General features: G+C 68.3%; 57 protein-coding genes and 3 tRNA genes (2 of these 60 running past the window's edge). 21 read left to right on the top strand and 39 right to left on the bottom strand.

The annotated features are described in order from the left end of the window. The 3 genes from QRN21_RS11510 to QRN21_RS11500 form a co-directional block, all read right to left on the bottom strand. A protein-coding gene (locus QRN21_RS11510; RefSeq protein WP_056279884.1) for a short chain dehydrogenase crosses the window boundary here: on the bottom strand, nt 1–561 show its 5' portion. It extends 30 nt beyond the left edge of the window; only the first 561 of its 591 coding nucleotides appear in the window; the start codon lies at nt 559–561; the stop codon falls past the left edge of the window. Nucleotides 562–652: 91 nt separating this feature from the next. Further along, nucleotides 653–1858 carry a 2-C-methyl-D-erythritol 4-phosphate cytidylyltransferase gene (gene ispD / locus QRN21_RS11505; RefSeq protein WP_285364154.1) on the bottom strand — a complete coding sequence of 402 codons (1206 nt, stop codon included), beginning with the start codon at nt 1856–1858 and terminating at the stop codon, nt 653–655. Nucleotides 1859–1925: 67 nt separating this feature from the next. Next, nucleotides 1926–2408, bottom strand: a complete 483-nt coding sequence (locus QRN21_RS11500) for a CarD family transcriptional regulator (RefSeq protein ID WP_053097304.1) — start codon at nt 2406–2408, stop codon at nt 1926–1928. 136 nt (nt 2409–2544) lie between these two features. On the opposite strand from QRN21_RS11500, the gene QRN21_RS11495 reads away from it, so the two are divergent. Beyond that, entirely contained in the window at nt 2545–3081 is a 537-nt protein-coding gene (locus QRN21_RS11495) for a hypothetical protein (RefSeq protein WP_053097306.1), read from the top strand. 91 nt (nt 3082–3172) lie between these two features. On the opposite strand, the gene QRN21_RS11490 is transcribed toward QRN21_RS11495, so the two are convergent. Beyond that, complete coding sequence (locus QRN21_RS11490; protein ID WP_053097307.1) at nt 3173–3856, bottom strand: response regulator; 684 nt, start codon at nt 3854–3856, stop codon at nt 3173–3175. Next, the gene (locus QRN21_RS11485) at nt 3853–5070 is read right to left on the bottom strand and encodes a sensor histidine kinase (RefSeq protein ID WP_072591611.1); all 1218 of its coding nucleotides are present in this window, start codon (nt 5068–5070) and stop codon (nt 3853–3855) included. The genes QRN21_RS11490 and QRN21_RS11485 overlap by 4 nt, the downstream gene beginning before the upstream one ends. Nucleotides 5071–5291: 221 nt before the next feature. Between QRN21_RS11485 and phoU the strand changes: the two genes are divergently transcribed. Then, nucleotides 5292–5990: a phosphate signaling complex protein PhoU gene (phoU, locus tag QRN21_RS11480; protein WP_053097311.1), complete on the top strand. Its 699-nt coding sequence runs from the start codon at nt 5292–5294 to the stop codon at nt 5988–5990. A 61-nt stretch (nt 5991–6051) separates the two neighbouring features. Here phoU and QRN21_RS11475 read toward each other — a convergent pair whose 3' ends face one another. Beyond that, nucleotides 6052–6801, bottom strand: a complete 750-nt coding sequence (locus QRN21_RS11475) for a phosphoglyceromutase (RefSeq protein WP_187250566.1) — start codon at nt 6799–6801, stop codon at nt 6052–6054. Nucleotides 6802–6861: 60 nt separating this feature from the next. Between QRN21_RS11475 and QRN21_RS11470 the strand changes: the two genes are divergently transcribed. Then, a complete protein-coding gene (locus tag QRN21_RS11470; RefSeq protein WP_285364149.1) occupies nt 6862–7686 on the top strand; it encodes a class I SAM-dependent methyltransferase in 825 nt (274 codons plus the stop codon). 22 nt (nt 7687–7708) lie between these two features. On the opposite strand, the gene ygfZ is transcribed toward QRN21_RS11470, so the two are convergent. The 3 genes from ygfZ to QRN21_RS11455 form a co-directional block, all read right to left on the bottom strand. Beyond that, on the bottom strand, nt 7709–8830 hold the full coding sequence (ygfZ, locus tag QRN21_RS11465; protein ID WP_285364148.1) for a CAF17-like 4Fe-4S cluster assembly/insertion protein YgfZ: 1122 nt from the start codon (nt 8828–8830) through the stop codon (nt 7709–7711). A 1-nt stretch (nt 8831) separates the two neighbouring features. Next, complete coding sequence (locus QRN21_RS11460) at nt 8832–9434, bottom strand: nitrobindin family protein (protein ID WP_053097319.1); 603 nt, start codon at nt 9432–9434, stop codon at nt 8832–8834. Nucleotides 9435–9598: 164 nt separating this feature from the next. Next, on the bottom strand, nt 9599–9886 hold the full coding sequence (locus tag QRN21_RS11455; protein WP_053099202.1) for a hypothetical protein: 288 nt from the start codon (nt 9884–9886) through the stop codon (nt 9599–9601). 72 nt (nt 9887–9958) lie between these two features. Between QRN21_RS11455 and QRN21_RS11450 the strand changes: the two genes are divergently transcribed. The 8 genes from QRN21_RS11450 (at nt 9959) to QRN21_RS11415 (ending at nt 19211) form a co-directional block, all read left to right on the top strand. Beyond that, nucleotides 9959–10642, top strand: coding sequence for a winged helix-turn-helix transcriptional regulator (locus QRN21_RS11450; RefSeq protein ID WP_053097321.1), 684 nt, complete (start codon nt 9959–9961; stop codon nt 10640–10642). A 54-nt stretch (nt 10643–10696) separates the two neighbouring features. Further along, nucleotides 10697–12862 (top strand): RNA degradosome polyphosphate kinase, encoded by a 2166-nt coding sequence (locus tag QRN21_RS11445; protein ID WP_053097323.1) that lies wholly within the window; start codon nt 10697–10699, stop codon nt 12860–12862. Next, a complete protein-coding gene (locus tag QRN21_RS11440) occupies nt 12859–13836 on the top strand; it encodes an NUDIX hydrolase (RefSeq protein ID WP_053097325.1) in 978 nt (325 codons plus the stop codon). The genes QRN21_RS11445 and QRN21_RS11440 overlap by 4 nt, the downstream gene beginning before the upstream one ends. A 192-nt stretch (nt 13837–14028) precedes the next feature. Then, nucleotides 14029–15132: a phosphate ABC transporter substrate-binding protein PstS gene (gene pstS / locus QRN21_RS11435; protein ID WP_053097327.1), complete on the top strand. Its 1104-nt coding sequence runs from the start codon at nt 14029–14031 to the stop codon at nt 15130–15132. A gap of 129 nt (nt 15133–15261) precedes the next feature. Continuing rightward, a complete protein-coding gene (gene pstC, locus QRN21_RS11430; RefSeq protein ID WP_053097329.1) occupies nt 15262–16230 on the top strand; it encodes a phosphate ABC transporter permease subunit PstC in 969 nt (322 codons plus the stop codon). 1 nt (nt 16231) lies between these two features. Beyond that, nucleotides 16232–17341: a phosphate ABC transporter permease PstA gene (gene pstA, locus QRN21_RS11425; protein ID WP_053097332.1), complete on the top strand. Its 1110-nt coding sequence runs from the start codon at nt 16232–16234 to the stop codon at nt 17339–17341. 37 nt (nt 17342–17378) lie between these two features. After that, a complete protein-coding gene (gene pstB, locus QRN21_RS11420; RefSeq protein WP_045254296.1) occupies nt 17379–18158 on the top strand; it encodes a phosphate ABC transporter ATP-binding protein PstB in 780 nt (259 codons plus the stop codon). Nucleotides 18159–18761: 603 nt separating this feature from the next. Continuing rightward, on the top strand, nt 18762–19211 hold the full coding sequence (locus tag QRN21_RS11415) for a DUF559 domain-containing protein (RefSeq protein WP_285364147.1): 450 nt from the start codon (nt 18762–18764) through the stop codon (nt 19209–19211). A 145-nt stretch (nt 19212–19356) separates the two neighbouring features. Here QRN21_RS11415 and QRN21_RS11410 read toward each other — a convergent pair whose 3' ends face one another. The 4 genes from QRN21_RS11410 to sigK all read right to left on the bottom strand — a co-directional run bounded on the left by QRN21_RS11410 (nt 19357) and on the right by sigK (nt 22511). After that, nucleotides 19357–20241, bottom strand: coding sequence for an aminodeoxychorismate lyase (locus QRN21_RS11410; RefSeq protein ID WP_056279875.1), 885 nt, complete (start codon nt 20239–20241; stop codon nt 19357–19359). 206 nt (nt 20242–20447) lie between these two features. Further along, nucleotides 20448–21077 (bottom strand): hypothetical protein, encoded by a 630-nt coding sequence (locus QRN21_RS11405; protein ID WP_053097335.1) that lies wholly within the window; start codon nt 21075–21077, stop codon nt 20448–20450. 28 nt (nt 21078–21105) lie between these two features. Then, nucleotides 21106–21915 carry an anti-sigma factor gene (locus QRN21_RS11400; protein WP_072591616.1) on the bottom strand — a complete coding sequence of 270 codons (810 nt, stop codon included), beginning with the start codon at nt 21913–21915 and terminating at the stop codon, nt 21106–21108. Continuing rightward, nucleotides 21912–22511, bottom strand: coding sequence for an ECF RNA polymerase sigma factor SigK (gene sigK, locus QRN21_RS11395; protein ID WP_171821930.1), 600 nt, complete (start codon nt 22509–22511; stop codon nt 21912–21914). Before sigK ends, QRN21_RS11400 begins: the two co-directional genes overlap by 4 nt. 223 nt (nt 22512–22734) lie before the next feature. Between sigK and QRN21_RS11390 the strand changes: the two genes are divergently transcribed. From QRN21_RS11390 to QRN21_RS11380, 3 genes are all read left to right on the top strand, one after another. Then, a complete protein-coding gene (locus QRN21_RS11390) occupies nt 22735–23397 on the top strand; it encodes a fasciclin domain-containing protein (RefSeq protein WP_053097339.1) in 663 nt (220 codons plus the stop codon). A gap of 131 nt (nt 23398–23528) precedes the next feature. Next, nucleotides 23529–23601, top strand: a tRNA-Lys gene (locus QRN21_RS11385). 108 nt (nt 23602–23709) lie between these two features. Further along, nucleotides 23710–24258, top strand: coding sequence for a type 1 glutamine amidotransferase domain-containing protein (locus tag QRN21_RS11380; RefSeq protein WP_053097341.1), 549 nt, complete (start codon nt 23710–23712; stop codon nt 24256–24258). A 23-nt stretch (nt 24259–24281) separates the two neighbouring features. Here QRN21_RS11380 and QRN21_RS11375 read toward each other — a convergent pair whose 3' ends face one another. Continuing rightward, nucleotides 24282–24803: a CGNR zinc finger domain-containing protein gene (locus tag QRN21_RS11375; RefSeq protein WP_285364146.1), complete on the bottom strand. Its 522-nt coding sequence runs from the start codon at nt 24801–24803 to the stop codon at nt 24282–24284. A 25-nt stretch (nt 24804–24828) separates the two neighbouring features. Between QRN21_RS11375 and QRN21_RS11370 the strand changes: the two genes are divergently transcribed. Continuing rightward, the gene (locus QRN21_RS11370) at nt 24829–25095 is read left to right on the top strand and encodes a hypothetical protein (RefSeq protein WP_285364145.1); all 267 of its coding nucleotides are present in this window, start codon (nt 24829–24831) and stop codon (nt 25093–25095) included. Here QRN21_RS11370 and QRN21_RS11365 read toward each other — a convergent pair. The 13 genes from QRN21_RS11365 to QRN21_RS11305 form a co-directional block, all read right to left on the bottom strand. Next, entirely contained in the window at nt 25045–25677 is a 633-nt protein-coding gene (locus tag QRN21_RS11365) for a M23 family metallopeptidase (protein WP_285364144.1), read from the bottom strand. The two genes, QRN21_RS11370 and QRN21_RS11365, sit on opposite strands and share 51 nt — an antisense overlap. Further along, nucleotides 25674–26201: a DUF1697 domain-containing protein gene (locus tag QRN21_RS11360; protein ID WP_285364143.1), complete on the bottom strand. Its 528-nt coding sequence runs from the start codon at nt 26199–26201 to the stop codon at nt 25674–25676. The genes QRN21_RS11365 and QRN21_RS11360 overlap by 4 nt, the downstream gene beginning before the upstream one ends. Next, a complete protein-coding gene (locus QRN21_RS11355) occupies nt 26198–26779 on the bottom strand; it encodes an isochorismatase family protein (protein ID WP_285364142.1) in 582 nt (193 codons plus the stop codon). Before QRN21_RS11355 ends, QRN21_RS11360 begins: the two co-directional genes overlap by 4 nt. An 86-nt stretch (nt 26780–26865) precedes the next feature. After that, nucleotides 26866–26941 (bottom strand) — tRNA-Thr (locus QRN21_RS11350). Nucleotides 26942–26992: 51 nt separating this feature from the next. Then, nucleotides 26993–28549, bottom strand: coding sequence for an alpha/beta hydrolase (locus tag QRN21_RS11345; RefSeq protein ID WP_285364141.1), 1557 nt, complete (start codon nt 28547–28549; stop codon nt 26993–26995). Continuing rightward, nucleotides 28546–29703: a DNA polymerase III subunit delta' gene (locus tag QRN21_RS11340; protein ID WP_053097355.1), complete on the bottom strand. Its 1158-nt coding sequence runs from the start codon at nt 29701–29703 to the stop codon at nt 28546–28548. Before QRN21_RS11340 ends, QRN21_RS11345 begins: the two co-directional genes overlap by 4 nt. Before the next feature lie 111 nt (nt 29704–29814). Further along, the gene (gene tmk / locus QRN21_RS11335) at nt 29815–30444 is read right to left on the bottom strand and encodes a dTMP kinase (protein ID WP_285364139.1); all 630 of its coding nucleotides are present in this window, start codon (nt 30442–30444) and stop codon (nt 29815–29817) included. Then, entirely contained in the window at nt 30441–33284 is a 2844-nt protein-coding gene (gene topA / locus QRN21_RS11330; RefSeq protein ID WP_056279857.1) for a type I DNA topoisomerase, read from the bottom strand. The genes tmk and topA overlap by 4 nt, the downstream gene beginning before the upstream one ends. Nucleotides 33285–33382: 98 nt before the next feature. After that, nucleotides 33383–33712, bottom strand: coding sequence for an Rv3654c family TadE-like protein (locus tag QRN21_RS11325; RefSeq protein ID WP_056279855.1), 330 nt, complete (start codon nt 33710–33712; stop codon nt 33383–33385). Nucleotides 33713–33740: 28 nt separating this feature from the next. Further along, entirely contained in the window at nt 33741–34085 is a 345-nt protein-coding gene (locus QRN21_RS11320; protein WP_053097363.1) for a TadE family type IV pilus minor pilin, read from the bottom strand. Beyond that, nucleotides 34085–34282: a DUF4244 domain-containing protein gene (locus QRN21_RS11315; RefSeq protein WP_053097366.1), complete on the bottom strand. Its 198-nt coding sequence runs from the start codon at nt 34280–34282 to the stop codon at nt 34085–34087. Before QRN21_RS11315 ends, QRN21_RS11320 begins: the two co-directional genes overlap by 1 nt. Before the next feature lie 54 nt (nt 34283–34336). Then, nucleotides 34337–35233: a type II secretion system F family protein gene (locus tag QRN21_RS11310; protein WP_285364138.1), complete on the bottom strand. Its 897-nt coding sequence runs from the start codon at nt 35231–35233 to the stop codon at nt 34337–34339. Then, on the bottom strand, nt 35227–36240 hold the full coding sequence (locus QRN21_RS11305) for a TadA family conjugal transfer-associated ATPase (protein WP_285364137.1): 1014 nt from the start codon (nt 36238–36240) through the stop codon (nt 35227–35229). The genes QRN21_RS11310 and QRN21_RS11305 overlap by 7 nt, the downstream gene beginning before the upstream one ends. Nucleotides 36241–36653: 413 nt before the next feature. On the opposite strand from QRN21_RS11305, the gene acs reads away from it, so the two are divergent. Next, nucleotides 36654–38621, top strand: a complete 1968-nt coding sequence (gene acs / locus QRN21_RS11300) for an acetate--CoA ligase (protein WP_072591625.1) — start codon at nt 36654–36656, stop codon at nt 38619–38621. Nucleotides 38622–38700: 79 nt separating this feature from the next. Here the strand turns inward: acs and QRN21_RS11295 are convergent, their stop codons facing one another. Then, entirely contained in the window at nt 38701–39159 is a 459-nt protein-coding gene (locus tag QRN21_RS11295) for a RidA family protein (RefSeq protein WP_056279849.1), read from the bottom strand. Beyond that, the gene (sp36, locus tag QRN21_RS11290) at nt 39156–39380 is read right to left on the bottom strand and encodes a Sp36 family protein (protein ID WP_053097373.1); all 225 of its coding nucleotides are present in this window, start codon (nt 39378–39380) and stop codon (nt 39156–39158) included. Before sp36 ends, QRN21_RS11295 begins: the two co-directional genes overlap by 4 nt. 78 nt (nt 39381–39458) lie before the next feature. Between sp36 and QRN21_RS11285 the strand changes: the two genes are divergently transcribed. From QRN21_RS11285 to QRN21_RS11265, 5 genes are all read left to right on the top strand, one after another. Then, nucleotides 39459–42047, top strand: a complete 2589-nt coding sequence (locus QRN21_RS11285; protein WP_053097375.1) for a transglycosylase domain-containing protein — start codon at nt 39459–39461, stop codon at nt 42045–42047. Continuing rightward, nucleotides 42044–42979 carry a metallophosphoesterase gene (locus QRN21_RS11280; RefSeq protein ID WP_285364135.1) on the top strand — a complete coding sequence of 312 codons (936 nt, stop codon included), beginning with the start codon at nt 42044–42046 and terminating at the stop codon, nt 42977–42979. Before QRN21_RS11285 ends, QRN21_RS11280 begins: the two co-directional genes overlap by 4 nt. Before the next feature lie 53 nt (nt 42980–43032). Then, nucleotides 43033–43106 (top strand) — tRNA-Pro (locus QRN21_RS11275). Between the two features lie 69 nt (nt 43107–43175). Further along, a complete protein-coding gene (locus QRN21_RS11270) occupies nt 43176–43652 on the top strand; it encodes a VanZ family protein (protein ID WP_056279845.1) in 477 nt (158 codons plus the stop codon). Further along, complete coding sequence (locus QRN21_RS11265; RefSeq protein WP_056279843.1) at nt 43649–44404, top strand: HAD-IIB family hydrolase; 756 nt, start codon at nt 43649–43651, stop codon at nt 44402–44404. Before QRN21_RS11270 ends, QRN21_RS11265 begins: the two co-directional genes overlap by 4 nt. A gap of 34 nt (nt 44405–44438) precedes the next feature. On the opposite strand, the gene QRN21_RS11260 is transcribed toward QRN21_RS11265, so the two are convergent. From QRN21_RS11260 to QRN21_RS11215, 10 genes are all read right to left on the bottom strand, one after another. Next, nucleotides 44439–45698, bottom strand: a complete 1260-nt coding sequence (locus QRN21_RS11260) for an alpha-hydroxy acid oxidase (protein ID WP_053097383.1) — start codon at nt 45696–45698, stop codon at nt 44439–44441. A 10-nt stretch (nt 45699–45708) separates the two neighbouring features. Continuing rightward, nucleotides 45709–46431, bottom strand: a complete 723-nt coding sequence (locus tag QRN21_RS11255; protein WP_056279841.1) for a FadR/GntR family transcriptional regulator — start codon at nt 46429–46431, stop codon at nt 45709–45711. Between the two features lie 138 nt (nt 46432–46569). Continuing rightward, nucleotides 46570–47223: a thymidine kinase gene (locus tag QRN21_RS11250; RefSeq protein ID WP_056279839.1), complete on the bottom strand. Its 654-nt coding sequence runs from the start codon at nt 47221–47223 to the stop codon at nt 46570–46572. A 7-nt stretch (nt 47224–47230) separates the two neighbouring features. Next, nucleotides 47231–48703 (bottom strand): malate:quinone oxidoreductase, encoded by a 1473-nt coding sequence (locus tag QRN21_RS11245; protein ID WP_285364130.1) that lies wholly within the window; start codon nt 48701–48703, stop codon nt 47231–47233. An 83-nt stretch (nt 48704–48786) separates the two neighbouring features. After that, a complete protein-coding gene (locus QRN21_RS11240) occupies nt 48787–49857 on the bottom strand; it encodes an aspartate-semialdehyde dehydrogenase (protein ID WP_285364128.1) in 1071 nt (356 codons plus the stop codon). 262 nt (nt 49858–50119) lie between these two features. Beyond that, nucleotides 50120–51403: an aspartate kinase gene (locus QRN21_RS11235; protein ID WP_053099207.1), complete on the bottom strand. Its 1284-nt coding sequence runs from the start codon at nt 51401–51403 to the stop codon at nt 50120–50122. Nucleotides 51404–51498: 95 nt separating this feature from the next. After that, the gene (locus QRN21_RS11230) at nt 51499–52437 is read right to left on the bottom strand and encodes a DMT family transporter (protein WP_285364125.1); all 939 of its coding nucleotides are present in this window, start codon (nt 52435–52437) and stop codon (nt 51499–51501) included. Further along, entirely contained in the window at nt 52434–53027 is a 594-nt protein-coding gene (recR, locus tag QRN21_RS11225; RefSeq protein WP_053097391.1) for a recombination mediator RecR, read from the bottom strand. The genes QRN21_RS11230 and recR overlap by 4 nt, the downstream gene beginning before the upstream one ends. After that, complete coding sequence (locus QRN21_RS11220; protein ID WP_285364123.1) at nt 53027–55453, bottom strand: DNA polymerase III subunit gamma and tau; 2427 nt, start codon at nt 55451–55453, stop codon at nt 53027–53029. Before QRN21_RS11220 ends, recR begins: the two co-directional genes overlap by 1 nt. 104 nt (nt 55454–55557) lie before the next feature. Continuing rightward, nucleotides 55558–56557, bottom strand: the 3' portion of a protein-coding gene (locus QRN21_RS11215) for a DUF2207 family protein (protein WP_285364121.1). Its footprint extends 80 nt past the window's final position; only the last 1000 of its 1080 coding nucleotides appear in the window; the start codon falls outside the window, past its right edge; the stop codon is at nt 55558–55560.

The following is a 56557-nucleotide window of genomic DNA, read 5'->3' as shown; positions in this document are numbered from 1 at the left end:
CACGCCGAGCACGCTCTTCGCGAAGGCCTGCCCCACGCGGTGCGACGACACGGGCACGAAGCCGGGGAACGACGAGTGATACGACGGCGCATCCGCGAGCACCGACGGGCTCACGGCGTTGATGCGGATGCCGCGGGGCAGCTCGGTCGCCGCGGCGACGACGAAGGACTCGATGGCTCCGTTCGCGAGCGACGCCGCGGCGCCGGTGGCGATCGGCTCGCGCGAGAGGATGCCGGAGGTCAGCGTGATCGAGCCGCCGTCGCGCACATACGACGTGCCGATGCGCACGACGTCGAGCTGCGACAGCACCTTGCCGCGGAAAGCCGCTTCGTAGTCGCTCCGGCTCAGCTCGTCGAGCGAGCGGAAGGGCACCTCTCCCACGGCGACGATCACGGCATCGATCTGTCCGACCGAGGCGAAGAGGTGCTCCACCGACGCCGAGTCGGTGACATCGACGGACGGCTCGCTGCTGCGCGACGCCGAGATGACCTCGTGTCCGGCCAACGCGTCGACGGCCGTGCGGCCGACCTGTCCACTGGCTCCGATGACCAGGATCCTCATGCTGCCTCCTCCGGATCGCGCGACGATCGCACGACTTTCTCCGACAACGAGCGCGGATGCTGAGACATTCCCGCGCAATCCGCGACGCCTGTCAGACCGCATGCACCATCGCGACTGCCGTCACCGCGATCCCCTCGCCTCGCCCGGGAAACCCGAGTCCGTCGGTCGTGGTCGCCGTGACGGAGACCGGCGCGCCACCGAGCGCGGTGGACAGGACCTGCTCCGCCTCCGCGCGTCGCGTGCTGAAGCGCGGTCGATTGCCCTGGAACTGCGCCGAGACGTTGCCGATCGCGAAACCGGCCTCGGTGAGGATCTCCCGGGTGCGGGCGAGGAAGACGTCCGCGTGTGCGCCGGCGTACTCGGGGTGTGCGGTGCCGAAGTGCTCGCCGATGTCTCCGAGCCCTGCAGCGCCGAGCAGCGCGTCCACGATCGCGTGAGCGACGGCATCGCCGTCGGAGTGCCCGGAGAGCGCCGGCTCCCCCGGCCACTGCAGGCCGGCGAGCCACAGGTTCCCATCTCCACCGAATGCATGCACGTCGGTGCCGAGGCCGACCCGGGGTCCCGTCCACGTCGGGGCGAGATCGGGTGCCGGAATGGCGACAGCCGCCAGCAGCTGGCGGGCGCGCTCGAGGTCGGCGGGCGTGGTGATCTTGAATCCGCTGGGCGAACCCGGGATCTGACGCACGAGATGTCCGGCAGCGGCGAACAGCGCCGCATCATCGGTGTACTCGACGTCCGAGCCGCTCGCAGCATCGTAGGCGGCCTCGAGAAGGGCGCGCGGAAACCCCTGCGGCGTCTGCGCTGCCGCGAGCTCGGAGCGATCCACCGGCGCGATGACCGCGTCTCCCTCGACCCGCTTGAGCGTGTCGACCACGGGGAGCGTCGGGATGACCCCTGTCTCGCCGTCGATCGCCCGGGCCACGGCGTCGATCACTTCCGGCGGGGTCAGCGCGCGCGCCGCGTCATGCACGAGAACTCGCGTGACGTCTCCCCACAGGGCCTTCAGACCGGCGGCGACCGACTGCTGTCTGTTCTCTCCGCCCGTCACGACCCTGCCGAGGTCGACGCGATCGCCGGCCGCAGCACGCACCTCGGTCTCCGCGTCGCCCTCGAACCCTGCGGGGGCGACCACGATGACCTGGGCGGGCCCCGCCGCGAAGACGCCGTCGAGCGCGTGGCGGAGGATCGAATGGCTGTCGATGCCGACGAACGCCTTGGGCGCTCCGGCATTCAGTCGCGTGCCGGAGCCGGCGGCGACGACGATGATCGCGGTGTCAGGGACGGGAAGCATGCTCACCAGGTTCACGTTACCGGCGCGCACGAAAAAAGGCGGATGCCGAAGCACCCGCCTTGTCTCGATCCGCTCAGGAAGCGAGGACCTCGTCGAGCAGCGCGCTCGCCTTGTCCTCGTCGGTCTTCTCCGCCAGAGCCAGCTCCGAGATGAGGATCTGACGAGCCTTCGCCAGCATCCGCTTCTCACCGGCTGACAGACCGCGGTCCTGATCCCGACGCCACAGGTCGCGGACGACCTCGCTCACCTTGATCACGTCGCCGGAGGCGAGCTTCTCGAGGTTCGCCTTGTAACGACGAGACCAGTTCGTGGGCTCTTCGGTGAACGGAGCGCGGAGCACCTCGAACACGTTGTCGAGCCCCTCCCGGCCGATGACATCGCGGACCCCGACCAGATCGACGTTCTCCGCAGGAACCTCGATGATGAGGTCCCCCTGGGTCACGTTGAGCTTCAGGTATTTCTTCGCCTCACCCTTGATGATGCGCTCCTTGACCTCGATGATGGTCGCAGCGCCATGGTGCGGATAGACGACAGTTTCGCCAACCTCAAAAAGCATAAAAACTTGTCCTTTCGGCAACCTCAAGGATACCACAGGGGACATGCGCTAAGGTTCGCGCCGCCGCGTCCTCGGGCGGTGCCCCGCATGCGCATAGAATGGGACGCGGATATCCCGTCGTACCTCAGGAGGACCCGTGAAATCGCGCCTTGTTGCGTCTGCCGCCATCAGCGCCCTCGTTCTTCTGGGCGCGACGGGCTGCACGTTCATCTCGCCGCAGGCGACGACGATCGAATACTCCGCCTCCGACGGCGTCAACGTCTCGGACTCCGACGGTCCCATCGACGTGCGCAATGCCTTCATCGTCGCGAACGAAGACGGATCGGTCGGCAACTTCATCGGCGCCGTGGTCAACCCGACCGCCGACAAGGCGACGCTCACGATGACCGTGTCGGGCTCCGATGAGCCGTTCACCGTCTCCGTGCCCGCGGGCAAGACCGTCAGCTTCGGTGCCGACGAGGAACCGCTGCGCATCGACGGACTCGACACCATGCCCGGCGCGACCATCGAGATCCACTTCCAGTCGGGCGACGGTGCCGGCACGAAGACTCAGGTTCCCGTTCTCGACGGCACTCTGCCGTACTACGCCGACCTCGTGCCCACGGAGCAGAAGTCGACACCGACGCCCGAGCCGGCCCCCACGGACACGGCTGCCCCCGCTCCGGCGGAGTGAGCCGGCGCATACGCTGACGAAGAGGCCGACACCCTGCGGGGTGCCGGCCTCTTCTCCGTCATGGGGACGGGCGTGCCGTCCGACGACTGCGTCAGCCCTCGAAGCGGTACCCGAGACCGCGAACCGTGACGAGCATGACGGGCTCCCCCGGGTTCTCCTCGATGCGGGAGCGGATCCGCTTGATGTGCACGTCGAGCGTCTTCGTGTCTCCGAAGTAGTCGCTCCCCCACACGCGGTCGATCAGCTGACCGCGCGTGAGCACTCGACCCGAATTGCGCATCAGCACCTCGAGGAGCTCGAATTCCTTCAGAGGCATGTTGATCTGCTGTCCGGCGACCGAGACGGTGTGGCGATCGATGTCGAGCGAGACGCGTCCCCCGTCGAGCACGCGCTCGTCGAGCTCGCTGTCGGCCTGCACCACGCGACGAAGGACCGCGCGCATCCGGGCGAGCAGCTCGCGGGACGAGTACGGCTTTGTGACGTAGTCGTCGGCGCCGAGCTCGAGTCCGACGACGATGTCCACCTCCGAGTCCTTGGCCGTGACCATGATGATCGGCACCGCCGAGGTCGAGCGGATCTGCCGGCACACCTCGGTGCCCGGCATGCCGGGCAGCATCAGGTCGAGGAGCACGACGTCGGCGCCACGCTCGCGGAAGGCGGCCAGCGCCCCTGGACCGTCCTCGGCGATCTCGACCTCGTACCCCTCTCGGCGCAGGAGGTAGGCGAGCGGGTCGGCGAGGTCGGGCTCGTCTTCGACGAGAAGGATGCGGGTCATGCGTTCTCTCCGTTTCGGACGCGAGCAGCGGCCTTGGCCGCTTTGCGCTCGCGCTTCTTCTTGTTCTTCTGGTCCTTGTCGATGCTCGGGGGAGCGTCGATCCTCGGAAGCCTGATGGTGAAGGTCGAGCCTCGTCCGGGGCGCGACCAGAGGCGTACTTCGCCGCCGTGGCGCTGTGTCGCATGCTTGACGATCGAGAGTCCGAGCCCCGTTCCGCCGGTGCGGCGGGACCGCGCCTCGTCCGCCCGGTAGAAGCGCTCGAAGATCCGCTCCCGATCCGCCTCCGCGATCCCGATGCCCTGGTCCGAGACCGCCACTTCGACCACCCCTTCATCGGCCTTCACACCGATGCCGACGCGCGATCCCTTCGGGGAGTAGACGATCGCGTTGGCGATGAGGTTGCCGAAGGCCTCGATGAGGATCTGCGAGTCGCCGCGCACCCAGACTCCGCGATCGCCACCGCGGGCGAGTTCGACCCCGGCGGAGTCGGCCTGCACGACGTGCGCCTCGAGCGCGGTGGCGAGAACCTCGTCGATCGAGACGGGCCGCACATCGGACAGCGCATCGTCGGTCTGCAGTCTCGAGAGACTCATGATCCGACCGGTCAGCTGACCGAGACGAGCGGCTTCGGCCGAGATCCGGGTGGCGAAGTGGCGCACCTGAGCAGGGTCGTCGGCCGCCGATTCGATCGCCTCGGCGAGCAGAGTGACGGCTCCCACAGGGGTCTTGAGTTCGTGGCTGGTGTTCGCCACGAAGTCTCGGCGCATCTGATCGAGGCGCTCCTGCTCCGTGACGTCGCGGATGATCAGCAGCGTCATGCGCGGACTGATGGCGCTCGCCCGAGCCGACACGAGCCGTGGATCGAGGCTGAGCCCGCCGCGCGTGATGCGCAGCGACTCGGTCGCCGAACTGCCCTCGATGCGTCCGCCACGCACGAGCTGACGCAGCTCGGGGTTCTCCAGGGGTGCGCCCACCTCGATGCCGAACCTGGTCGCCGCCTTCGAGACGGCGAGCACGAGTCCGGAGGAGTCGACCACGCATGCTGCATCGTCCATGCTGCCGAGCACGGCGGTCACACCCTCCGGGACCACGAGCGAGGTCTCATCGGCCACGCGCGCCCGCGCACGATATGCCCAGGCCACGAGAAGGGAGAGGCCGACGCCGATCACGAGGCCGACGGCCAACGCGAGCAGCGCGATCTGCGGCAAGGTCATAACCCCAGCGTAGAGTGCGTTCACCCGCGGATCGGCGGGTTCGCCCGCCCCTGAGCCACGGCGAGAAGTACTATTCACGTGCTGGGCACCGTTCGTTAACCTTCGGAGCAGACAATCGCTTTCGGGCCTGTGCGGGAGCGCTGTGCTCTCCTCTCGTGCGAGCGGCCCGGCCGTCTCGCGTTGACACCACAGCCGAGACCCGAACGAAAGGTTGCGCCGACATGCGCGAAGTCTTCCATCAGTCCCTCGAGGACCTGCAGTCCCAGCTCGTGGAGATCGCCGACCTCGTCACGGTCTCCATCGACAAGGCCACCCGCTCCTTCGCCACGAGCGATGTCGAGCTGGCCGAAGAGGTCATCGCCGATGACGCCAAGATCGATGCGCTGGCCGTGGCGCTCGACGAGCAGGCCATCGAGATCCTGGCCCGCCAGCAGCCGGTCGCGCGAGACCTGCGCGTCGTCGTCACCGCGCTGCGCGTGAGCGCCTCGCTCGAGCGCATGGGCGACATGTCCGAGCACATCGCCCAGCTCGCGCGCCTGCGCTTCCCCGAGCGCGCGATCCCGAAGGGCCTCAAGGGCACCTTCACGAAGATGGGCGAGCTGGACGTCGAGATCTCGCGCACGCTCTCCGAGCTGCTGCGAACCCAGGACCTGAAGCTGGCCGACACCATCCGCAACACCGACGACGACATCGACGAGCTGCACGCCAGCGTCTTCGAGAAGGTGCTCAGCGACAACTGGAAGGGCGAGGCCACGGCGACGGTCGACGCGACGCTCGCCAGCCGCTACCACGAGCGCTTCGCAGACCACGCGGTCGCGGTCGCCAAGAAGGTCATCTACCTGGCGACCGGCGACTGGCGCATCGAGGAGGAGGACATCGCCCTCGCGGTCGAGCAGCAGCAGGAGCTCGGCCACGCCTGAGCGCCGATGACACGACGAAGGGGGCGGATGCTGTCAGCATCCGCCCCCTTCGTCTGCGGTGTTACTTCTTGCCCTGCGCTGCCACGGCGGCAGCACCGGCGGCGGCAGCCTCGGGGTCGAGGTAGCGGCCGGGACCGGTGGGGACGTTGTTCTCATCGAGCTCGTACACGAGCGGGATGCCGGTGGGGATGTTCAGCTCGGCGATGTCATCGTCGCTGATGCCCTCGAGGTGCTTCACGAGGCCGCGCAGCGAGTTGCCGTGCGCGGTGACGAGGACCGTCTTGCCTGCTTCGAGGTCGGGGACGATCGCGTCGTCCCAGTACGGCAGCAGGCGATCGATGACGAGCTTCAGCGACTCCGTCCGCGGCACCTCGCCGTCGATGTCGGCGTAGCGCACGTCATTCACCTGGCTGAACTCGCTGTCGTCGTCGAGCACGGGCGGCGGCACGTCGAACGAACGGCGCCACAGCTGGAACTGCTCCGGGCCGAACTCCTCGAGCGTCTGCGCCTTGTCCTTGCCCTGCAGAGCGCCGTAGTGACGCTCGTTGAGGCGCCACGAGCGCGTGACCGGGATCCACAGGCGGTCGGCCGCGTCGAGCGCGATGTTCGCGGTCTGGATCGCACGGCTGAGCAGCGAGGTGTGCAGCACGTCGGGCAGGATGCCCGCCTCGGCCAGGAGCTCGCCGCCTCGGCGGGCCTCGTTCCGGCCCTGCTCGTTCAGGCGGACGTCCACCCATCCGGTGAAGAGGTTCAGTTCGTTCCACTCGCTCCGGCCGTGACGGAGCAGGATCAGGGTGCGCTTCGAAGTCATGGCCCCAGTTTATCGGCGCAGCCGGACGCGTCCACGCCCATGCCCTGCGAGGATTGACGCATGGCGTCATCTCCCCTCGGTCGGCCGACCCGCGGCACCACCGGGACGAACAGGCTGCGCCGCAACGACCGCTGGATCGCGGTGAGCCCCGCGTTCCGCCGCGCCGCGGATCCGCTCGTCATCGACCTCGGCTACGGCGCCAGCGGGGTGACCGCCTTCGAGCTCGCCACCCGACTGCAGCGCGTGCGAGCGGATGCCGAGGTGCGCGGCCTCGAGATCGATCCGGTCAGAGTCGCGACCGCGACTCAGCAGCTGGTCGAGGTGCAGGCAGGGAACACCGCCTTCTCGCCCGATCTGCGCGTCTCCTTCGCCCGCGGTGGATTCGAGGTGCCTCTGCCTGCCGGGCGGCGCCCCGCGGTGATCCGCGCGATGAACGTGCTCCGCCAGTACGACGAGTCCGATGTCGCCGCGGCCTGGAGCACGATGGCCGGGCGCCTCGCTCCCGAGGGTCTGCTCGTCGAGGGCACCTGCGACGAGATCGGTCGGGTGTCGAGCTGGGTCGACGTCGACCCGACCGGATCGCCGCTCCGGTTCACGATCTCGCTGCGTCTCGCGGATCTCGAGCATCCGAGCATCGTCGCGGAGCGGCTGCCGAAAGCGCTGATCCACCGCAACGTGCCCGGCGAGCGCGTGCACGCCCTGCTCGTCGACCTCGATCGCGAGTGGAGCCGTGCGGCGCCGTTGTCGGCCTTCGGAGCGACGCAGAGATTCCTGGGCGCGGTCGCCGCTCTGCGCGATCAGGGCTGGCCCGTGCTCGGCGTCAAGAGCCGGTGGCGACTCGGTGAGCTCACGCTCCCCTGGGATGCGGTCGCGCCGCTCCCGTGAAGGGCACTGCTCGCCCCGCGAGTCAGCCCGCCTGGCGCGGATCCGGTGCGCTCGGCCGTCGGGACAGTCGGGTGATACGAGGGATGTCGGCCGTGGCACCGGCATCCGCCGGCACGATCACCTGCTGCGTCGCGGCGATGTCGGCCCCCTCGGCGCGGACGACGAGATCGCCGACCGGCGTGCGACGCGACAGGATCGCGAGCGCGATGGGTCCGTCTTCATGGTGCCGGGCGACCGACGTGATGTGACCGACCTCGTCGTCGCCCGCGAGCACCGCATCGCCGACCGCGGGCAGCACGGCCTCGCTGCCGTCGAGGTGCAGTGCCGCGAGCCTGCGCGGCGGGTGACCCAGGTTGTGGACCTTCGCGACGGTCTCCTGTCCGCGGTAGCAGCCCTTGTTGAGGTGCACGGCGGTGCGGATCCAGTCGGACTCGTGCGGCAGCGAGCGCTCGTCGACCTCGGCCGACCACCGCGGTCGCCAGGCGGCGATGCGCAGTGCCTCGGCGGCGAGGAGTCCGGCGACCTCTTCCGGTGAGAGCGTCGCTGCCAGCGCATCTGCTGCCTCGGCGGTCGCGATGGCGACTTTCCAGGCGAGGTCTGCACCCGGGTGATCGAGGACCTCGGCGTACTGGTGACCGCCCGCGCTCACGCGCTGCCACGGATCGGTCCAGATCAGCGGTGCGCCTGCAGGAGCGGATGCCGCAGCTGCCGCATGCTCAGCCGCCCCTCCTCCGTCGACGAAGCCGAGCAGCGCGAGATCGGGACGCACCGCGACGGTGGCCTGTGTGCGGAACTTCATCCGCGTCAGCCAGGTCGCCAACGCCTCGGCGTCGCCGGCATCCGCGATGAGCCAGGTCGATGCCCCGTCGTCGAGGACGCCGGCGGCGTGCTCGACGCGCCCCTGAGGGTCGAGCACGAGCATCTCGGTGCTCTCGCCGGGCGCGAGCCGGCCGACGGACTGCGAGGTGATGGAATCCAACCAACCGAGTCGTTCCGGTCCCGCGACCTCGATGACCGTCCGGTCGTCGAGCGGCACGATCGCCCCGCCTGAGGCGAGGCGACGCTGCTCACGGAACGCGTCGCCGAAGTGGGCGATCCCGCTGTCGCCGGTCACCGCGCCGGGGATGCCGGAGAAACCGGTCATGTCAGACCTTGGCCAATCGTGCCGACGCGTGCGCCCGCATAGGAGTGCCGAGAGCCGCGATGTCCCAGGCCCAGAGCAGGTGGTTGTCGACGAGTCCGTACATGCGCGTCGCGGCGCCGTACTCCTTGGCACCCGCACCGCGGACGATCGCGTCGGAGGCGATGTCGATGCGCGGACCGTTGATCTCGCCGAGGTAGAGCTCGAGCGTCCCGTCGGCGTGTGCAAGAGAGACCTCGATCGGGAATCCGCCCGATGCCGCGCGCAGTTGCTCGACGTCGTCGACGCCGCGCGTGACCGGCTCGGTCAGCGGCGGCAGCAGCCCGGGGCCGGGATCGGCGGCGGTGGCCGGACGGCTGAGTCTCCAGAAACCGGTCTCGGCGACGAGCGGGAGGGAGACCGCCTGGTCGTCGCCGGTGAACGTCGCAGTGGCCGAGTAGTTGAGGAACGGACCGCCGTCGTGGCTGAAGCTCACGCGATGCGTGAACTCACCCTGTAGACGCTCGTCGCCGACCGGATAGTCGATGACGCCGGTTCCCTCCCAGACGCCGATGAGCCACGAGAGCGGCGCGAGGTCGGCGGGGAGATCGGTGGGGAGCTCGAGCACGATGCTCAGCGCTGGCCGCGGAAGAGGTTTCTCAGCACGACGACCGAGACGAAGGCGATCGCGAGGCTCGCCAGGCCCAGGAGGCCGATGAAGAAGAGTTCGAGCGCCATGAGGTCCATGGCCACCACTTTACCCTGCGGTAGACCCGGTGTCTCGTCTGCGGATCAGGTGAGGAGTGCGGCCAGGCCGAAGCCGACGGAGATCACGCCCATCAGCAGCAGCGCACCGATCGTGCTGGCGCCCACACGGAAGATGAAGCCCTGTGTGCGCCCGTACTGCAGCTGCACGGCGAAGGAGAGGAGCACGATCGCGCCGAACGCGACGAGCAGCCACGGCACCCGCCACTCCTCGGCGACGAAGATGCCCACGCCGACAGCGGCCACCAAGGCGACGGCCCAGACGATGAGCACGCCGACGAAAGCATTACGCGGTGCGAGCGCTGGATCCGTCATGACTCCATTGTCACCCATCAGCGCCCGGTATCATTGCGGCACGGCGTACCCCGCCGTCCGGAAGGAGTGCGTGTGGCCCAGGTCCTGGTGTTGACCAATGCTCCGGTCTCGGAGCAGGTCCTGCCCGCACTCGAGCTCCTCAGCCATCGAGTGCGTCAGATCCCGGCCGAGCCCGCCCAACTCGTGAGCGCCCCCGAGTACGACATCGTGATCGTCGACGGTCGTCTCGATCTCGTCGGGGCGAAGTCCCTCTGCCGCCTGCTGCGGGCCACAGGGCAGGACGCCCCGCTGCTGCTCGTCGTCACCGAGGGCGGCATGAGCGCCCTCTCGGGCGAGTGGGGCATCGACGACGTGCTGCTGTCGACTGCGGGGCCGGCCGAGACCGACGCGCGGGTCAGGCTCGCACTCGCACGCCGTGACGAGGTCGCCGAACCGACCCGCGTACAGGCGTCGGGCGTCACGATCGACGAGCAGTCCTATTCGGCGAAGCTCCGCGGACGCCCGTTGGACCTCACCTACAAGGAGTTCCAGCTGCTGCACTTCCTCGCCACGCACCCCTCTCGCGTGTTCACCCGCGAGCAGCTGCTCAGCGAGGTGTGGGGATACGACTACTTCGGCGGCACCAGAACGGTCGACGTGCACGTCCGCCGACTGCGGGCGAAGCTGGGCGACCAGGAGCAGATCATCGGCACGGTGCGCAACGTCGGCTACCGATTCAACGTCTACGACGAGGAGCCGGTCGCCGCTGCGCGCTGACGCACGAGAGGTCAGTTCACGCGCGCGACACCTCACGGTGCTTAGATGTACCCCATGATCGATCCCGCACTCGCCGACGCAGGTCTCGGTGACGCTGAAGATGACGACTTCGATGCCATCGAGTCCCCGGACGCGCTCCTCCCCGACCACCGCTACCTCGATCGTGAGCTGAGCTGGCTCGCGTTCAACCAGCGCGTGCTCGAGCTGGCGGAGGATCCCTCGCTCCCCGAACTCGAGCGCGCGAACTTCCTCGCCATCTTCGCGAGCAACCTCGATGAGTTCTTCATGGTCCGCGTCGCCGGGCTCAAGCGTCGCATCGTGACCGGCCTGGCCGTGCCCACCAACATCGGCCGCTCCCCCGCCGACGCCCTCGCCGACATCGCTCGCGAGGCGCACGCGCTGCAGCTGCGCCACGCCGACGCGTGGAAGTCGCTGGTGCGACCGGCTCTCGCCGAATCCGGCATCGAGATCACCGAATGGTCCGAGCTCAGCGACGACGAGCGGTCCAAGCTCTCCGAGTACTTCGGCGCGCAGGTCTTCCCCGTCCTCATGCCGCTCGCGGTCGACCCCGCGCACCCCTTCCCGTACATCTCGGGACTGTCGCTCAACCTCGCCATCCGCATCCGCAACGCCCGCACCGGCCGCCAGGAGTTCGCCCGCCTCAAGGTGCCGCCCATGCTTCCCCGCTTCGTCGAGGTGCCCGGAACCGGCGAGATCAAGCGCTTCCTGACGCTCGAGGAACTGATCGCCAACCACCTCGGCGACCTCTTCCCCGGTATGGAGGTCCTCGATCACCACGCCTTCCGCCTGACCCGCAACGAGGACGTGGAGATCGAGGAGGACGAGAGCGAGAACCTCATCCAGGCGCTCGAGGCCGAGCTGCTGCGGCGCCGCTTCGGCCCGCCCATCCGCCTCGAGATCACGGACGACATGGACGAGGTCACGATGGACCTCCTCGTGCGCGAGCTCGAGATCACCGACCAGGAGATCTACCGCCTGCCCGGGCCGCTCGATCTGCGCGGCCTGTTCGACCTGTCGCGCATCGACCGACCCGATCTCCGCTACCCGCCGCATCTGCCCACCACCGCGGTCGCCTTCCAGCCCACCGGCAGCAACACGCGGGCCGACATCTTCAAGGCGATCCGCAAGTCGGACGTGCTCGTGCACCACCCGTACGAGTCGTTCACCACCAGCGTCGTGGCGTTCCTCGAGCAGGCGGCGCGCGACCCGCACGTGCTGGCCATCAAGCAGACGCTCTATCGCACCTCGGGTGACAGCCCGATCGTCGAGGCGCTGATCAACGCCGCCGAGTCCGGCAAGCAGGTGCTGGCGCTGGTCGAGGTCAAGGCCCGCTTCGACGAGGCCAACAACATCGTCTGGGCGCGCAAGCTCGAGAAGGCGGGAGTCCACGTCGTCTACGGCCTCGTCGGACTCAAGACCCACTGCAAGCTCGCCCTCGTCATCCGCGAGGAGGACGGCGTGCTGCGCCACTACTCGCACATCGGCACGGGCAACTACAACCCGAAGACCAGCCGCATCTACGAGGACTTCGGGCTGTTCACCACCGACGCCCAGGTGGGCAAGGACCTCACGCGTCTGTTCAACGAGCTCAGCGGCTACGCGATCGAGAAGAAGTTCAAGCGCCTCCTCGTGGCGCCGCTTCACCTGCGCAAGGGACTGGTGCGCCAGATCGACCACGAGCGCCGCAATGCCGAGGACGGCAAGCCCGCCGGCATCCGCATCAAGGTGAACTCGATGGTCGACGAAGAGGTCATCGACGCTCTGTACCGCGCCAGCGCCGCCGGCGTGAAGGTCGACGTGTGGGTCCGTGGGATCTGCAGCCTGCGCACCGACCTCGAGGGCATCAGCGACAACATCACCGTCCGCAGCATCCTCGGCCGGTACCTCGAGCACTCGCGCATCTTCGCATTCCACAACGACGGCGACGCCCAGGTCTACATCGGCAGCGCCGACATGATGCATCGCAACCTCGACCGCCGCGTCGAGGCGCTGGTGCGCGTCACCGACCCCGTCCACATGAAGGATCTGCTCGATTTCTTCGATCTCGCCATGGACCCGGGAACCACGTCGTGGCACCTCGGAGCCGACGGCGTCTGGACCCGCCACGCCGAGGATGCCGCAGGCAAGCCCCTCGTCGACCTGCAGGACAAGACCATGGGGTTGATCCAGCGGCGTCGTCGAGCACGGGCGGTTCGATGAGCGCGCACACGAGCACCCAGACCGCACGGTCGAAATGGACGGACAAAGCCGTGTATGCGGCCGGCGCGGTCGTGTGGAGGCTCATCGACGGCAAGCTGCGCATCCTCCTGATCCATCGCACGAAGTACCGCGATGTCACGCTCCCCAAGGGCAAGGTGGATCCCGGCGAGATGCTCGCCGAGACCGCGGTGCGCGAGGTGCATGAGGAGACCGGCATCCGCGTCTCCCTCGGCGTGCCCGTCGGCGTCAGTCGATACCACCTGCCGTCGAGCAAGCAGAAGGTCGTGCACTACTGGGCGGCCGAGGCGACGGCCGACGCGATCCGCGCCTCGACCTTCGTGCCCAATCGCGAGATCGCCGCCCTCGAATGGGTGAGCGTCAAGAAGGCCCGCGCCCGGCTGAGCTACCCCGTCGACATCGAGATCCTCGACTTCTTCACGCAGCTCGTCGACGACGGCGTGCTGCGCACCTTCCCGATCATCGCTCTGCGTCATGCGAAGGCGCTTTCGCGCTCGGACTGGGACGGGGCGGATGCCGCACGGCCTCTGACAGACCGCGGCGAGCAGCAGGCGAAGTCGATCGTCGGTCCGCTGCGGGCCTTCGGTGTGCGCAAGATCATCACGAGCGATGCCGTGCGCTGCATGCAGACCGTGGCGCCCCTCGCGAAAGCCCTCGACCGCAAGACCGTCACCACCCCGAAGATCAGTCAGGATGCGTGGGAGGACGGTGACGACGATCTGCGTTCCGTGGTCGGCCGGCGCGTGCGCTCCGGCAAGCCCGCCGTGCTGTGCAGCCATGGCCCGGTCCTCCCCGGAATCCTGACGGAGATCGCGCTGGCGACCGGCACCGTCCGCGGCTCGTACGTGAGCAGCGCAGCCGACCTCGAACCGGCCGCCTTCTCGGTCGTCCACCTCTCGGCGTCGAATCCGGGGTCGGGGATCATCGCGATCGAGACGCACATCCCCAAGGCGTGACACCGTCCGTCTCGCGCCGCGAGCCGTGGGAAGGCCGCACCCGGTTCCGGGTGCGGCCTTTCGCATGCCCCAGAGAGACGCGTGCCGTTCACCTCCCGTTCACCTGCGCGGGAGAGTCTCGTTAACCGCCGCACATAGCGTCACTGTGTGCCCTGCACCGGGCCCCACCCATCAAAGATCGAAGGATCCACAGTGAAGATCTCCCGAATCGCACGTATCGGCGCCGTCGGCGCCGTTGCCGCTCTCGCACTCGCCGGCTGTGCCGCGAACGAAGGCGGAACCGGCGGCTCCACCGACGCCCCGAGCGAGTCCACGCTCTCCGGCACGATCGAGGCCACCGGCGCCTCCTCGCAGGAGGCCGCGCAGCAGTCCTGGGTCGCCGCATTCCAGACCGCCAACCCCGACACGACGGTGAACTACACCGCCACCGGTTCGGGCACCGGCCGCGAGAACTTCATCGCCGGCTCCTCGAACTTCATCGGCTCCGACCGCGCGTTCGACGCCGACGAGCTCGCCGCAGGCGGCTTCGGCTCGTGCACCTCCGACGACATCGTCGAGATCCCCGTCTACATCTCGCCCGTCGCCGTCGCGTTCAACCTCGAGGGCATCGACGAGCTGAACCTCGACGGCCAGACCATCGCGAAGATCTTCTCCGGCGCCATCACCAACTGGAACGACGCCGCCATCGCCTCGCAGAACGAGGGCGTGGAGCTTCCCGACCAGGCGATCGTCCCCGTGCACCGCGCAGACGCGTCGGGCACGCAGGAGACCTTCACCAAGTACCTCAGCGCCGTCGCCCCCGACGTGTGGACCTACGAGGCCAGCGACGAGTGGCCGCTGTCGACCGGTGAGGCCGGCGACGGCACCTCGGGCGTCGTCGACGCGATCACCAACGGTGTCGGCTACATCGGCTTCGCCGACGCATCACGCACCGCTGACCTGGGCCAGGTCGCCGTCGAGGTCGAGGGCGAGTACGTCGCGTACTCCGCCGAGGCAGCCGCAGCGCTCGTCGAGGCATCCCCGCTCGAGGAGGGGCGCTCCGACCACGACCTCGCGTACGCCGTCGACCCGGCCGCAGCGCCCGCCGGCTCGTACCCGATCGCACTCGTCTCGTACCTCATCGGCTGCGTCGAGTACGACGACGCCGAGACCGCCGGTCTCGTGAAGGCGTACTTCCAGTACGTCGCATCGGCCGAGGGCCAGGACGCTGCAGCAGAGGCCGCGGGCAGCGCCCCGATCTCGGACAGCCTGCGCGAGCAGATCAACACGGCGATCGACGCGATCGTCACGGAGTGATCGACGGCTCAGCACACCGCTGAGCCCCGGTCCCGACGCCCCCGTGGTGTCGGTCGTAGGACTCGACCGACACCGCGGGGGCACCCGCATGAAAACCCCGAACGTCCCTCAGAGCCTGGAGTCGCTCCGATGACCACAACCTCAACGGGTCCCGATACCACCCGTTCCACCGGGACGCGCACCGCTCCCCGCCGCCGCGGCGACCTCGTCTTCTCGGGCACCGCGCTGGCGGCGGGAATCATCATCCTCGTCACCCTCGCCGCGGTGGCCGTCTTCCTCATCGTGCAGGCGATCCCCGCACTGTCGTCCGACACCTCCAACAACCACATCCTCGAAGGGCAGTCGTTCCTGTCGTGGGTGTGGCCGTTCGTCTTCGGAACGCTGTGGTCGAGCTTCATCGCCCTCGTCATCGCCGCCCCGATCGCCATCGGCATCGCGCTCTTCATCTCGCACTACGCCCCTCGCCGCCTCGCCGGCGTCCTCGGCTACATCATCGACCTGCTGGCCGCCGTGCCCTCGGTCGTCTTCGGCCTCTGGGGAGCGCTCACCTTCGCGCCGATGCTCGTGCCCTTCTACAAGTGGCTGAACACGAACCTCGGCTTCATCCCGCTCTTCAGCGGAACGCCCTCCGGAACCGGCAAGACGATCCTCACCGCCTCCCTGGTGCTCGCGGTGATGATCCTGCCGATCATGACCGCGATCTGCCGCGAGGTCTTCCTGCAGACGCCGAAGCTTCACGAAGAGGCGGCCCTCGCGCTGGGAGCCACGCGCTGGGAGATGGTCCGGATGGCCGTGCTCCCCTTCGCACGCAGCGGAATGGTGTCGGGCGCGATGCTCGGTCTCGGTCGCGCACTCGGCGAGACGATGGCAGTGACCCTCGTGCTCTCGCCGCTCGGCATCGTCACCTTCAACCTGATCAACCCGGAGAACCCCACGACGATCCCTGCGATCATCGCGCTGCGGTTCCCCGAGGCCCACGACGAAGGCGTCAACACGCTGATCGCCGCGGGTCTGATCCTCTTCATCGTCACCTTCGCGGTCAACTTCGTGGCCCGCTGGATCGTCTCGCGCCGCGCCGAGTTCTCGGGAGCCAACTGACATGACCGCCACTCTCACGCCCTCACCGTCGCCCGCGTCCGTCGTCGCCCCGACGCACATCACCTCGGCCGGCCACCTGCCCAAGTGGGCCCCCTGGGCACTGCTGCTGGTCGCATTCGTCGTGTCGGCGACGATCTTCGCCTTCATGAACGTGGGCAACGACCCCGCCGACTTCAACATCGCTCTGACGCTCGTCGTCGGCCTGCTGTTCTACATGGTGCTCATCATGGTGATCTCCACCGTGGTCGAGAGCCGTCGCCACGCGATCGACCGTCTCATGACGGCGCTGGTCTCCGGCGCCTTCGTGGTCGCGCTCCTGCCCCTGATCTCGCTGCTCTACACCGTGGTCGTCAACGGCCTCATGCGGTTCGACGGAGAGTTCTTCAGCTTCTCGATGCGCAACATCGTCGGCGAGGGCGGCGGCGCGGTGCACGCCATCTGGGGCACACTGCTCATCACCCTCGGCGCGACGATCATCTCGGTGCCGATCGGTCTGATGACCTCGATCTACCTCGTCGAGTACGGCGAAGGCCGCAAGCTCGCTCGCGGCATCACCTTCCTCGTCGACGTCATGACCGGCATCCCGTCGATCGTCGCCGGTCTCTTCATCTACTCGGTCTTCTCGATCATCGTCGGACCGGGCACGCGAATGGGCATCATGGGTTCGCTCGCGCTCTCGGTGCTGATGATCCCGGTCGTCGTGCGCGGCTCGGAAGAGCTGCTGCGCATCGTGCCGAACGAGCTCCGCGAGGCGGCCTACGCACTCGGCGTGCCGAAGTGGCTCACCATCCTCAAGGTCGTGCTGCCCACCGCGATCGCCGGGATCCTGACGAGCATCATGCTGGCCATCTCCCGAGTGATCGGCGAGACCGCCCCGCTGCTGCTCACCGTCGGAATCGTGCAGGGCATGAACCTCAACATGTTCAGCGGCCAGATGGCCACACTGCCGGTGTTCTCGTACATGCAGGCCAAATACCCCGGCATCCCCGTCGATGCCTACCTCGAGCGGGCCTGGGCAGCCGCCCTCACCCTGATCGTCATCGTGATGGTGCTGAACCTCCTGGCTCGCGTCATCGCCAAGGTGTTCGCCCCCAAGATCAACGGCCGCTGAGCCGTCATACCCGACTGAAGAAGAAGAAGGATTTCACGTGTCCAAGAGCATCGAAGTCAACGACCTCAACGTCTACTACAGCGACTTCCTCGCGGTCGAAGGCGTCAGCATCGACATCAAGCCCAACACCGTCACGGCCTTCATCGGCCCCTCGGGCTGCGGCAAGTCCACGTTCCTGCGCACCCTGAACCGCATGCATGAGGTCATCCCCGGCGCGCGCGTCGAGGGCGAGGTGCTGATCGACGGCAAGAACCTCTACGGCACCGGGGTCGACCCCGTGCTCGTGCGCCGCCAGGTCGGCATGGTCTTCCAGCGCCCGAACCCGTTCCCGACCATGTCGATCAAGGAGAATGTGCTCGCGGGCGTCAAGCTCAACAACACGCGCATGGCCAAGAGCGACCAGGATGCCCTGGTCGAGAAGTCGCTGCGTGGGGCGAACCTCTGGAACGAGGTCAAGGACCGCCTCGACCGCCCGGGCTCCGGCCTGTCCGGCGGTCAGCAGCAGCGTCTCTGCATCGCGCGTGCCATCGCCGTCTCCCCCGACGTGATCCTCATGGACGAGCCCTGCTCGGCGCTCGACCCGATCTCGACCTTCGCGATCGAGGAGCTCATCGCCGAGATCAAGACCCAGTACACGGTCGTCATCGTGACGCACAACATGCAGCAGGCGAGCCGCGTGTCCGACAAGACGGCGTTCTTCAACATCGCGGGCACCGGCAAGCCGGGCAAGCTCATCGAGTACGACGACACCCGCACGATGTTCACCACTCCGTCTGTCCAGGCCACCGAGGACTACGTCTCGGGTCGCTTCGGATAAGCATCCGCCTCAGCTTCGACCGGGCGCCCGTTCTTCGCGGGCACAGCTTCGGAGCTGCTGGTCCGAAACGCCGTGCGACCCTCTGGTCCCACGGCGTTTCGTCGTTTTAGTCCGAATCGGTGCCCGGGGCCAGACCGCGGCACTCATCCTGCAGAGACGAGCCAGGACGAATTGCGTCCACAGATGCCGGCATCATGGTCGAGAACGAGCATCGGGATCGCGGATGCTCCTCTGATGTGCAGCTCATCATCGATCGAGATCTGGACCTGGCGCGACCTTCGGGCGAGAAGCTCACGCCGGGCTCTCGACGCTCGCGTGCGGCGCGGGCAGCTCCGTCGAATCCGACGGGGGGTCTACGCTGCCGACACGGCCTGCGCGAGCGCCGTCGAGGCTGCTGAGCATGGAGGCTCTCTGGGATGCGCCAGCGCAGCACGGCACCTCGGCATCTGGGTTCTCGAGGATCCAGCTCTGCACGTCTGGCTTCGCGCAGACAGACACCATCACCCAGGCGTCAGCCGTGAGTGCACCTGCATCCGTCATTGGGATTCAGGCGCTTCCTCGCGAACGTTCGGGCTCCCTTCGGCACCTCGGATACTGCTGCAGATGCTCCACTGCCGCGGCGGCGAGGCGTTCTTCGTCGCGCTCGAGTCCGCGCGCCGCCTCGGCCTGATCGACGGCGATGGGCTGCGATGGCTGCGGCTGCACGTCGATGCCTTTGGACGAGACCTGATCGACTTCTCCCGCGCGGATGCCGACAGCGGCCTGGAGTCACTCGTTCGGCTGCGACTCCGCAAGTACGGATGGTTCGTCCGCTGCCAAGTGCGGTTCGTCGCGAGCGGCATCGTCGATCTCATGATCGATGATTGGCTTCTCATCGAGACGGATGGCAAGGCGAATCATGAGGGACAGTCGCATCGACACCGCGATCTCACCCGGGACGCCACGGCCGCCGCGTGGGGGCACGCCACACTTCGGTTCGACTATGCGATGGTCATACATGACTGGGATCTCGTCGAGCGAGCGATTGTCGGAATGATGGCGCTCAGGCCCTGATCATTCTCGGATCGGCGCCCCATTTACGGGCACAACTTCGGATGCCGGTCGACGACGCGCCGATCCGGGTGACTGCGCGCGGCGGGTCGGTCGAGAGCTCCGAAGTTGTGCCCGTAGCGGGCGGTCGGGCCAAGCGGACGGCACCTCAGTCGCGGGGCGAGAGGAGGTAGTCGTTCAGCTCGGCCGTCAGGGCGTGATCGACCGGGATGTCGACTCCGTCGACGGCGGTGATCGGGGCGGCGAGGCGGACGCTCGAGACCAGCCATGCGGCATCAGCCCGGGGAAGGTCGGATGCCGGCACTCGGCTGTATTCTGCGACGAGCCCCTTCCCGGCCAGGTAGTCGTAGACGCTCAGCTGCGTCGTGCCGTGCAGGATGCCGCCGTTCGGGGCCGGTGTCACGAAGCGATCCCCGACACGCAGGATCAGCGACGCGGTCGGCGCCTCGAGCACGAAGCCGTCACGCGACAGGAAGATGGCGTCGTCGGCTCCTCGTCGATGCGCCTCGCGAAGCGCCGCCATGTTCACGGCGTAGGAGAGCGTCTTGGCGCCCAGCAGCAGCCACGGTGCTTTCTCGGCAACGTCGAGGTCGTATCCGCGGTCGAGGGTGACGACGCGGATGCCCTGTTCCCGCACAGTCGAGAAGTCGGATGCCGGCGCCGCCGTTACCCAGGCCGTCGGCGTGGGGCCGTGCTCGACGCCTCGGCTGAGGATGAGCTTGATGACGTACTCGCCCTGCTCGCAGTGTGCGGCGGCCCGCTCGATCGCCTGGTGCCACTGCGCCTGGTTGGGAAGCGGCAGATCGCACAGCTGCGCCGAGTGAGCCAACCGCTCGAGATGCGGCACGACCTCCTGCGCATGACCGTCGATCACGCCGATCGACTCGAACACTCCGTCGCCGCGCTGCGTGCTCAGCTCCCCCACGCTGAGCGCGGGAGCGGCCGCATCGACGAGAGTGAAAGTCTCTGCGAAGTCGGAACGGTCGACGTCAGCCGCCGCAGGATCGATCATCAGAGCAAAGCGCCGTGTCATGATCCGAGCCTAGGGCCCCGGGAATAGCTGCAGCATGATCTTGTTACAATGGAGTGGCCGGGCCGCATAACCCCGGGCTCCAATTTTTGCCGCCGCGAGCGGCCTTCCGCCGAGAGGCGTTTTTGCGGCCCGGTCTTCTCATGCCCGGGCCGGGGTTGTGCCCGTCGCGAGTCCGCGAGGGCGCGCACTCACCCGGACGCATCCGCTCAGGCGAGGGCTCCGGAACGCCACAGCACAGCGGAGGCCGACAGATCCTGCGCATAGCTGCTCAGCCGCAGGGCGCGGGTGGTGAGCTCACTGGCGCGCGACGGCTCGGTCGGCTCGTAATCGTCCGCTGTGTGCGTCGCTCCCGAGGCCTGGACCCGGCAGAACGCCGCCGCCCGGTCCAGGGCGACCGCGAAGTCCCCCCGGAACGCGCCACGGAGGATCGTGTCGATCAGCGCGACGAGCTCATCGGGGTTCGCCGGCACCGGCGCCCCGGCGATCACGGCATCCACCGACGCCAGTTCCACCCTGCCGCGCTCGTAGAGCAGGGCAGCGGTCTGCGGGTCGCCGTGGATCGCCAGCTGCAGGATGTAGAGCCGCCAGAGGGCGCCCGGCAGGGTGCGGGACGGTGCCTTCGACCAGAGCTCGGCGATCTCGTCGATGCCGTGCTCATCGGTGAAGGCGACGAGTCTGTCAGCGCTCACACCGCTCTCGTCGGCACGGACACGGGTCAGCAGAGCGGATGCCGTCGCGTGCGCGATGCGCGTCTCCTCGGCGGGATCGTGACTGCCGACGATGTTGTCGAAGGCGCTGGTGGGCCGGCGCACCGGACGGGAGAACTGCTCAGGCATCAGTCCAGGGTACGCGCGATCCGGGAGGTCAGGCTGTCGGAATCACGACGACGGGGTCGGTCGTCGGCAGGCCGGAGGGCGAACCGCCGTCCTGCTCCACCGTGACCGCGATCACGTCGCCCGCCTGCATCTCTCCGGCGAGCACTGCCGTCGCTTCGCCGTCTTCGGCCGCGAACACGCCTGCCGGCACCGGGGTGTCGCCTCGGACGTACCAGAGCTCGTAGGTCTCCCCCTCGGCGAGCGACGGGATGCCGTCGGTCACGAGCACGGACTTGCCGAGAGACGCCGACCAGTGCGCGGTCGCGGTGCCACCGCTCTCGAGAGAGACGCTGGCCTGCTGAGCATCATCGGCCGACTGGATGTCCTCGAGAGCGACGACGCTGGCCGGACGGTTGATGTACGTGTTGATCGCGACAGCGCCCGCTCCCACACCGACGAGCAGTGCGAGGCACGCGGCGAGCGCGAAGAGGAAGCGGAGGCGGTGTGCCGGAGCCTTCGGCGCGGCTTCCCCACCGAGAGCGGTCGGAGCGGAGTCCTCCGCAGGCGCGGCATCCGACGTCTCGTCCGCCAGGGCGTCAGGGGTCGAATCGGCGAACACGATGTCGCCGTTCTGCGGTGTCTCCGCGATCCGTGCGAGCAGCGTCGCGCGGATGTCGGGCGACGGAACCACCGGAGCTGCGCCGTCGGCGAGGAATCCTGCGCTGTCGGCATCCGCATCGACGATGCTCTGCCACTCGGGATGCGCTGCGAGAGCGGCGTGATAGCGCTGCTGGTCGTCGGGCGACAGCGCGTCGAGTGCCGCTCCTGCCGCGAGTTCTGCGAATTCCTGCTCGTTCATGCCGTCACCCCCATAGCTGTCCTCAGACGCGAGAGCCCATCTCGCATCCGTGTCTTGATCGTCCCCAGCGGTGCCCCGACGAGCACTGCCACTTCGTTTTGACTGTAACCGCCGTAGTAGGCCAGGACGAGAGCTTCGCGCTGAGCCTCAGGAAGGCCCGAGAGTGCGTGAACGACCTTCTCGCCCTCGATGCCCAGCTCCACCGTCTCCGCGACACTGTCGTGCGCGACTCCGATATCCCTGAACCCGGCTCGCACGTCTCGGTCCGCACTGGACTGGGACGCCCGAACCCGGTCGACCGCACGACGGTGCGCGATCGTCATCACCCAGGTTCTTCCCTGTCCCTTGTTCGGAGCGAACTTCGTAGCGGATTGCCAGATCTCCAAGAAGACTTCCTGAAGCACCTCTTCGCTCTGCGAGCGATTGACGAGAACCCTGAGGATGAGGCCGAAGACGCGAGACGACAGACTGTCGTAGAGCTCCGCGAACGCACGCTGGTCACCGTCGCCGATGCGCAGAAGCAGGTCAGCGACAGCATCCCGAGCCGTACCGTCTTCCGGTACGTCCATTCCGTCGATGACCATCTCTAACAGCATGCCGCATCCACCCCGCTTTCCCGTGCAGCCGCCACCCGAAAGTGACGGAAATGAGTCCTCTTAAGTGCGGTTCGTCGAATGATGTTCGCGGCCGACCCCCGGAACGGATTGGATTCGACGACTCGAAAAAAACTTTGCGATTTCTCCCATCCGATCCCGACGGGGCTCCGAACGACTGTCAACGCCACGGAGAGGCCGTGGCAGTGTTCTGAAGGAGCTTGAGATGTTCAGCACCAAGAAGAAGGTCACCGCAGCCATCACCCTCGGCCTTGCGAGCGCATTCCTGCTCTCCGCATGTTCCATGGGCGGCACCACCGAAGAGCCGGCAGAGTCGACGGCCCCCGAGTCGTCCGAGACGATGGCTCCCGAGACCGAGACGATGGACCCGGCCGCCAACCTGGTCGGCCCCGGCTGCGCCGCATACGCAGAGGCTGTGCCGGACGGCGCAGGCTCCGTCGAGGGCATGGCTCTCGACCCGGTCGCCACCGCCGCATCGAACAACCCGCTGCTCACCACGCTGGTGGCGGCAGTCAGCGGACAGCTGAACCCCGACGTCAACCTCGTCGACACGCTCAACGGCGACGAGTTCACCGTCTTCGCTCCGGTCGATGACGCCTTCGCGAAGATCGACCCGGCCACCATCGAGGCTCTCAAGACGGACAGCGCCACGCTGAGCTCGATTCTGACCTACCACGTGATCCCCGGACAGCTGACCCCCGATGAGATCGTCGGAACGCACGCCACCGTGCAGGGTGCAGACGTCGAGGTCACCGGCAGCGGCGACGACCTGATGGTCAACGACGCGACCGTCATCTGCGGTGGAGTCCAGACCGCGAACGCCACCGTGTACCTCGTGGACACGGTTCTGATGCCCCCGGCCGAGTAAGGCCCGGGAACGCCGAGGCGGACACTCGGTAAGCCATCTCACCTCTCGGGGGAGGTCGGTGGGATGGTGCAAGGAGCCGCTGACGACATCGTCGTCAGCGGCTCCTTCTTTGCGCCCTAGACTGGAGGGGCGGGCCTCTAGCTCAGTTGGCAGAGCATCGGACTTTTAATCCGCGGGTCGTGGGTTCGAGCCCCACGGGGCCCACCGTTATCACCGTCGGCCGGATCCGGCCACCCCCTTCACCGCATCCGCGTCCTGCGAGAGAGTCGTGGCATCCCCATCCGGGACATCCACCCCACGAAAGGACGCATCATGGCGACTCTCACCGACAGCCGAGTGGCATTCCTCGCGACAGACGGATTCGAGGACAGCGAGCTGACCAGTCCGTGGGAAGCAGTGCAGGGCGAGGGCGCGAGCGCCACGCTCATCGCACCGGACGGACAGCAGATCACCGGCAAGAACGGTCACGTGCAGCACGTCGACCTCACCTCCGAGAAGGCCACGGCCGACGAGTTCGACGCTCTCGTGCTTCCGGGCGGTGTCGTGAACGCCGACCACCTGCGGCTCGACAAGGCATCCATCGACCTCGCGCGCTCGTTCTTCGAGCAGCACAAGCCCGTCGCCGTCATCTGCCACGGCGCCTGGATCCTGATCGAGGCCGGCGTGGTCGACGGACGGACGCTGACCAGCTACCCGAGCCTCGCGACCGACCTCCGCAATGCCGGAGCCACCTGGGTCGACGAGGAGGTCGTGGTCGATGCGGGGCTCGTCTCGAGCCGCACGCCCGACGACCTTCCCGCGTTCAACGCGAAGCTGATCGAAGAGGTCGCTGAAGGCAAGCACGCCGAGCAGACCGCGTGATCTGAGCACCGGGCGGTCCGGTGTCAGGCGCCCGCGCGCGCCCGGTGACGCCGGACCGCCGCTCTGTTCGCACAGCGCACCGAGCAGAACCGCTGGCGGCCGTTGCGCGTCACATCGACGACCACGTTCGTGCAGGGCGAGGCCTCGCAGCGCCCGAGTCGATCCATGCCGCGGGTGACCAGGTGCAGCGAGGTTCCGACGGCGAAGATCGCACGGAGAACGTAGGGCAGAGACTGGACGTCGTCGCGGTAGTGCAGGTGCCAGCCTTCGCCGTCGTGGTTCGTGAGGCGAGGGTAGGCCGCCGCCTGGGCCATCTGCGCGTTGAGGATCTCCGCGCGGGCGTCCGGGTCCCGTGCGTCGACGATCGTCAACCAGTCGTCGACCACTTCTCTCACGCGTGCGCGGTCGTCCGCCGCGGGTGGGAACGTCATCGTCATCCCCATCTCGAGTGTGCGCTGCTCGATGCCCGGACGGTCGGCGGGGAAGTCGTCGGCGAGGGATGCCGCGAGAAGCACCGCGTATTCTCCGTAAGGGTTGAGATGCATAAGGCCATTACATCACGCTGAAGTCATGACCTCCCTGCACACTCTGCCGATCCCTCACCAGACAGCGAGAATCCACGAGCACGCCTGGACCGCGGACTCCCGGCATCCGACCAGCGAGGGCGTCGTCGTGTACGTCCGCTGCGCTGAGTGCGGCACGCATCGCGTCGATCTCGAGACGCACCCGCAGCGGCCGGCGACGGCCCTCAGCGCCGAGTTCGCCCGGACCCGCCGAGACGAGATATCAGACCGTGACGATGTCTCCGTCGTGCGGCATCCACGGCTGCTGCCCTGACCGCTGGAAGGCCATCGGGATGCCGCGCGCATCCCGCTCCAGCGTGTCAGACACCTGCAGATGCAGGTGGGGCTCGGTGCTGTTGCCGGAGTTTCCGCAGTCGCCGATCCGATCACCCGGAACGACGAGATCGCCGACCCGCACGGTCACGCTGCCCGCACGCAGGTGCGCCAGCAGTACCAGCCCCCTGTCGCATCTGACGGCGACGTGGTTGCCGGCGACAGCCCCCGCGCCCCGACGCACACGCGAGGGCTGCGTGAGGGCGTATCCGAGAAGGGCACCCACCGAACGACGCGCGACGTGGTCGACCTCGCCGTCATGGACACGGACGACCTCGCCCGACACCGGCGAGAGGATCGAGCGGCCGAAACCGACGAAACCCTCCGGGCTCTCGGTACCGAGCAGGCTCCGGATCGTGCGCGGCGCGCTGCGCCCGTCCGCGCCCACTGGGACGAAGTCGATCGCATACGAGCTGCCGAACAGCGTGGTGCCGTGGCTCGGAACGCGGGACGCCGGGCTGTTCTGCACCAGCCATCGCCCCGTGAAGGGCAGGGACAGCACCACCGTCTCCGAGGGGGTCATTCCGTCAGCTCGATGAGCTTGCGCACGGTACGCGCATTGCGTGCCGTGCCGGCGACGCCGAGCAGCCTATCGAGCACCGCCTTGGTGAGCTTCGTGGTGTGCACGCCGCCCTCGGCGTAGTCGATCCACAGATCGTCGTCGACGAGCGCTATCCGCTCCCCCGGCACGAGCCGCTCCCGCAGCGCGTCGACCGCACCTGCCGACGCGGGGCCCTCGAGGAACATGGCGTGCAGCAGATTCTCGGATGCCCCGGGGAACGGCTGCTTCGCGTGCGACTGCACGAGCTGGTCGTGCGTGCGATGGACGACGGGCGTATCGACGCCGAACTCGGTCGCGATCATCGCGCGCACGTCGGCGCAGACCGATCGCGGGTCACTCGGCTGCTGGCAGATGATGTTGCCGCTCGCGATGTAGGTCGAGACCTCCCCCAGCTCGGGCGCGATCAGTTCGCGCAGCCGCGCCATCGGCACCCTGTTGCGGCCCGAGACGTTGACGGCTCGCAGGAGCAGGACACTGCGGGTCACGCAGCGTCGCTCGCGATGAGCTCGGCGCCTGCGTGTGCGAGCTCTGCGAGGGCTGCCGTGCTCGGCTCCGGCGCGACACCCGCGATCAGGTCGGTGAGGATCCGGACGCGAACTCCGTGTGCGATCGCATCGAGAGCGGAGGCGCGCACACAGTGGTCTGTGGCGATGCCGACGACGTCGGCCGTGATGACCCCGGCGGTGGTGAGGATCGCTCCGACCGTCTCCCCCGACTCGGTCGCGCCCTCGAACATCGAGTATGCCGGGCGACCCTGCCCTTTGTGCACATGGTGCGTGACGGCATCCGTCACCAGCAGGGGATCGTAATCCGCACCCGGCGTGCCCGCGACGCAGTGCACGGGCCAGGTGTCGACGAAATCCGGAACCTCCCCGAAGTGGCCGCCGTTGTCGCCCTCGGCGTCGTGCCAATCGCGTGAGGCGACGATGACGTCGTACTCCGATGCATGCAGGGCGAGGAAGTCCGATACCGCGGATGCCACGTCGTCGCCGCCCGCCACGGCCAGCGCCCCGCCCTCGGTGAAGTCGTTCTGGACATCGACGATTAGAAGCGCTCTGCTCATGATCCGAGGGTACGCCGCCCCCGCGCGCCCGCCCAACCCCGGGAAACCAAAAGGCCCCGGGATGTTGTTCACATCACGGGGCCTGCTGGAGCCGCTTGTCAGAATCGAACTGACGACCTTTTCATTACGAGTGAAATGCTCTGCCGACTGAGCTAAAGCGGCGCGATCATCGATATTACCCGTTCCGGAGCCGCACCGCGAATCGAGCCGACATCACTCGCAGCGGACGTCGCTCTCGGGCACCACGTCGTCGAGCAGGAAGGCCTCCACAGTGCTGTCGACGCAGCTGCTGCCCTTGTTGTATCCGGTGTGCCCTTCGCCCACGCGGGTGATCAGCACGCCCTCTTCGAGCTGCTGAGCGAGCGACTCGGACCACTCGTACGGGGTCGCCGGGTCATTGGTCGTGCCGACCACGAGGATGGGGCCCGCGCCCTCGGCGTTGATCTCGCCCCGGGTGCCGGTCGGCGGATAAGGCCACACCGAGCAGGAGTCGGGTCCGTTCCAGTACGGAGCGATGGTCGGAGCTCCGTCCGCGATCTTCTTCTCGGTCGCCGCCTCGGCGGCAGGATCGTCCTCGACCGGGTAGTCCATGCAGTTGTACGCGCGGAACGCCTCGCTCGAGTTGTCGAGGTACGTGCCGTTCTCGCGACCGTTGTAGAAGTCGGCGAGGAAGAACGCCGTCGTCGGGTCGCCCTGCAGCGCCTCGTCGAGGGCCTGGGTGAGGTACTGCCAGCTGTCCGCCGAGTACAGTGCCGCGATGATGCCGGTCATCAGCGAGTCCGCGCCGAGCATGCGTCCGTCGCCGTTCTCGAGCGGAGCGGCGTCGACACTCGCCAGCAGCGCACCGAGGTCGGCCATCGCCTCGTCGACCGTGCCGGTGAACGGGCACTCCCCCGAGTCGAGGCAGTCCTGCATGTAGGCGCGAAGGGCCGACTCGAATCCGAGCGCCTGGGTCGCGCCGACATCGAGGCCCGAGACGGCAGGGTCGATCGCGCCGTCGAGCACGAGGCGACCCGCCTTGTCGGGGTAGAGGTCGGCGTACGTCGCACCGAGGAAGGTGCCGTACGAGTAGCCCAGGTAGTTGAGCTGCTTGTCGCCCAGCACCGCACGGATCAGATCCATGTCACGCGCCGCGTTGATCGTCGTCACGTACGGCAGGATGCCGCCGCTGTTCGCCTCGCACGCGTCTGCGAACTCCTTGTGCGCATCGAGGAGCTCCGCCTCCCACTCGGCGCTCCCGCGCTTGCCCGCGGGGATCGAGTAGAGGTAGTCGTCCATGCCCGCAGCATCGAAGCACGTCACGGCCGTCGATTCGCCGACGCCGCGGGGATCGAAGCCGATCACGTCGTAGTTCTCGATGAGGGCGGCTCCGACGGCGAAGTCGAGGCTGTCGCGGATGAGTTCGACTCCACTGGCGCCGGGACCGCCCGGGTTGGTCAGCAGCGAGCCCTGAGTCGTTCCCGTCGCCTGGTGGCGCACGACGGAGAGGGTGATCTCTCCCTCCCCCGGGTTCTCCCAGTCGAGCGGCGCGGTCACGTCGGTGCAGTCGAAGCCCGTGCCGCATTGGCTCCAGGTGAGCGTCTGCCCGTAGAACGGCAGCAGGTCGTCGGCAACGCCCTCCGTGTCAGGAGCGTTGGTGGTCGACGGCTTCGGCTCGGCCTGCTCGGGGATCATCGAATACAGACACCCGGAGAGTGCGACCGATGCCGCGGCGAGGCCCGCGATCACAGCGACGGCGCGTCGGATGCGGGAAGTCGGTCGATTGTTCACGGTGTCCTCCCGCTCGTGACAGTCACGAGCAAGCTCTCCAGGGCGAGCAGCGGTGCGACATTGCGCTCCAGCGACTGGCGTGTGTCGGCAAGGTGGTCGAGTACGACAAGAGTACGGGTCTCGGGCCAGGCCGCCGCGAGAGCAGCCAGATCCTCACGAAGCTCACGGTTGATCAGCTCGTCGTCCCTGCCGAACTGCAGCATCACGACGTCACGGAACAGCGACTGGAGATCGGTGAGCACCCTGTCGATCCCGTCGCGCAGACTTCGGGTCGCGCGCTTCTTCTGATCGTCTTCCAGGGCTGAGATCTGCGCTCGCAGGGCGGGCGGGACAGCCTGCCCCTCGGCGATCCCGACGGTGCGGAGCAGGGAGGCGCGCTCGGCCGCATCGCGCTCGGCAGTGAGCGCCTTGGCGTCGTCCGTGGCCGCCTGGATGATGCGCCCGGCGACCTCGACGGCGTCGTTGACACCGCGAACTCCCAGCACCGACCTCAGGGTCTCGTCGCGGCGGCGACGGGCGGATTCGTCGGTGGCCAGACGCTGGGCCATGCCGATGTGACGCTGTGCGTGGCGGGCGGCCTGCTCGGCGATGGCTTCGTCGACCCCCGTGCGGAGGGTGATCAGACGTGCCACGTCTGCGACATCGGGCTCACGCAGTCGCAGCGAGCGGACGCGGGAGCGGATCGTCGGCAGCAGGTCGGCTTCGCTCGGCGCGCAGAGGATCCAGACGGTCTGCTCGGGCGGCTCCTCGAGCGCCTTCAGGAGCACGTTGGAGGTTCGCTCGACCATGCGGTCGGCATCTTCGACCACGATCACGCGGTAGCGGCCCGCAGAGGGCGCGAAGTACGAGCGCTCGACGAGCGCACGGGCCTCCGCGATCGTGATGATGACCTTGTCGGTGCGCAGGGCCGTCACATCGGGATGTGTTCCCGCGAGGACCTGACGCATGGCCGCCTCGTCGTCCGGGTGATCCGCGACGAGCGCCGCGGCGAAGGCATGCGCGAGGGTGGATCGTCCCGACCCGGGAGGACCCGTGATCAGCCAGGCGTGCGAGAGCGCGGACGGATCGGATGCGGCATTGCGCAACGTGTCGACCGCGGCATCCTGCCCCCACACGTCGGCCCACGGGAAAGGTGCGGCGACAGTCTGGGGCATGCCCTCAGCCTAATCGGGAGCACCGACGTACGCGGCACCGTCGGGCGATGTACGTGGCACCGACAGGGTGATGCCCTGGCCATGACGTGGTCGGGCGCACCGCCGGGCGGATCAGCCGATGAGCGTCGAGACCCGATCGCGGATCTGCTCGGCGATGTTCTCCGGAGTCGCGGCGGCATCGAGAACCAGGAATCGCTCCGGCTCGGCCTGGGCCAGGCCGAGGTACGCGTCGCGGACGCGGGCATGGAACTCGGTCTTCTCGGCTTCGAGCCGGTCGAACGGCTTGTCGGCGGAGTCGAGTCGCACGCGCGCCGACTCGGGATCGAGGTCGAGCAGCACGGTGAGATCGGGAAGCGCTCCTTCGGCTGCCCAGAGCGACAGGTCGCGGATCTCGTCGCCGTCCAACACGCGCCCCGCGCCCTGATAGGCGACGGACGAGTCGAGGTAGCGGTCCTGCAGCACGACCTCGCCGCGGGCGAGCGCCGGTCGAACGACGGTCGCGACGTGGTGCGCGCGATCGGCCGCGTAGAGCAGAGCCTCTGCCCGCGGGGCGATGTCGCCGCGATGGTGGAGCACGATGTCGCGGATCAGCTGGCCGACCTCCGACCCACCCGGCTCGCGGGTGCGCACGACCGTCCGCCCCGCATCCGTCAGCCACTGCCCGAGCAGGTTCGACTGCGTGGTCTTCCCCGATCCGTCTCCGCCTTCGAGCGTGATCCAGACTCCGGAGTCAGACGTCACGAACCGGCCTTCTTCGCGGCGTTCGCGGCACGGGTGGCAGCGGCCTTCTTGGCGGCTGCGGACCGAGCGGCTGCCTTCTCCGCATCGGTCGCGGTCGCCTTCTTCGCGGGCGCCTTCTTCGCGGGCGCCTTCTTGGCCGCGGGCTTCTTCGCGGCGGGCTTCTTCGCCGCGGGCTTCTTGGCCGCACCGCGTTTGGGCGCCGGCCCCTTGGCTCGCTTGTCTGCCAGCATCTGCACCGCGGTCTCGAAGGTGATGTCCTCGACCTTCTGGCCCCGGGGAATCGTGACGTTGGTCTCGCCATCGGTGACGTAGGCGCCGAAGCGTCCGTCGCGGATGCGGATCGGCTTGCCGCTCACGGGATCTGCCTCGAACTCGGCGAGCGCGCTGGATGCTCGGCGCGATCCGGCGCCGTACTTCGGCTGCGAATAGATCTCGAGGGCCTTCTCGAGGGTCACATCGAAGATCTGCGATTCGCTCTCGAGCGAGCGCGAGTCGGTGCCCTTCTTCAGGTAGGGCCCGAACCGGCCGTTCTGCGCGGTGATCTCCTCGCCGCTCTCCGGGTCGGCTCCCACGACGCGCGGCAGGCTGAGAAGCTGCAGCGCCGTGTCGAGATCGATCGTGTCGACCGACATCGAACGGAACAGCGAAGCGGTGCGCGGCTTGGGCGCGGCATCCTTCTTCGCGCCACGCTTGGGCTTGGGCGCCTCGACGACCTCGCCGGTGGCTTCGTCGACCGCCGCATCTTCAGAGACGGGGTCGTTCTCCTGGACGTAGGGACCGAATCGGCCGTCCTTCACGACGACGATCTTGCCGTTGTCCGGGTTCGTGCCGAGCACGCGGTCGCCGGCGACCGGCGCATCGATGAGCTCTTGCGCCTTGGCCTCGGTCAGCTCGTCAGGAGCGAGGTCTTCGGGAACATTGACGATGCGCGGCTTCTCGTCCGGAGCGTCGGGGTTCGCGACCTCGAGGTAGGGTCCGTACTTGCCGAATCGCAGGGTGGCGGTCTCGGTGATCGGCGTGGAGTTGAGCGCACGCGCGTCGATCTCGCCGAGGTTGTCGACGGTCTGGCGCAGTCCGACGTGCGAATCCGAGCCGTAGTAGAAGGAACGCAGCCATTCGACGCGCTTCTGCTCACCGCGGGCGATCGCGTCGAGGTCGTCTTCGAGAGCTGCGGTGAAGTCGTAGTCGATCAGGTCGGCGAAGTGCTCCTCGAGCAGGCGCACGACACTGAAGGCGAGCCACGTCGGCACGAGAGCCTGGCCGCGCTTGGTGGCGTAGCCGCGATCAATCACGGTGCCGATGATGCTCGCGAACGTCGAAGGGCGGCCGATGCCGTGCTCCTCGAGCGCCTTGACGAGCGATGCCTCGGTGAAGCGCGGCTTCGGGGTCGTGCGGTGCCCCTTCGCCTCGGCATCGGACATCCGGAGGTCATCGCCGACGGCGACCGCAGGGAGCGACTGGTTCTCGTCGGCGTCCTTGTCGTTGCGCTTCTCGTCGCGTCCCTCTTCGTATGCCTCGAGGAAGCCCTTGAAGGTGTAGACCGTGCCCGATGCGGTGAACTCAGCCTTCTGCCCGTCGGCGTCGACCGCGATCGTGACGGTCGTGGTCTCGTACTTCGCGTCGGCCATCTGGCTGGCGACGGTGCGCTTCCAGATGAGGTCGTAGAGGCGGTGCTCCTCGCGGTCGAGTTCGGCGGCGACCGACTTCGGGGTGCGGAAGTTCTCACCCGACGGGCGGATGGCCTCGTGCGCCTCCTGGGCGTTCTTGCTCTTCGACTTGTAGACGCGCGGCTTGAGCGGCACGGCGCTGTCGCCGTACAACGCGACGGCCTGGCTGCGAGCGGCCTGCACCGCCTGGGTGCTCAGCGCCACCGAGTCGGTTCGCATATAGGTGATGTAGCCCTTTTCGTAGAGCCGCTGGGCGACGCTCATCGCCTGCTTGGCACTCATGGAGAGCTTTCGTCCGGCCTCCTGCTGCATGGTGGAGGTGGTGAACGGCGCGTACGGGCTGCGGGTGCCGGGCTTCGCCTCGACCTTGGTGACCGTGCCCGTGCCTGCGGCGTCGATCGCCAGCGCCAGGGCCGCCGCCTTCGCCTCGTCGAGGATGATGACGGCCTTCTTGAGCTTGCCGTCGTCGTCGAAGTCGGTGCCTCGGGCGAGCTGACCGCCGTCCACGCGGACCAGACGGACCTTGAATCCGGACGACGAGGACGCGAGCGCCTCGACGTCCCAGTACTCGGCGGACACGAACGCCATGCGCTCGCGCTCACGCTCGACGATCATGCGGGTGGCGGCGGACTGCACTCGGCCGGCAGACAGACCGGTCTTGACCTTGTACCAGAGCACGGGCGAGACATCCCACCCGTACAGTCGGTCGAGGATACGGCGGGTCTCCTGCGCGTCGACCAGGTCGGTGTCGAGCTCACGCGTGTTGCCGATGGCCGCTTGGATCGCGTCCTTGGTGATCTCGTGGAACACCATCCGCTTGACGGGGACCTTGGGCTTCAGCGTCTCGAGCAGGTGCCACGCGATGGCCTCGCCCTCGCGGTCCTCATCAGTGGCGAGCAGAAGCTCGTCGGCAGTCTTGAGCGCCCGCTTGAGTTCGGCGACGGTCTTCGTCTTGCGATCGGAGACCACGTAATAGGGGTCGAAGTCGTTGTCGACGTCGATCGAGTACTTTCCGTACGCCTGCTTGTCCGCGGCGGGGATGTCCTTCTTGTCTGCGAGGTCGCGAATATGGCCGACCGAGCTGAGCACCTCGTAGCCATCGCCGAGGTACCCCTGGATCGACCGCATCTTCGTCGGAGACTCGACGATGACGAGCTTCTTGCCTTCAGCCAAGGGAGCATCCTTTCTTCGAAGCACACCATACACACCGCCGTGATGGGTTGGTCACAGAGGTCGCCTGCATTTTCGCCGGAAAGTGCCTCGCGCCGCAGTCAGATCCCCTCGGGTGGCCCAGCACGGGCTCGGGAGACGGCAGCGAGTCCAGCGTACTTCGCCTTGACCTGCACGGTCGCCACGAAGCCGTCGACGGCGCATTCGGTGAGTGCTGCACCGGAGGCCGCGGCGACCCGCGCGGCGAGGGTGCACGGGTCGACCGTGACGACGACTGCGCCGCTGGCAGCGTCGGCCGCTGCCAGGGCCGCGGCGTCGGCAGCTCCCGCTGCGCGCTGCGCAGTGACTGCCGCGCCGCCGACGGCGGCGAGTCCGAATGACAGAGTCGCGCCGACCACCAGCACGCCGGCCGCGAGCACCGACCCCGCCATCAGTGCTCCACCTCCACCGTCGAGAACATCAGAGTCCTCCGGCGAGCGCGCAACTCGACGCGCGCACGCCCACCCTCACGAAGCCGCCGACGGTGAAGTCGGTCTCCGCGGACACGCACACGAGATCGCCCGACGTGCTGCTCGACATCGACGCACCGGGCACTGCAGCCGACACCGCATGTGCGGCGGCCCCCTCGTCTTCTCCTCTGCCGAGGAGCCGGGCCGCGTCAGCGGTCGCATCCTGCAGTGCCACCTGACGGGAGGCTGCGCCCAGAGCGCCGGCTCCGAGTAGGAGGACGAGCACGACGGCGGGAACCGCGAGCGCGAGCTCCGCAGTCACGGAGCCGCGCTCGCCGGCATGGACGGAAGTCATCACGACACCGTCAGTGCCCGACGCACCAGGTCCGTGAGGATGCCACGCACCTCGTCTGACCTCATGATCACGACCAGGAGGCCGGCGAATGCGACGGCCGCCATCGTGGTGATGGCGTACTCGGCGGTGGCCGCGCCACTGTCGTCGCCGAAGAGGGTTGCCGCGCTGCGCCGGGTGAGCGAGGGGATGGTGTTCATGTGTTCCTTCTTTCTATGGGACGGATACGCGGTGCATCCGGTGGAACTCGGCCGTCACAGCGGCAGTGGAGTGGAGGCGAGCACGCTCAGCAGAAGCGGTGCGACGCCGAGCAGCAGGAAGGCCGGGAGAGTGCAGACTCCGAGCGGGATGAGCAGCGTCGTCGAGAGCTTGGCCGCGCGAAGGCGTCCGTCCACCCGTGACGCGTGTCTCTCCTGGCCGGCGGAAGCCCGAAGCAGTTCACCCGCCGGGACCCCGGCAGCATGCGACAGCTCGAGCACCGCGCCGATGCGAGCGTCGTCACCGGTAGACGATGCCGGGCTCTCGGCGACGAGGCGCAGGGCTCGTGGGATCGACGCGCCTCCTGAGAGGGCGACCGCCATGAGCTCGGCTCGCATGCCCGGTGTTCCCGGTTCGGGACGCGCCCGCGTGAGGAGTCGCCCGGTCCACGCGCGCGCCGCGGCGACGAGCAGGAGCCCGGCGACCACGCACCCGGCGCCGGCGGGCGTCCCGACGATGACGCCGACAGTGTCGAAGCCGAGGGCGAAGCCGAGGAAGAGGCCGGCGAACGGCATCCAGAGCAGGAGCTTGGCGGTTCCCGCGGGCTCGGCGAGCGCGATGCGCACGTCGTCCGCGGCGGATGACGCGTCGCGCAGCGTCTCAGCGAGCATCCTCAGCACCTCGGCGAGCGGTGCGCCGACGGTCGTCGCGATCTCCCAGGCGGCCGCGAGGTCACGCCACGCGCCACCCTCCGCTTCGATGGCCGCGATGAGCGGGACGCCGCCATCCACACGGGCGATCACGGACGCAGCGTGACGGTCGCCGATCGAGGCAAGATGGCGCCATGCGACCATCGGCACCGCGCCGGCTTGGAGAAGCACCGCGAGCGTCTGCACCGATGTCGCGGCGTCGCCCCCGGTCTCGACGACCGGACGACGCCATCCCCTCACCACGGCCGCACCTCCTCGATGCTCAGCCGATCCCCGCTCACCGCGAGCTCGCCGGCGTGCGCGATGCGTCTCCGCCCGCCAGGCGCCCTGTCGAGATGAAGGACGATCGTGAAGGCGCTCACAGCCTGGCGCGCGAGCGCCGTGGCATCCATCGCCGCGAGGGCGCCGAGCGCTTCGAGCCGGGCCGGCACGTCGCTGAGACCGCTCGCGTGGAGAGTTCCCGCTCCCCCGTCGTGTCCGGTGTTCAGAGCAGTCAGGAGTTCTCTCACCTCCTCGCCGCGGCATTCTCCGACCACGAGACGGTCGGGGCGCATGCGCAGCGACTCGCGGACCAACCGGGCGAGGCTGATGCCGCCGGCTCCCTCGAGATTCGACTGCCGTGCCTCCAGAGCGACGTGGTGGGGATGCTGCGGGCGCAGTTCGGCGACGTCCTCGATCGTGACGATGCGCTCAGAGGCCGGGACGGCTGACAGCAATGCCGACAGCAGCGTGGTCTTGCCCGTTCCCGTCCCGCCGGTGATGAGGATGTTGGCGCGCTCGGCGACGAGCTCGAGAAGCCAGCTGTGCTGGGCCGCGTCGAAGGAGCCGAGCGCCGCCAGCGCGCCGAGATCGGCAGCGCGCACTCTGGGCACACGGATCGAGAGCGCCGTCCCCGACGTCGAGATCGGCGCGAGCACGGCATGGACGCGGATGCCGGAGTCGAGCCTGACATCGACGCACGGAGCCTGGTCGTCGAGATGTCGACCGCCGAGTCCGACGAGCCCGACCGCGAGGTCGCGGACCTCCCGCTCGGACGCGCTCCACCCGAGCACGGGTTCCGCACCATGCCCTCGGTCGATGAACAGCCCGGATGCGCCGTTGACGAAGATGTCGGTGACCTCCTCGTCTGCGCAGTGCTCGGCGAGGAGGCCGAAGGCGGGATCGACCTGCAGCGGCGAAGGAGCACCCCGGACGGTTCCGTCGACGAGCGCCGCCGAGCCGCGCGGCTGAATGACGAAGGGATCAGGCATGCCCCGAAGCTAGGGCTCACGGCGGATCCGCGGGGTCGCCGCGGCGCTCCCGCGACGACCACTGTGAGCAACGTCTGGACGATGGCATCCGTGCAGAGCGGGTGTGGACGGCGTCAGATCGCGAGCCACAGGATGGGAGCGCTCCCGGCATAGAGATGGGCGGCACCTCACGGGGGGAATGAGATGCCGCCCACGGCGTCCCTCATGGGGGAATCGGGCACGCCAAGGCCAGAATGAGAATTCGGCTGTCGTCGAGTGTACGCAAGGCGACCGTCCTGACAAAACCCGTCGGACTACCGACTTTCGGCAGTAATGCGATGTCCGTGCCCGGGACTAGATTCGCCCTGACCTGATCGCGTCAGAGATGCGTTCATGCCCGCACGACCTGCCACGCCGCAAAGGAGCGCCTGCCGATGAGCAGCCAGATCGATCACCTTCTCGATGAGACCCGCCAGTTCCCGCCGTCCGAGGAGTTCGTCGCCCAGTCGGTCTCGTCTCCCCGGCTGTATGAGAGCGCGTCGACCGACCGCGAAGCCTTCTGGGCCGACCAGTCACGCGAACTGCTGGAGTGGCACAAGCCGTTCACTCGCGTGCTCGACTGGTCGACCCCGCCGTTCGCGAAGTGGTTCGACGACGGCGAGCTCAACGTCGCGTACAACTGCCTCGACCGCCACGTCGAGGCGGGCAACGGCGACCGTGTCGCTCTCCACTGGGAGGGCGAACCGGGCGACTCCCGGTCGATCACCTACGCCGAGCTGACCGAGGAGGTCAAGCGCGTCGCGAACGTGCTGGAGGGGCTCGGCATCGGCCATGGCGACCGCGTCGCGATCTACCTGCCGATGATCCCCGAAGCGGTCGCATCGATGCTCGCCGTCGCCCGCGTCGGCGCCATCCACTCGGTCGTGTTCGGCGGGTTCAGCGCCGACAGCCTCCGCTCGCGCATCGATGACGCAGGGGCGAAGCTCGTCATCACCGCCGACGGCGGCTACCGCAAGGGCCGCGTGTCCGCGCTCAAGCCGGCCGTCGACCAGGCGCTCGCCGACCGCGGCGACGGCGAGCAGCAGACGGTCGAGCACGTGCTCGTCGTCAAGCGCGGCGAGAACGAGGTCGACTGGGAGGACGGTCGCGACCTCTGGTGGCACGAGGTCGTCCCCGCGGCCTCCCCCGAGCACACTGCCGTGGCCTTCCCCGCCGAGAACCCGCTGTTCATCCTCTACACCTCCGGGACTACGGGAAAGCCCAAGGGAATCCTGCACACCTCCGGCGGGTACCTCACTCAGGCCGCCTACTCGCACAAGTACGTGTTCGACCTGCATCCCGAGACCGACGTGTACTGGTGCACCGCCGACATCGGGTGGATCACCGGACACAGCTATGTCACCTACGGTCCGCTGGCGAACGGCGCGACCCAGGTCATCTATGAGGGCACGCCTGACGCGCCGCACCCCGGGCGCTGGTGGGAGATCATCGAGAAGTACAAGGTCTCGATCTTCTACACGGCGCCCACCGCGATCCGCTCGTTCATGAAGATCGGCCGCAGCGTGCCCGCGAAGTTCGATCTGTCGTCGCTGCGCCTGCTCGGCTCGGTGGGCGAGCCCATCAACCCCGAGGCGTGGATCTGGTACCGCGACGTGATCGGCGCGGGCAAGACGCCCATCGTCGACACCTGGTGGCAGACCGAGACAGGCGCGATCATGGTCTCTGCACTGCCCGGTGTCACCGCCACCAAGCCGGGATCCGCCCAGGTGCCGCTGCCCGGAATCTCGATCGACGTCGTCGACGAGTCGGGCGCCGAGGTGGGCAACGGCAACGGCGGCCTCCTCGTCGTCACCGAACCGTGGCCGAGCATGCTCCGCGGCATCTGGGGCGACCCTGAGCGGTTCACGGAGACGTACTGGGAGAAGTTCGAGAAGCAGGGCTACTACTTCGCCGGTGACGGTGCGCGCCTCGACCAGGACGGCGACCTCTGGTTGCTCGGCCGGGTAGACGACGTCATGAACGTCTCCGGACACCGCCTCTCGACGGCCGAGATCGAGTCGTCGCTCGTCGCACACGAGGCGACGGCCGAGGCCGCGGTCGTCGGCGCGGCAGATGAGACGACCGGTCAGGCCGTCGTCGCATTCGTGATCATCAAGGAGAGCTACCTCTCGGCGCACGACCCCGCCGGACTCGCGCAGCAGCTGCGCCTCTGGGTGGGTGAGCAGATCGGCGCGATCGCACGGCCCCGCGACGTGTACATCGTGGGCGAGCTTCCGAAGACGCGCTCGGGCAAGATCATGCGGCGTCTGCTGCGCGATGTGGCTGAGGGGCGCGAGGTCGGAGACACCACCACGTTGGCCGACACCGCGGTGATGAGCATCATCTCGGCGCAGGTCAAATAGCGCGGATGCAGCAAACGCCCCCTTCCGAACCGATCCGGAAGGGGGCGTTGCCGTGTGCGCGTGGTGAGGGGTGGCGACCTCAGGCCAGGATGAACGTGGCCTCGACTTCGACCGGGCTGTCGAGCGGGAGCACCGGCACACCGACGGCCGCGCGGACATGCTGCCCGGCGTCGCCGAAGATCTCGCCGAGGACCAGGCTCGCCCCGTTGATCACGCCGGGCTGTCCGGTGAAATCGGGGGTGGATGCCACGAAGCCGCCGAGCCGCAGCACTCCGGCGATCCTGTCCACGCCCCCGGCCGCAGCCGCAGCCGCCGCGAGAGCGTTCAGGGCGCAGGTGCGCGCATAGGCGTTGGCGTCCTCGGCGGTGACCTCTGCCCCGACCTTGCCCGTCGCGGGAAGCGCTCCCTCGACGAAAGGCAGCTGGCCGGAGGTGTAGACGAGTCCGTCGTGCACGACCGCCGGGACGTAGGCTGCGACCGGCGCCGCGACGACGGGGAGCTCGATGCCCAGCTCGGTCAGGCGCTCAGAGACGCTCATGCCGCTCCCCCTTCGAACTGGCGGGACGCCTCGGCTGCGGCAGCGAGACCGGCGTTGCCCGAGGCATCCGCCGTCACCGGGCGCTTGAAGTAGGCGACGAGCCCACCCTCGGGGCCCTGGATGACCTGCACGAGCTCCCAGCCCTGCTTGCCCCAGTTGTTGAGGATCGCTGCGGTGTTGTGGATCAGCAACGGGGTGGTCAGGTACTCCCAGGTGGTCATGGCACTCCTGTCTGGCGGCATCCGCGCTGGCGGCTGCGTCAAAGGCGGTATTCAGGGAACTCCCCTACGATCAAGCGTATGCCTCAAAAGAATCGCACGGTGAAAGGTGCGCTCGGCGGAGTCCTCGGACTCGTCGGGCTGAGCGCCGTCGCCGGCCTCCTCGTCGCGGCCAGCGTCACCCCGGTCCTCGCCATGACCGGTATCGCCGGGTCGCAGGCCCTCACCATCTTCGAAGACCTGCCGGAGAACCTTCAGGTCGGCGCGCCGATGCAGCAGTCGACCATCTATGCGACCGGTCTCGACGGCAACCCCGTCGCCCTGGCGTCGTTCTACGAGCAGAAGCGCATCCCCGTGGCGTACGACCAGGTCGCGCCGGTGATGTACGACGCGATCCTGTCGAGCGAGGACAAGAACTTCTACACCCACGGCGGCATCAACCTCGGCGCGACGCTGAAGGCCGCGGTCGGCAACGTCGCAGGGACGACCGATCGAGGTGCCTCCACGATCACGCAGCAGTACGTGAAGAACGTCCAGGTGCAGGAGTGCGAGCAGGACGTCGACCCCGCGGCCGAGGACTACTCCAAGCAGATCGAGCAGTGCTTCCTCGATGCGGCGGTCGCGGACGGCGGCAAGGGCGTCGAGCGCAAGCTGCAGGAGATGCGTTATGCGCTGAAGATCGAGAAGGACTACTCGAAGAACGAGATCCTCCTCGGCTACCTCAACATCGCCAACTTCGGCGGCACCATCTACGGCATCGAGGCCGCAGCGAACCGGTACTTCTCCACCAGCGCGGCGAATCTCAGTCTCGCGCAGGCGGCGACGATCGCCGGCATGGTGCAGGAGCCCAACCGATTCCGCATCGACCGCCCCGAGGGAATCTGGACGGATGACGCCGGCGTGGCGCACAACGGGGACGCCGACGGCTACAAGGACACGAAGGATCGCAGAGACTACGTCCTCAATCGGATGCTCGCGGACGCGAAGATCACGCAGGCCGCGCACGACGAGGCCGTCGCCTCGCCGGTCACGCCGCTGCTGAGCGAGCCCCAGCAGGGCTGTGCGGCCGCGGGCGACAACGCGTACTTCTGCCAGTACGTGAAGGCCGTCATCGAGAACGACGAGGCGTTCGGCGCCACGGAAGAGGAGCGTCGCTCGAACCTCCGCCGCGGCGGAATGGAGATCTACACCTCCCTCGATCTGCGGGTCCAGCAGCCCGCGATCGACGCGGTCAGGGCGCAGGTCCCGCAGGCGATGCCCGGGATCCTCGTCGGTGGCACCGGAGTGTCGATCGAGGCGTCCACGGGTCGGGTACTCGCCATGGCACAGAACACCGTCTTCAACGAGACGACCGAGGCCAACCTGGCTGCCGGCGAGACCTCTCAGGTCTTCGCGGCCGACAAGGCGCATGGCGGCTCGACCTACGGGTTCGAGACGGGATCGACCTACAAGCTGTTCACGCTTCTGAGCTGGCTGGAGTCCGGCCACTCCGTGAACCAGGTCCTCGACGGTCGCCTCAAGACCTTCAGCCCCTTCACCAGGTGCGGGGACAAGGTGACGAACAGCTCCAAGATCAACAACTTCGGCAACTCCGGCGGCTCGGTGGGCAGCGTGCGACAGTTCACCGCGCAGTCCCTGAACACCGGTTTCCTCGCGATGGCGCAGCAGCTCGATCTCTGCGACATCAACGAGGTGGCGAAGCGACTCGGCGTCCACTACGGCAACGGCGACGACATCACGGTCGGCGGAACGAACGCCAACACCGCTCCGAACGATCCGTTCCCGACGGTTCTGGGCTCGAAGAGCGTGGCTCCTCTGCAGATGGCCGGCGCCTACGCCACCGTCGCCAACAACGGCGTCTACTGCGAGCCTCGCGTGATCGACCGGGTCGTCGGCGAGGACGGCGCGGAGATCACTCCTCCCGCGCAGAAGTGCTCCCAGCAGCTCACCCCCGAGGTCGCCGCGACCGCCGCGTACGCACTGCGAGGCGTCATGGAGGGCAACGGCACCGGAACGAGGGCCAACCCGTACGACGGAACCCAGCTGATCGGCAAGACCGGTACCGCCGAGAAGGAGCACACCATGCTCGTCGAGTCGAGCACCAAGGTCACGACAGCGGTGTGGGTCGGAAACGTCGACGGCCGCGTGCCGCTGAACGACTTCCGCAACGGCAACGGGACGCGACTCGGCGATATCCGCTACGGCCTCGCCAAGGCGATCCAGGGTGCCGCGGATGCCGTGTACCCCGCGGAGGACTTCCCTCGCCCCGACGACAAGCTTGTTCGTCAGGTTCTGACGAACGTTCCCGACGTGGTGGGCAAGTCCGTCGGCGAAGCGACCTCTCTCATCGAGGCTGCGGGCTTCACCGCAGCCGTCGGACCCGCCGTGGACGGTCCCGCCGGCGATGTCGTCATGGCGCAGGACCCGTCCGGACAGGCCCCGAGCGGTGCGACGATCACGATCTCGCCGAGCAACGGCCAGGGCGCGACGGTGCCCGACATCACCGGACAATCGAAGGCCGAAGCGCAGAGCGCGCTGTTCGGGGCAGGGTTCTCGTCGATCGACTTCGACGGGTCATGCAACGGTCAGAACGCCGCGGTCACGTCCACCGACCCGGCCGCGAACACACCGACGACGAAGAGCACGTCCATCAAGGTCCGCTGCAAGTGACGTCTCGCCACGCGGCGCACCCGGCCCTCATCGCGCTCGGCGCGGTGGGGGCCGCTGGTGCCGCAGCCGCCGTCTGGGGCATCGGCATCGAGCGCTACCTCTTCACGGTGCGTGAGGCGACCGCATCCGCTCTCGCCCCGGGTTCCGCACCGTTGCGCGTGCTGCACATCTCGGACGCGCACATGGCTCCGTGGCAGCACCGCAAGCAGGACTGGCTCGCGTCACTCGCGCAGCTGAAGCCCGATCTCATCGTCAACACCGGCGACAATCTCGGACACCGCGACGGTCTCGCCGGGATCAGACGTGCCTTCGAGCCGTTCGCCGGAATCCCCGGTGTCTTCGTGCACGGTTCCAACGACGTCATCGGCCCCTCGCCGCGGAATCCGATCCGCTACTTCGCCGGCCCGTCGCAGCGCCCGAGAGAGCTGAACTTCCTCGACACCGATGCGATGGACGCGTACTTCACCGACGAGCTCGGATGGACGAGCCTGAACAACGCCGCAGCGCGACTCATGGTGGCCGGCAGTCCCCTGGACCTGTTCGGCGTGAGTGATGCGCACTGCGACTGGGACCGGCTCGAGGACCTGCCGGACGCCATCGATGCTCTCGGCCCGCGGACTGCCGGCACATCCGTTCTCGGCGTCACGCACGCGCCCTATCAGCGCGTCCTGAACAGGTTCGTGGAGATGGGCGCCGACGCCATCCTCGGAGGCCACACGCACGGCGGTCAGGTGTGCCTGCCCGGTTTCGGTGCTCTCGTAGCGAACTGCGACATCCCGCTGAAGCAGGCGAAGGGTCTCAGCACGTGGACTCAGGGCGATCGCGCCGTGCCCCTCAATGTCAGCGCGGGCTGCGGACACTCGATCTACGCGCCGATCCGCTTCGCGTGCCGCCCCGAGGCGACGCTGCTGACCCTGACGGCGCGCGGTTGATGCCTCGATTCGGCGCTGGGAGCATTTCGCTGTAGACTCGGAGGGTTGCAAAACGGGGTGTGGCGCAGCTTGGTAGCGCGCTTCGTTCGGGACGAAGAGGTCGCAGGTTCAAATCCTGTCACCCCGACAAGTAACACCGGAAGGCCGTCCTCACGGGCGGCCTTCTCTGTATCCGGAACGAGGAGAAAGGCACCGCATGAGTCGCTTGCTCCCCCCGCCTCGACGACTGACCCGAGGCATCGCCCTCGCTCTCGCCCTGCCGTTCTTCGGCGGCATCGCGCTGCTGACGCTCACGCCGACGCGCATCGAGCAGTCCATGCCGAACCTGCTCGATCTCGTTCTGTCCGTTTCGCACCGACTGGGGTGGGAGTCTCTTGATTTCACCCGCCTCGAGGTCATCGCCAACGTTCTGGTCTTCGTGCCCATCGGCATCCTGGCTTTCATCCTCATCCCCCGCCGCCTCTGGCCGCTGGCGCTCGCCCTGGGCCCGGCAGTGTCCCTCTCCATCGAGGCCGCCCAGCGCCTCGCCCTGCCGAATCGTACGGCCACCGTGTCCGATGTGATCGCGAACTCCGGCGGCGCGCTGATCGGCGTAGCGCTCGCGATCCTGTGCACCCTCCTCTTCGCTCCGCGTGTCTCTCAGCACCGCCCGTCTACTCTGGAAGCATCATGACCTCGCCTGCACTCGTCGCCTTCGATCTCGACGACACCCTCGCCCCGTCGAAAGAGCCCATCGATGCTCGCATCGCCTCGTTGCTGCTCGCGCTGCTGCAGCGGGTCGAGGTCGCGATCATCTCGGGCGGCAACGAGGCGCAGTTCCGCGCTCAGGTGATCGCGCGGCTCGGAACCATCGACGAGGCGGCCGCGGCGCGGCTGCACCTGCTCCCCACCTGCGGCACACGGTACCTGCGCCACGACGGCACGGATTTCTCGCCGCTCTACGCCCATGACCTCACCGCGGAGCAGAAGGCCGGCGCTCTCGCCGCCCTGCGCGAGGAGGCGGAGCGTCTGGGGCTGTGGGAGTCTCAGCCCTGGGGTGAGATCCTCGAGGACCGCGGATCCCAGATCACCTTCTCTGCGCTCGGGCAGAAGGCTCCCCGCGATGCCAAGCACGAGTGGGACCCGTCCGGTGCGAAACGAGAAGCTCTTCGGGACGCCGTGGCGGCGAGACTCCCCGAGCTCGAAGTGCGATCCGGCGGTTCGACCTCCATCGACATCACTCTGGCCGGCATCGACAAGGCCTTCGGCATGAAGCAGCTCGCCGAGCACACCAGCATCCCCCTCACCTCGATGCTGTTCTACGGTGACCGACTCGATGAAGGCGGCAACGACTACCCCGTCCTGGCGATCGGAGTGCCCTCGGTCGCGGTCGAGGGGTGGGAGGACACCGCAGACAAGCTCGACGAGCTTCTCGCGACCCTCTGACCGCCCACCCCTCCCCTCGAATCCGGGGACGAGGTCAGCGGACGACGGCCTCCGACGCTGCCCGTGCGACCGGCACGAGGCGCGTGAGCTGAGTGACGTGCGACGGCTCGAGCTCCGCGAGTGAGGCGACGCCCAGAAGACGCATGGTGCGTTCGATCTCCGTCCGCAGGATCTCGATCGTGCGGTCGACGCCCGCACGGCCGCCAGCCATGAGGCCGTAGAGGTAGGCGCGTCCGATGAGGGTGAAGTCCGCTCCGAGCGCGACCGCCGCGACGATGTCCGCGCCGTTCATGATCCCCGTGTCGACCATGACCGTGAAGTCGTCACCCACGGCGGTCCGGACCTCCGGCAGAAGGTGGAACGGAATGGGCGCGCGGTCGAGCTGCCGCCCGCCGTGGTTGGAGAGCACGATGCCGTCGACGCCCGCGTCACGCAGGCGCACCGAATCCTCGACGTTCTGCACGCCCTTGATCACGATCTTGCCCGGCCAGATGTCACGGATCACCGCAAGGTCGTCGTAGCTGATCGTGGGGTCCATAGCCGCGTCGAGCAGCTCGCCGACGGTGCCGCCGGTGGTGCTCAGCGACGCGAACTCCAGCTTCGGGGTCGTCAGGAAGTCGTACCACCACCACGGACGCGGGATGGCATTGATGATGGTGCCGAGCGTGAGCTGCGGCGGGATGCTGAAGCCGTTGCGCTTGTCACGCAGCCGCGCTCCGGCGACCGGGGTGTCCACCGTGAACTGCAGCGTGTCGAAGCCCGCGGCGGCAGCACGGCGGGTGAGTTCGTAGGAGATCTCGCGGTCGCGCATGACATAGAGCTGGAACCAGTTGCGTCCGTGCGGGTTGGCCGCCTTCACGCCCTCGATCGACGTCGTGCCCAGGGTCGAGAGGGTGAACGGGATGCCGGCCGCCGCCGCCGCTCCCGCGCCGGCGACCTCGCCCTCTGTCTGCATGAGACGCGTGAAGCCTGTCGGCGCGATGCCGAACGGGAGCGCCGACGGGCCGCCGAGGATCTCGACCGCGGTGTCGACGTCCGGAGCCGGCCGGAGGATGCCGGGGTGGAACTCCACATCCTGGAATGCCTGGCGTGCCCGCGTGAGCGACAGCTCGCCCTCGGCGGCGCCATCGGTGTAGTCGAACGCGGCCTTCGGCGTGCGCCTCTTGGCGATCGTGCGCAGGTCGTCGATCGTGAGCGCCGAGTCGAGACGGCGCTTCTTGCCGTTGAACTCGGGCTTCTTGAACTTCATCAGGTCGAGAAGCTCTGCGGGGTTGGGAACCTGGCGCTGGACCATGGCTGTCCTCTCAGTCGGTGGGTCGGACGCTGCGGGTGAGCCCCGCCGCGGTGTAGTAGCCGGTGATGTGCGCTCGGACGAGGGTCTGGGCGGTCGCCGCGTCACCCGCGGCGATGGCCTCGATGATGGCTCGGTGCTCGGCGCGCAGCAGGTCTGCCATGGCATCCCAGTCGGCGATGGATGAGGCGCCCTGCTGCACGTACGACTCGATGGAGGTGCGCAGGCCCGCCATGATCGCGGCGACGACGGTGTTGCCACTCGATTCCGCGAGGGCGAGGTGGAGCTGGGCATCGAGGGCGAGGAACTCGTCAGGCGTCAGGGCGCCGACGTCCATCGCATCGAGCACGCTGTGCGCCGCGGTGAGATCGGGCGCGTGCTGGCTCGCGAGAGCGGCGACGACCGCGTCTTCGAGCAGCAGTCGGGTCTGCACCACGTCCGCGAGCGGAAAGCCCTGTGCGGCGACCTGGAGGCGCAGAAGCGTCGACATGCCACCGGACGGGGTCGCGATCACGATCGCGCCCGACTGCGGCCCCGAGCCGGTCGAGGTGCGGATCAGCCCCATGACCTCGAGCACGCGCAGCGCCTCTCGGACGCTCGAGCGCCCGACACCCAGGTCCGCGGCGAGCTCGCGCTCCGAGGCGAGACGATCACCGGGGCCGAGACGCCCGTCGAGCAGGTCGCGCTCGACATGTTCGAGCACGAGCCTCCAGGCGCGCGCTGGCTGCTCCGGCATCCGCTCTCCTCATCGTGTGCATCGGCGGCATCGATCCTCGACGCACCTGTGGTCTGACCACAGTAGCGTGTGTGGTCAGACCACGCAATCGGGGTACGCCGACACACCGCCCGAGGGCGGAGGATGACGCGAGGGCGTTCAGCCCAGCCGCCCACCCGACTCTTCGAGGTAGCACGCGCCGCACAGCGACTCGTAGGTCGTGATCTCCGGCGCCAGCGATCCGTCAGCGCCCTCGTCGATGGCGACCTGGTCGCCGTCGAAGACGAACCGACCACCGATCACACGACCGTTGAAGACGGCCTTGCGCCCGCAGCGGCAGATGGTCTTCAGCTCCTCGAGGGAGTGCGCGATCGCGAGCAGACGAGCCGACCCCGGGAAGGCGTGGGTGAGGAAGTCATTGCGGATGCCGTAGGCGATCACCGGGATGCCGTCTTCGATCGCGATGCGGAAGAGGTCGTCGACCTGCTCCGCCGTGAGGAACTGCGCCTCGTCGATCAGGAGGCAGGCGACATCGATCGACCCCCCGCGGACCGGTTCATCGGCGACCGCACGGCGCACGCGATCCCGGTGCTCGTCGAAGAGCTCGCGGACGTCCGCATCGGGAGCGATGAGATAGTCGACGTGCCGCGTGACACCGAGTCGACTCGCGATCTCGGATGCACCCTTGGTGTCGATCGCCGGCTTCGCGAGCAGCACGTGCTGGCCGCGCTCCTCGTAGTTGTACGCGGCCTGGAGCAGCGAGGTGGACTTGCCCGAGTTCATCGCCCCGTAGCGGAAGTAGAGCTTCGCCACCGGCGCGCTACTCGTTGATGCCGAGCGTGGCCGCCGTCGCCGCGGTGGACTTCGCCGCCAGCTCGGGATCCTTGTTCAGCTGCTCGCCGAATGTCGGGATGAGCTCGCGCAGTTCCGACTCCCAGCCGGGGTACTCGTCGGGGAAGCACTTCTTCAGCAGATCGAGCATGATCGGCACGGCGGTGGAGGCGCCGGGCGAGGCGCCGAGCAGACCGGCGATCGAACCGTCGGCCGCGGACACCACTTCGGTGCCGAACTGCAGGATGCCGCCCTTCTTGGGGTCCTTCTTCATGACCTGGGCGCGCTGCCCCGCGTCGATGAGCGTCCAGTCCTCGTCCTTCGCCGTCGGCATGAACGTGCGCAGGCTGTCGACCTTCTTGGCGTGGTTCTTCAGCAACTCCCCCACCAGGTAGGTGATGAGGTCGGGATTCGCGAACGCGACGCGCAGCATCGGCCACAGATTGTGCGTGCGCACCTGCGACACGATGTCGAGCATCGAGCCGTTCTTGAGGAACTTCGGGCTGAAGGTCGCGAACGGGCCGAACATCAGGGAGGCCTCGCCGTCGACCACGCGCGTGTCGAGGTGCGGGACCGACATGGGCGGGGCGCCCACCGAGGCCTGCGAGTACACCTTCGCCTTGTGCTGCGCGACGATCTGTGGGTTCGAGGTCTTGAGGAACTGCCCGCCGATCGGGAAGACACCGTAGCCCTTGATCTCGGGGATGCCCGAGCGCTGCAGCAGCTTGAGCGCCCAGCCGCCGGCGCCGACGAACACGAAACGCGCCTTGATCTGGTTCGGCGTGCGACCGATCGTCGTGCGGTAGTTGATGAGCCAGGTGCCGTCCTTCTGCTTCCTCAGGCTCTTGACCTCGTGGTTGGTGCGCAGCGCGACGCCCGACTCGGTGAGGTGGTCGAAGAGCTGGTGCGTCAGCGCACCGAAGTCGACGTCGGTTCCGGCGGGCACGCGGGTGGCCGCGAACGGCTCGCCCTTACGGCGCTGCTGCATGAGCAGCGGCGCCCACTTGTTGATGACGCGGGAATCCTCGCTGTACTCGATGCCCTCGAACAGCGGCTGCTTCTTCAGGACCTCGTAGCGGTCCTTGAGGTACTTGACGTCCTTCTCACCGCGCACGAACGTCATGTGCGGCGTCGCGTTGATGAAGGTCGACGGCGCATCGAGCACGCCGCGATCGACCAGAGACGACCAGAACTGACGACTCTGCTGGAACTGCTCGTTGATCGAGACGGCCTTGGCGGGGTCGAGCGGAGCGCCCTTCTGCTGCGGCATGTAGTTCAGCTCGCAGAGCGCCGCGTGGCCGGTGCCCGCGTTGTTCCACGGGTTCGACGATTCCTGAGCCACATCGGAGAGTCGCTCGAACGCGACGATCTTCCAATCCGGCTGCAGCTCGTGCAGAAGGGTACCCAGGGTGGCGCTCATGATGCCACCACCGATCAAGACGACATCGACGGTTTCGGTCACCACGACAGTCTAGTTCGCGGTCACGGCACGACAGACCACGCGGGGCCGTCCGGCGAGACCGGATCCGCATGACCGCGATGCGGTCAGGCTATGGCGACCAGGCGCTCGGCGAGGATCTCGGCGATCTGCACCGCGTTCAGCGCCGCGCCCTTGCGCAGGTTGTCGTTGCTGATGAACAGCACGAGGCCCTTGTTCTCGGGAGCGGACTGGTCGGCGCGGATTCGTCCGACGAAGCTCGGGTCCTTGCCCGCGGCCTGGAGCGGCGTGGGCACCTCGTCGAGGACGACACCGGGGGCTGCGGCGAGCACCTCGGCGGCGCGCTGCGGCGTGATGTCGCGGGCGAACTCGACGTTGATCGAGAGCGAGTGGCCCGTGAAGACGGGAACCCGCACGCACGTGCCGGCGACACGGAGGTCGGGCAGCTCGAGGATCTTGCGGCTCTCGTTGCGGAGCTTCTTCTCCTCGTCCGTCTCGTTCTGACCGTCGTCGACCAGGTTGCCCGCGAACGGGATGACGTCGAACGCGATCGGAGCGACGTACTTCTCGGGCTCCGGGAAGTCGATCGACGAGCCGTCGTGCACGAGGCGCAGCGTGTCGCCCTGGGCGAGGACGCCCTCGACCTGCCCGAGGAGCTCCTGTGCACCGGCGAGACCCGAACCGGAGACGGCCTGGTAGGTCGAGACGATCAGGCGCTCGAGACCCGCGTCGGCGTGCAGCGCCTTCAGAACCGGCATGGCTGCCATGGTCGTGCAGTTCGGGTTGGCGATGATGCCGCGAGGGCGGTCGTCGATCGCGTGCGGGTTGACCTCGCTGACGACCAGCGGAACCTCGGGATCGTTGCGCCAGGCGCTGGAGTTGTCGACGACGACGGCTCCGGCCTCGGCGAAGCGGGGAGCGTAGGCGCGGCTGGCGGTCGCGCCGGCCGAGAAGAGGGCGATGTCGATGCCCGCGGCATCCGCCGTCTCGACATCCTCGACGATGACGGTCGCGCCGCCGAACTCGATGGCGGTGCCTGCAGAGCGCGACGACGAGAACAGACGCAGCTCGCGAATCGGGAAGGACCGTTCGGCGAGAATCTCGCGCATCACGGTGCCCACCTGGCCGGTGGCGCCGACGATGGCGACGGAGAGTCCTGAGTCGGAGATGCGGGTCATGATGTTCCTTGGCGTCGTGCAGTGCTGCATGCGAGGCTTCAGGCGCGACGTCGGGATGCGGATGCCGCGCCTGGCGCCGATGTCAGGGTTTCGGTGAGTCTACCGTGCCGTCCGGTGATCGAGGACCGACCGTCGGGCGGGGTGCGGGCCGGGTCAGCATCCCGAGTCAGTTTTGCGGATCGAGTCACGATTCGCGGACGGGATCAGCTGACACTTCCGCAGATCGTGCGGTCATCCGCAGATCGTGCGCGATCGGCGAGGGTCAGCGACCGGTGCCGGCGTGGACCGTGGCCTCGGCGTCGCCGTCGAGTCCGTACGCGGTGTGCACAGTGCGGGCAGCCTCGGCCAGGTCGGTGTCGCGGAGCACGACCGAGATGCGGATCTCGGACGTCGAGATCATCTCGATGTTGATGCCACCGGCCGACAGCGCCTCGAACAGCGTCGCGGAGACGCCCGAGTGCGTCCGCATACCCGCTCCGACGACCGACAGCTTGCCGATCTGGTCGTCGTGCACCAGGTTCTGGAAGCCCACTTCGGTCTGCTCCCCCGCGAGCGCCTTGAGCGCAGCCGAGGAATCGGCCTTGGGAACCGTGAACGAGATGTCGGTGCGACCCGTGGCCGACACGTTCTGCACGATCATGTCGACGTTGGCGCCGGACTTCGCGACGATCTTGAAGATCTCCGCCGCCTTGCCCGGCACGTCCGGAACGCCGGCGACGGTGATCTTGGCCTGGCCGAAATCGGTGGCGACACCGGCGACGATCGGTTCTTCCATGGCTGCTGCTCCCTCGGCTTCGCGAGGGTTCTTCATACCCTCGCCCAGAACGTATGTGCCCTCGGACGACGAGAACGTCGAACGGGCGTGGATCAGGACGCCGTGACGGCGTGCGTACTCGACAGCGCGGATGTAGAGCACCTTCGCGCCGTTGGCGGCGAGCTCGAGCATCTCCTCGCTGCCGATGTGGTCGAGCTTCTGCGCCTTCGGGATGACGCGGGGGTCGGCCGTGAAGATGCCGTCGACGTCGCTGTAGATCTCGCAGACGTCGGCGTCGAGGGCCGCGGCGAGAGCGACGGCCGTCGTGTCCGAGCCGCCGCGTCCGAGCGTGGTGATGTCGCGGGTGTCGCGGTTGAAGCCCTGGAAGCCGGCGACGATGACGATGGCCCCCTCGTCGAGCGCTTCGCGCAGACGGATGGGGGTGACATCCACGATGCGGGCGGCGCCATGCTGCGAGTCGGTGATCATGCCCGCCTGGCTGCCGGTGAACGACCGCGCCTCGAAGCCCATCGAGTGGATGGCCATGGCCAGGAGCGCCATCGAGATGCGCTCACCGCTCGAGAGCAGCATGTCGAGCTCACGCGGAGCGGGAATCGGCGCGACCTCGTTGGCGAGGTCGAGCAGCTCGTCGGTCGTGTCGCCCATCGCGCTCACGGCGACGACGACGTCGTGGCCGGCGCGACGCGTGTCGACGATGCGCTTGGCGACGCGCTTGATGCTCTCTGCGTCGGCGACTGAGGAGCCGCCGTACTTCTGCACGATGAGGGCCACGTTCACTCCCTGGGATGTCGGGCGGATCCGCCCACCCCCATTCTACGTTTGGCGCATATGCGCTTCTTCGCATGTGACGGTCGCGCCCGGGTGGGTCAGGGCGCGGGCGGCAGGGGCACTGCAGGCAGGTCGGCTCGGGCAGCGGCCTGGGGACGGAGGCGTCCGCCGGTGGCCGCGAACCAGCAGCCCGCGATGATCAGCGGGAATCCGATGAGCAGCCCGGGCGTCAGCGGCTCGGCGAGCACGATCGCACCGAGGATGATCGCCACGACCGGGTTCACGTAGGTGAACAGCGGCGCGCGGACGGGGCCGACCTCGCGGATGAGAGCGAAGAATGCCAGGAAGGCGACGGCGGTGCAGATGACGGCCAGCGCGAGGAGCGCGAAGATCGAGGGAAGCGTCGGCATCTGGTGCTGCGTGAGCAGCCCGATGGGCAGGTAGATCACGCCGATCATGAGCAGCGACAGCGTGATGGTGCCGAGCGAGGGGACGTCGTTCAGCTTTCGGGCGACGATGAAGGGGGCGATGGCATAGAGGATGGCGACCAGCAGCACCTCGCCGGCCGCGATCAGACTGACCTCACCACCGAACAGTCCGGGCCCGGCGACGACGATCGCGACGCCGATGAACCCCACGAGAAGACCGATCCCCCGCGCCGGGCGCAGGACTCCCCGGTCTCCCCCGCCCAGTGCGATGAGCGCCGCGAACAGCGGCACGGTCGCGACGAGCAGACCCGTCATGCCCGAGGGCAGGGTCATCTCGGCGTGGCCGAGCAGCACGAACGGACCCGCCATCTCGACGAGGCCGAACGCGAGCACCCAGGGCCAGTGCTTCCACGCCGCTCTCAGCGCACCGCCGCGAAGCGCGAACGGGAGGAGGAGCAGCGCCGCGATGAGGGTGCGCCCGGCGACAATCGCGGGGGGCGACAGGGACTCGACCGCGATGCTGATGAACAGGTACGGCACGCCCCACAGCAGCGCCATGGCCCCGAAGAGCAGCCACCCGCGTCGCGAGAAGCCGCCCTGTGCGTTCACAGCACGCGCCGACCCTCGAATGCGCGCCCGAGGGTGACCTCGTCGGCGTATTCGAGGTCGCCACCGACCGGAAGGCCGGAGGCGAGGCGGGACACGGTGATCTGCATCGTGGTGAGCAGGCGGCTGAGGTAGCTCGCAGTCGCCTCGCCCTCGAGGTTGGGGTTCGTCGCGAGGATGACCTCCTGCACCGTGGCGTCGCCGAGACGCGACATCAGCTGGGCGATGCGCAGGTCGTCGGGGCCGATGCCGGCGATCGGGCTGATCGCGCCCCCGAGCACGTGGTACAGGCCACGGAACTCGCGGGTGCGTTCGATCGCGGCGACGTCCTTCGCGTCTTCGACCACGCAGATGACGGCCGGATTGCGTCGGGGGTCGCGGCAGATCGCACAGCGTTCCTGCTCTGCCACGTTGCCGCAGATCTCGCAGAAGCGCACCCGCAGCCGCACTTCCACGAGCAGCTCGGAGAGACGCGCGACGTCGAATGTCGGCGTCTGCAGGATGTGGAAAGCGATGCGCTGCGCGGACTTGGGGCCGATTCCGGGGAGTCGACCGAACTCGTCGATCAGCTCCTGGACGATGCCGTCATACATCAGGAGAACCTCGTCGGGGGCTCGTAGGGCTCTTCGCGAACGAACGTCGCGCCGAGCACCTGGCGGATCACGGCCTCGCCGTAGCGCTGGACTCCCCCGGCGGGGGCGCGCTCGGTGATCGCCGGGGCTGCGGCGGCCGAAGCCACTCTGCGCGCAGGGGATGCCTGTGCGGTCGTCGACCGCGCGGAGGGAGCGGTCGACGGCGAGCCTCCGGCGGGCGGCGCCGCCTGCGACATCGGCGCCGGCTCGTACGACGGGTCGTAGGGCGGCTCGTCGTCGAAGTACGGCGGCTCATCGTCGATGGGCGGAGGTGCGTCGTCTCGGATCTCCGGTGAGACATCACTCGTCGCGTGGCTCGGAGGCGCCGCCGTCTGAGGCGCCGCCGTCTGAGGCGCCGCCATCTGAGGCGCCGCTGCGGCAGAGGTGGCAGCAGGCACAGACGCCGCCGGCGGAGCGGTCACCGGAGCGGGCTCAGCGAGCTCGGATGCCGGGATCGACGCCACCGCCCACTCGGTGACGGGGGCCGAGGAACTCCCTGTCTGAGGAGCCGACGACCGAGCGGCCACGGTCTCCGTCTTCGGCGACTCACCACGCGGCTTCTCGGCGTGCGGGGTCTGCGATCGCGGTGACTGAGCTCGCGGTGACTCCGCTGACGCAGGCTCCGATGCGGGCGCGTCGTCGGTCGGGCGTCCCGATGAAGGCGTCGCGGGCTGGCGAGGCGCTCCCCCCGCTGGCATCGGAGCAGGGAGGTACTTGACGCGCACGCCGAGCTCCTGCTCGATGGCGCCGCGCAGATGGTCGGAGGGACCCGAACCCGGCGTCGTGCCCTTGAACTTGGCGACATCGTGCTGGCTGGTGAAGCCCAGAGTCAGCACCTCGGTGTCCGTGACGTATGCGAGCGGCTGGACGGCGGTGGCCAGCAGCCACGACGTGCGGCTGACGCTCTCGAGCCGCTTGAGGACGGCCGGCCAGGCGGCGGTGATCTGCTCGAAGGCGACCGGCCCGGAGGGCGCTGCGACATCGGCGGCCGGTGCGGCGTCGACAGCCGGTGCAGCGCTCGACGTCGCATCGGCAGGGGTCGCTTCGGCCGTGTCGGACTCCCCGGTCTCCCCGCCGGCCGGTTCGGTCGTGGTCGCCGGTCGATCGGCCGCAGCCTGAGGAGCCGCGGCGGGAGCGGCGGGAGCAGCAGCTGCGGGAGCAGCCGACGAAGCAACGGCAGCGGCGGGAGCCGCCTGTGCAGGCGCGGACGCCCGCGGCGGGGCGGAGGCGGCAGCGGCCGGTGCGGATGGGACGGCGGCGACGGCATCCGCTCCCGCAGCGAGCACGCGAGCGACCATCAGCTCGAGGTGCAGACGGGGCGAGGTGGCGCCCGACATGTCGTCGAGGGCGGCGCTGACGATGTCGGCCGTGCGCGAGAGTCGGGCCGACCCGAAGGAATCGGCCTGCGTGCGCATGCGCGCGAGCTCGTCGTCGGCGATTCCACGGAGCACCGACGACGCTCCCGCACCCACAGCCGCGATCACGATGAGGTCGCGCAGACGCTCGAGCAGATCGTCGACGAAGCGACGCGGGTCCTGGCCGGTCTGCACCACGCGGTCGATCGCCGGGAACGCCGCTGCGGCGTCGGCGCCGGCGAGCGCATCGACGATCTCGTCGAGCAGCGCGGCGTGCGTGTAGCCGAGGAGCGCCACGGCGCGCTCGTAGGCGACGGTCACGGTCTCGGAACCTGCGGGCGAGTCGGAACCGGCGATCAGCTGGTCGAGAAGAGACAGGGTGTCTCGCGGCGAGCCTCCCCCGGCGCGGACCACCAGAGGAAGGACACCGCGCTCGGCGACCACGCCCTCTTCGCCGCACAGCTTCTCGACGTACTCGAGCATCGCCGCCGGGGGCACCAGTCGGAACGGGTAGTGATGCGTGCGCGAGCGGATCGTGCCGAGAACCTTCTCGGGCTCGGTCGTCGCGAAGATGAACTTGACGTGCTCGGGCGGCTCTTCGACGAGCTTGAGGAGAGCATTGAACCCCTGCGGCGTCACCATGTGCGCCTCGTCGAGGATGAAGATCTTGTAGCGATCGCGGCTGGGGGCGAACGTCGCCCGCTCGCGCAGATCACGTGCGTCGTCGACGCCGTTGTGGCTGGCCGCGTCGATCTCGACGACGTCGAGCGAGCCACCGCCCGCCCGCGACAGCTCGACGCAGCTCGGGCACTTTCCGCAGGGCACGTCGGTCGGGCCCTCCGCGCAGTTCAGGCAGCGGGCGAGGATGCGCGCAGACGTCGTCTTTCCGCATCCACGGGGTCCGGAGAAGAGGTAGGCGTGGCCGACACGGTCGCCGCGGAGCGCAGTCATCAGCGGTTCGGTCACCTGGGACTGCCCGATCATCTCGCCGAACGACTCGGGGCGGTAGCGGCGGTAGAGGGCTGTGGTCACCAGAACAGCCTACGGCGTGCCACGGACGTTCAGGCAGACGAGCGCCGACGATCGCGCCCGGGATCCGCGACGCGCCGCTGAGACGGCCGAGGTTCGGCGAAGGCTCACGACGACGCGGCCTCGAAGACGCCGCCGACCACCTCGACGACCCCGCCCGTCGCGTCGACCAACTCGCCGACCGCACTCACCAGATGCACGACGCCACCCACCGCTTCGATCACCTCGACCACGGCTCCCGCGACCTCCATCGCGCCCTCGATCCCCGCGGCGACCCGCAGGGCCTGCGACTCGGTCTGCAGCACAGCCGTCCATGACCGCTCCAGACCGAAGAGCACCGCATAGGGCAGCAGTCGCTCGTTCAGCAGGAACCTCTGCAGTCGTTCCGCCGACGCCGCCGACGAGACGTCCGCCCGCAGATCCGCCCCGTCCGTCGACTGCGAGAAGCGCAGCGGCTCCGCCTCGGCGAGGGCGATGTACTCGCGCATACCGGCGAGGTGCGCGCGCAGCGGCTGCGCCGCAGGGCGGAACCGGCGCCACGCCCGCGGAGCGACCACGATCGCCGCGACCGCCGCGACCAGGCCGACGACCAGCACGGCGTAGAGAGCCGCACCCGGCTCGCTCACCGACCAGGCGGCTATGAGCAGCAGAAGGCAGATGCCCCCCACCAGCACCGCGGCGACGCGGATCAGGAACGTGGCCCACCCGCGTCGACTCCGGTCGATGAGCCCCGCGGCCGCGAGCCGCTTCTCCGCCTCGTCGAGGACACCGCGCACCCGGCGGTGCAGAGCCCGGGCATCCGCACTGAACCGTCGCACCCGCCCCGGGGTGTGATCCGGCCCGAACAGCGCCTCGAGCACGCTGAGCTCCTCGGACGTGAACGTCGCACCGTCGACGACCTCCATGCCGACGGGTGCACGCCGTCGCGACCTGCCGGTGGTCGCCGCGTCGGCGTCGACCAGCAGCCGCACCTTGCGCTGCACGGCCAGATCGATCAGCGCGGCGGCTACGGCCTTCCGATCCGCGTTCAGCAGCAGCGCGTCGTGCAGCACGGTCGCACCCTCGGCCGGGCTGAACCGCGCACCGGGGGACGCGACGCGCTGCACA

Origin of the sequence: Microbacterium sp. LMC-P-041, assembly GCF_030209555.1 — a bacterium.
Classification (GTDB): Bacteria; Actinomycetota; Actinomycetes; order Actinomycetales; family Microbacteriaceae; genus Microbacterium.
This window is presented reverse-complemented; position numbering and strand designations above follow the sequence as displayed.

Coding starts and splice junctions, on each gene's coding strand:
- QRN21_RS11500 (WP_053097304.1), bottom strand. CDS start 2,408: ATGCTTTTTGAGGTTGGCGAAACTGTCGTCTATCCGCACCATGGCGCT.
- QRN21_RS11490 (WP_053097307.1), bottom strand. CDS start 3,856: ATGACCCGCATCCTTCTCGTCGAAGACGAGCCCGACCTCGCCGACCCG.
- QRN21_RS11485 (WP_072591611.1), bottom strand. CDS start 5,070: ATGACCTTGCCGCAGATCGCGCTGCTCGCGTTGGCCGTCGGCCTCGTG.
- phoU (WP_053097311.1), top strand. CDS start 5,292: ATGCGCGAAGTCTTCCATCAGTCCCTCGAGGACCTGCAGTCCCAGCTC.
- QRN21_RS11475 (WP_187250566.1), bottom strand. CDS start 6,801: ATGACTTCGAAGCGCACCCTGATCCTGCTCCGTCACGGCCGGAGCGAG.
- QRN21_RS11470 (WP_285364149.1), top strand. CDS start 6,862: ATGGCGTCATCTCCCCTCGGTCGGCCGACCCGCGGCACCACCGGGACG.
- ygfZ (WP_285364148.1), bottom strand. CDS start 8,830: ATGACCGGTTTCTCCGGCATCCCCGGCGCGGTGACCGGCGACAGCGGG.
- QRN21_RS11455 (WP_053099202.1), bottom strand. CDS start 9,886: ATGACGGATCCAGCGCTCGCACCGCGTAATGCTTTCGTCGGCGTGCTC.
- QRN21_RS11445 (WP_053097323.1), top strand. CDS start 10,697: ATGATCGATCCCGCACTCGCCGACGCAGGTCTCGGTGACGCTGAAGAT.
- QRN21_RS11440 (WP_053097325.1), top strand. CDS start 12,859: ATGAGCGCGCACACGAGCACCCAGACCGCACGGTCGAAATGGACGGAC.
- pstC (WP_053097329.1), top strand. CDS start 15,262: ATGACCACAACCTCAACGGGTCCCGATACCACCCGTTCCACCGGGACG.
- pstA (WP_053097332.1), top strand. CDS start 16,232: ATGACCGCCACTCTCACGCCCTCACCGTCGCCCGCGTCCGTCGTCGCC.
- QRN21_RS11415 (WP_285364147.1), top strand. CDS start 18,762: ATGCTCCACTGCCGCGGCGGCGAGGCGTTCTTCGTCGCGCTCGAGTCC.
- QRN21_RS11410 (WP_056279875.1), bottom strand. CDS start 20,241: ATGACACGGCGCTTTGCTCTGATGATCGATCCTGCGGCGGCTGACGTC.
- QRN21_RS11405 (WP_053097335.1), bottom strand. CDS start 21,077: ATGCCTGAGCAGTTCTCCCGTCCGGTGCGCCGGCCCACCAGCGCCTTC.
- QRN21_RS11400 (WP_072591616.1), bottom strand. CDS start 21,915: ATGAACGAGCAGGAATTCGCAGAACTCGCGGCAGGAGCGGCACTCGAC.
- sigK (WP_171821930.1), bottom strand. CDS start 22,511: ATGCTGTTAGAGATGGTCATCGACGGAATGGACGTACCGGAAGACGGT.
- QRN21_RS11390 (WP_053097339.1), top strand. CDS start 22,735: ATGTTCAGCACCAAGAAGAAGGTCACCGCAGCCATCACCCTCGGCCTT.
- QRN21_RS11380 (WP_053097341.1), top strand. CDS start 23,710: ATGGCGACTCTCACCGACAGCCGAGTGGCATTCCTCGCGACAGACGGA.
- QRN21_RS11375 (WP_285364146.1), bottom strand. CDS start 24,803: ATGCATCTCAACCCTTACGGAGAATACGCGGTGCTTCTCGCGGCATCC.
- QRN21_RS11370 (WP_285364145.1), top strand. CDS start 24,829: ATGACCTCCCTGCACACTCTGCCGATCCCTCACCAGACAGCGAGAATC.
- QRN21_RS11365 (WP_285364144.1), bottom strand. CDS start 25,677: ATGACCCCCTCGGAGACGGTGGTGCTGTCCCTGCCCTTCACGGGGCGA.
- QRN21_RS11355 (WP_285364142.1), bottom strand. CDS start 26,779: ATGAGCAGAGCGCTTCTAATCGTCGATGTCCAGAACGACTTCACCGAG.
- QRN21_RS11340 (WP_053097355.1), bottom strand. CDS start 29,703: ATGCCCCAGACTGTCGCCGCACCTTTCCCGTGGGCCGACGTGTGGGGG.
- QRN21_RS11325 (WP_056279855.1), bottom strand. CDS start 33,712: ATGGCGGGGTCGGTGCTCGCGGCCGGCGTGCTGGTGGTCGGCGCGACT.
- QRN21_RS11320 (WP_053097363.1), bottom strand. CDS start 34,085: ATGACTTCCGTCCATGCCGGCGAGCGCGGCTCCGTGACTGCGGAGCTC.
- QRN21_RS11315 (WP_053097366.1), bottom strand. CDS start 34,282: ATGAACACCATCCCCTCGCTCACCCGGCGCAGCGCGGCAACCCTCTTC.
- QRN21_RS11305 (WP_285364137.1), bottom strand. CDS start 36,240: ATGCCTGATCCCTTCGTCATTCAGCCGCGCGGCTCGGCGGCGCTCGTC.
- acs (WP_072591625.1), top strand. CDS start 36,654: ATGAGCAGCCAGATCGATCACCTTCTCGATGAGACCCGCCAGTTCCCG.
- QRN21_RS11295 (WP_056279849.1), bottom strand. CDS start 39,159: ATGAGCGTCTCTGAGCGCCTGACCGAGCTGGGCATCGAGCTCCCCGTC.
- sp36 (WP_053097373.1), bottom strand. CDS start 39,380: ATGACCACCTGGGAGTACCTGACCACCCCGTTGCTGATCCACAACACC.
- QRN21_RS11285 (WP_053097375.1), top strand. CDS start 39,459: ATGCCTCAAAAGAATCGCACGGTGAAAGGTGCGCTCGGCGGAGTCCTC.
- QRN21_RS11270 (WP_056279845.1), top strand. CDS start 43,176: ATGAGTCGCTTGCTCCCCCCGCCTCGACGACTGACCCGAGGCATCGCC.
- QRN21_RS11265 (WP_056279843.1), top strand. CDS start 43,649: ATGACCTCGCCTGCACTCGTCGCCTTCGATCTCGACGACACCCTCGCC.
- QRN21_RS11260 (WP_053097383.1), bottom strand. CDS start 45,698: ATGGTCCAGCGCCAGGTTCCCAACCCCGCAGAGCTTCTCGACCTGATG.
- QRN21_RS11255 (WP_056279841.1), bottom strand. CDS start 46,431: ATGCCGGAGCAGCCAGCGCGCGCCTGGAGGCTCGTGCTCGAACATGTC.
- QRN21_RS11240 (WP_285364128.1), bottom strand. CDS start 49,857: ATGACCCGCATCTCCGACTCAGGACTCTCCGTCGCCATCGTCGGCGCC.
- recR (WP_053097391.1), bottom strand. CDS start 53,027: ATGTATGACGGCATCGTCCAGGAGCTGATCGACGAGTTCGGTCGACTC.